Consider the following 57,671-nt stretch of genomic DNA (forward strand, 5'->3'; position numbering starts at 1 on the left):
CCGTTTACTGATTTTGCAATAGTTTTTTATGGGGGAGTTAAGATTAAAAGACAAGTCGGTTCTTATTACAGGAGCGGACAGCGGTATCGGGAAGGCAGTAGCGCTGCTTTTTGCACAGCAAGGTGCTGATATTGCAGTTATTTATCACACCAATAAAGAAGATGCCGAAAAGACCAAATCAGAAATTGAAGCACTGGGAAGAGAATGTATTATTTTCCAGGGAGATATTAATGATTATGAATTTTGTCAGAAAACAGTTGATGAAATGATCCAGACCTTTGGTGGTATTGATATTCTGATCAACAATGCAGGTGTCCAGTTTCCTTCAGACAATATCGAAAATTTACAAGAATCCAATATCAGAAAAACATTTGATTCTAATATTGTAGGTATGATCTTACTGACTAAAGTTGTTTTTCCGCATTTAAAAGAAGGAAGCAGCATTGTAAATACAACTTCTGCAGCAGCTTATCAGGGACATGCCGAACTGCTCGATTACTCGGCTACCAAAGGAGCAATTGTCTCTTTTACCCGTTCTCTGGCTTTGCAGGCAAAACCAAAAGGAATCCGTATCAACGCGGTGGCTCCGGGACCCGTTGCTACACCGCTTACCAAAGCCACATTTGGAGAAGAAGAGGAAAATACCCATCAACCTCCTTTTGAACGCAATGCAAGTCCGGAAGAAATTGCAGCAAGTTTCCTGTTCCTAGCCAGTAGTGATGCTGCACAGATCACGGGTCAGGTCATTCATCCAAACGGCGGACTGATTGTTAACGGATAAATAATTAATTTTCAATAAAAACAGCAGTAATAATCTTATTTAATGCTTTCTAGCCTGTGGCTTCGACTTCATGATTGCAAAATAGGAGGTAGTAAAAGCAGACAGGCTTTGATAGCCGACTTTATATGCTACTTCGCTTAAAGTAAACCGTTTGGTATCCAGCAGTTCAATGCTTTTTAAAATTCTTGTCAGCTGGAGATATTTCTGAAGCGTAATTCCTGTCTCTTTTTTGAATGTTCTCTGAAGGCTTCTTACCGACATTTGTGTTTTTTCTGCAAGAAGATCCATATCCAGATTATATTTGAAATTTGAATTAATATAGGTACACACCGGAATCAGCCGGATATCAGCGGGAACAGGGATTTCCAGATGGCTGCCTTCATTGCAGAAATTGGGAAGACTTTTTAAGATTGCTTTAAAAAAGATATCCTGCTCTTCATTATCCGTCAGTAATTTATTCCATTTTGAAGCATACAGCAGCATTTCCTTTAAAACCGGAGGAACGGCAAAAACATGTGCCTGCTGATAAAAAGGTTCCTCGAAGACTGTAGAGAATAAAAATACCATCAGATTCACCGTAGTTGCTTCAGTAGTTATCCGGTGCGCTTTTCCGGAAGGAATCCAGATTACATGATGCTGGGGAACCAGATAAATCCTGCGGTCAATATGAAAATACTGATATCCTTCTTCCACATAAGTCAGCTGCGCCCGTTCATGAGTGTGCTCATGATCATCATGTTTCCAGTTCTGTTCACACCATACATAGGCTTCTTTTTCAATTGAATCAATGAAAAGGCTGTCATTCTGCTGGACTAATCCGCATTTTACCATGTCGTTCTGTATATTATTTTTGGCAAATTTAATAAAAACGACAATACTATTTTTGTCCCTATATTTATATCCTATTCAGAATGAAAAAATTAAGTTCACTTTTCGTATTTATTTTATTATTAAAAATCAACGCTATGATGGCACAAGACAATAAAGCACATGTATTGGTCCTGATCCATTCGGATAACGGAGGAACCTATGAACTGGCAAAAGAAATAGCCGCAGGGATTGAAAGCAGCAATCATGCATCAGCCGTTATTAAACAGGTGAAAGAATCTTCCAGCCAAAAATTAAAGAACATTCCTGTAGCTACCGTAGATGAATTGGCATCTTATGACGGAATTGCTTTTGGCTCACCCGTATACTTTGGAAATATCAGCACCGGAATGAGCGAGTTTTTATCTAAAACCGTAAATTTATGGACGAATCACGCACTCGAAGGAATGCCGGCAACCGTTTTTATGTCTGCAGGAAGCGGGGCAGGTAAAGAGCTGGCATTGCAGTCGTTCTGGAACAGTCTGGCTGTACATGGGATGGTATTGGTTTCCAACGGAATCCGCGGTACTGAAACGATGAACAAAGCTATTCCACAGGGTAATTCAGTGTTAGGGATCACCAGTGTGGCTTCTTTAAAAGACGTTGAAAGACCTACGAAAGACGAACGTCTTCTAGCTCAGCTTCAGGGAAGGAATTTTGCAAAAGTTGCGGCGGCACTGAAAGGAACATTAAGTAAAAAAGAGACGGCATCGATTGAAAAACCTATGGATTTCAAGGCGATGCTGCAACAAAAGAATATTGTCCTGCCTCAGGTTCCTAAGCCTGCAGGGAATTACAAACCTTTTGTAAGATCAGGGAATTTAATTTTTATCAATCAGGTTGCTTTAAAAGACGGGAAAATCTTAAATCCCGGTAAACTCGGAGTAGATGTTAATGAACAGCAGGTAAAAGAAGCTACAAAAGCTACTATGCTTAATGTATTGTCGGTTTTAAATGAAGCGGTTGGTGGAGATCTTAGTAAAGTAAAACAATGTGTACAGCTGACAGGTATTTTCAATACCAAAGATGATTATACCAAACATGCCGATTTAATGAATGTGGCATCCGATCTTACGGTAGAGGTGTTTGGAGAAAAAGGAAAACATGCAAGAGCTACTCTGGGAGCTTCATCCATTCCTGTGAATTCTTCTGTAGAAATACAGGCTATTTTTGAAGTGGAGTAGATCACCTTTTTTACGGCACACAGATTGAGCTGATATAGCAGATTTTTCATCCTACAAAATAAAGAACCGGCTTCGAATCAATCAAAGCCGGTTCTTTATTTTTATATGGTTGCGTTACCTTCAACGCCATCTGAATTATTGGTTTTAGTTCCTGTAATGGCCGCAGCAGCAAAACTTAGTAAGCTCACCAGTTTTCCGGCTTTGGTATCCCAATAATAGGTTTCTTTCGGTTCTACACGGATAATGGTAACATTAGGATCGTCTTTACCATCAAACCAGGCTTTAGCCATGGGCGACCACTTTTCTTCAATAGTCGATTTGTCTTTATAAATAGAGGCTGTTCCAAAGACGGAAAGATACTGTGAATCGCCGTTGTTCATAAAATACAGCTGTACTCTGCGGTCTTCCTTTATTTCAAAATTTTTGTTGCTGTCGGCACTGCTGATAAACCACAGATTTCCGCTGTCATCGGTTTCCTGCAGAGACATAGGGCGGGAATTCACAGGAAGGGTTTCCAGTTCCGTACAAAACATACAGATTCTTGCGCTTTCCGACAGTTCTTTGATTTTTTTAATGGCCTCAAGATGAGTAAGATTTTCTGTTGACATAATAAAATATTTTAAGTGATTTGGTTTATGTTGTGAATTAAATAAACTAAAGTTGAGCATTGTATTCATAACCTAAACTTCAAAAACCTGACCAAAAAAATATAAATGTGGTATGTGTTCTCGAAAAAAATTCAATGATAATCCTTTTCAGATCATGAACACCAGTATCATATTCATGATAAAAGGCTGATAAAGAAAAAAATGCAGAATATAGTATGAACGGGTTAAAATCATTATTTTTAGTATTTTTAACTACAGTTTATAGGAATGAAAAAGTTCATCTGCTATACATTATTACAAAATACAGTAGAATTCTCATGGAAAATTATACGGTCATCCTAGTGATCATGGCTTTAATGATCGGAATCTCCGGCCTGGCGGGTAAAACTAAAATACCCACGCCTATGCTGCTTTTAATTGCAGGAATATTGATAGGTTTTATACCTGCAATGCCTGAAATAGAGATCAATCCTGAAATTATCATGCTTCTTTTTCTACCACCATTGCTGTATGATGCCGCTTTTAATATTTCATTTCCACAATTTAAGACCAATCTCAACACCATCGGTACGCTGGCGATAGGACTTGTATTTTTGACTACTGCCGGAATTGCCGTGCTGGCTTATTATCTTATTCCCGGGATGACCTGGCCGCTGGCATTTGTACTGGGAGCCATTCTTTCTGCGACGGATGCTGTTGCTGCGGTGGGAGTAACGAAAGGATTGGGACTTTCTCATAAGACCATTACCATTCTGGAAGGTGAAAGCCTGATCAATGATGCTTCTGCGCTGGTAGCATACCGTTTTGCAGTAGCTGCGGTAACAGGAGTTGCTTTTGTCACCTGGAAAGCTTCGTTGGAATTTATACAGGTTTTAGGCGGTGGTTTTCTGATCGGCTGGGTCATATGGAAAGGGTTGTCAATAATTATCGGGCTGTTTCGTAAGGATCATATGGTGGTGATCAGTCTCATTCTTTTAATGCCTTTTGTAACGTATCTCATCGCGGAACATTTCCATGTTTCAGGGGTAATTGCGGTTGTTGTATTAGGATTGGGAATGTCGAAGCTGAGCCGGAATAAATTTCCCGATAACGTTAAAGAACAGTCCCGCAATTTCTGGGATGTTATTATTTTCCTGCTTAACGGATTGATTTTCTTATTGATTGGGTTAGAATTTCCTATTGTTTTAAAAAAGATGCCTGAGGTACAGGTATGGACGTATGCAGGATATGCAGCGGTTATCGTTCTGCTGACTCTGTTGATAAGACTGGTCAGGGTATATCTGCAGCAGTTCAACCTGCAGAAAGCTTTTCAGGGGAAAAGACGCATCAGTGAAGAAGCGTTGTTTGATTCCAAGACGAGTTTTATCATCACGTGGTCGGGGATGCGCGGAATTGTCTCACTGGCCATTGCATTGGGTCTTCCTACCACGATTAATAATGGTGAAGCATTTCCGCTGCGTAATGAAATTATTTTCCTGTCCATCGCGGTGGTGCTCATTTCTCTCCTAGGACAGGGACTTACCTTACCATGGATTGTAAAAAAGCTTAAAATATAGTATTTTAGTTTCAGATTTTCTTAGGAAGTTTATCGTCATTCAGCCTATTTTACGTAATTTTGATGGATGCAAATAGCACCTTCGGCATCTTTAGCATCCTATATCAAACATTATATCTTTTTGGAAAATTCCGAAAACGATATCAAAAAGCTGAGACTATTTGCTGACGGAAATACCGGACTTATTATTTCCAGTGATATCCATATCTATCAGGATGGACTGGAGAATAATTTACCGTTATCTTTTTTCTACGGACAGCCGACAAGATATAAAGATCTCGTTACCAAAGGTGCATTTTCTTTCATTGTAGTGGTGTTTCAGCCTTATTTTCTCAATCTGCTGCTAGGAGTTTCAGCCCGGGAGATTCAAAATCAGATGATTACTGTGGAAGATGTCATAAAAAATGACTTACAGCCTTTCCAGGAAAAGCTTTTTTATAAGGTTGATCCAAAGGTGATTATCCATGAGCTTAATGGGTATTTTACTGCATTTTTATCTAAAAAAACAGATACTGATCATCACCTTATCAAAGCAACTCAACAATATATCCTTCAGAATAAAGGAGCTCTCTACTTAAAAGATCTTGAGAATTTTACAGGATATTCTGAAAGACAGCTTGAAAGAAAATTCGATCATTATATTGGGATTTCTCCTAAAAAATACAGCAATATTACCCGGCTTCATTATTTCTTGAGCCTTATGAAAAGCCGTAATATGGATGAAAATATTACCAGTCTTTCTTATGACGCAGGTTATGCCGATCAGTCCCATCTGATTAAAGATTTTAAAAATAATACCGGACTGACGCCTACACAGTACCTAAAAACTGAAAATAAACTTGCGGTCAATTTTATAGAACTTCCGTGATAAAAACCAATGTCGGTTTTTTACAATTTTCAGATGATCATGCAGGGTAGCTTTGCAGAAAAAAGATGATCAACCTCAAAATTTCTACCGCACAATTTGAAAACCGAAGCGGAGACAAAGAGTATAACCTTTCTGTTATTGAAAAACTCTCCGGCGAAGCTGCTGCTAAAGGCTCCCATGTTATAGCATTCCACGAATGTTCCATCACAGGCTATACTTTTGCCCGAAACCTTACTAAAGATCAAATGCTTGAAATTGCCGAATATATTCCGGAAGGAAGCAGTATTCTAAGGCTGCAGGAAATTGCTGCAAAATTTAATATCACCGTATTAGCAGGACTTTTTGAAAAGGATAAGGATGATAATCTATTCAAAGCCTATGTTTGTGTAGATAAAAACGGATTAGTGGCAAAATATAGGAAGCTTCATCCATTTATCAATCCTAATCTGACACCAGGGAATGCCTATTGTGTGTTTGAAATTCATGGCTGGAAATGCGGTATCTTGATCTGCTACGATAATAATATCATCGAAAATGTAAGAGCGACCAAACTCTTGGGAGCAGATATTATTTTTATGCCTCATGTAACGATGTGTACGCCTTCCACAAGGCCCGGAGCAGGCTTTGTAGATCCCAAACTATGGGAAAACAGGGAAGCGGATCCCACTTCTTTGCGGTTGGAGTTTGATGGGATGAAAGGCCGGGACTGGCTGATGAAATGGCTTCCGTCCAGAGCCTATGATAATGCAGCGTATATCATTTTTTCCAATCCGATTGGGATGGATGCAGATCAGTTGAAAAACGGATGTTCGATGATCATTGATCCTTTTGGAGATGTCATTGCAGAATGTCGATCTTTTGATGATAGTTTTGAAACTGCCATTATAACTCCTGAAAAATTAACCCAAGCTGGAGGATACCGCTATATTAAAGCCCGCAGACCGGATTTATATAGAGATATTCTTGGAAAAGAACATCATTCGGAGCAAAAAGTAGTATGGATTAATGATGAAAAATAATGGATTCTAGATCCGGATAATCAACGAATAGCAGAAAGCTATATTACTTACTGATTTATTTCAATTCCGAAGGAATGTTGTGTTTCTTTCGGAATTGTATTTATGGCAGGGTCTTTTGAAAATCGCTCCAGGCACCGCCATTGTAGACCTTTTTAAAGCCCTTTTCCTTCAGAATCTTCTCCGCTTTTACACTGCGAAGCCCATGAGAACAAACGGTGATATATACTTTCTTAGATCAAGTTCAATATATCTTTCCCTGATCGTCCCTAAAGAAATATTAACGGAACCTTTGATATGCCCCATTTCAAACTCTTTTTCAGTTCTTACATCCAGAACTACCGCTCCGTTTTTCACCAGCTGATCTAATCCTTTATCCAGTGTCTGATACCGATACACTTTGTACAGTATGTAAACGGCGAGAATAATCCCGCAAAAAACCAATATATTCTTCATAATCTACTGAGAATTTTTTTATCAATATAAAACGTTCCAAACGGAATAAAACAGGCAAGGATCACCTTCCAGGTTGTTTCTTTAAACTTCCAGTGCTGCTCAACGCCCACACTCAACGTATTGAACAGAAAAAGAAGAAATAAAGTTCCATGAATAGGTCCCATCATTTTTACGAAAGATGGATTTCCGAACCCATATTTCAACGGAACGGCAATAAACACAAGGGTAAGCAGAGAAATTCCTTCCAAAATAGCAAGAATTCTTAAGCGTCCAATTTTTGTTTTGACTAAATCAAGCATAATTATCTGAAATAAGGTCTGTTAGCAAAAGGGGAAAATGGCCAAGGAATGGCAATGAAGATAATAACCAGGGCGGCAGAAAACCATATAAGCATTGTTTTGAATTTATCCCGGTCGGTTTTTCTACGCTTTGATAATGCGGATCCAATCGTGATCATCACAATCGCGGCTAGCATTAAAAAGATATGGATCATTCCGAAAAACAAAAGATCAAAAGATGCTTTGGCCGTGTTGAAATTTTTCCAGAAATAACTGATAATCGGGCTTTGGGAATACAAAAGGATTCCTAAAATAAGCTGGATATGGGCAATCGTTGCCGTCCAGTGTCTTATAGAATCAGCGGTTTTTGAAAACTCTTTTTTTGAGAAAAATCCTCTGTATGCCGTGAACAAAGCATAGAAAAGGCTCAGTAGAACCAACCACCGGAATGTGGAATGCAGGAAGGTAAGGGTTTGGTACATGGCGTAATTTTTATCCTGCAGCAAAGGTATACTAAAAAACATACTAATTAGTATGTTTTTTGAGAAAAAAATTATTGCAATGTTTTAAAATAAGACTTAAGCTGTTTTAAATAAGTAATATAAGATGATGTATTGTTGTCTAATTTTCCTAAATTTCTAACGCCCCAATATCCTGACATCACAAAAACAGCAACGCCTTCAGCATCTGTTTCCTGTTGTATAATTCCAGTTTCTTTACCTTTCTCAATAGATTCGATCATTGCATTTTTCCATTGAAGGGAAAGTTCGTTTAAAGCTTTGGTGAATTCGATATGCCATGGAGCCATTTCCTGGGTGAAATTGGATGCAGGACAGCCATATTCTACTTTCAGCATTTCATTTTTCATCAATAGATTTTCCATTAACTGATAAATACCATCTAATGGATTTACAGCACTTTGTATAGGTTCAACAAAAGTATTTTTGAAGTTAGGTCTTAAGTGCTCATTAATAATAGCTAGCCCCATTTCATCTTTGGTTTTAAAGTGATAATAAAAGGCTCCTTTCGTTACCTGGGTCGTCGCAATGATCTCATCAACACTGGTCGTCTGATAACCGTTGGTATAAATCAGTTCAAATGCTTTTTGAAGGATATTTAAACGGGTGGCTGCTGATTTTTTCATAAAGATACCAGTTGGTCTTTTTTACAAAGGAACACTATTTTTTAATTAATTTCAACTAGATTTCATGAATTTCGGCGTCCGTGAACACGAAAAATTTCCCGTTTTTAGGAATATTTTTGGTATCCAGTCCGGTAAACTCACTGAAGGCAGGAAGAAGCAGCTGATTAGGAGTGAGTACAAAACAGGGCAGCCTGATCTTTTTTACAGTGGAATGTAAAACGGTTCCCGGATGAATATGTCCTGTAATTTGAAATTTTGGCTTTTTTTTATCAAAATCGTGGATAAAAACAATAGGATCGATTTCTAAGAGTTCTGTTTTTACATCGAGACATAATTTGGCTTCTAATGATTTTGTAAGCCGGTCGTGATTTCCTTCAACAAGATAAAATTTCAGATCCGGATACTGGTCTTTCCAGCGGCAGAATTCATCGACATCAGAATTGTTTCCGGCATGCAGAAGATCACCGACTACAATAAATTTTTCTACCTCAAAATAAGTCAGCAAAGTAGATAGTCTTTCAAGATCATTTTTCATCACCTGATTAGCGATTGCAATTCCATTTTTCCTGAAATGGGCTGTTTTTCCGATATGGAGATCGGAGAGGATCAGTGCTTTCTCTTTTTTCCAGTACAAAGCCCGCTGATTGGTTAACGTAAATATTTCGTCTTGAAAGGTGATGTTTTTAGTAGCAATCTTCATTGTTTTTGGTTGTCGGTTGTCTGTTGTTGGTTTTTAGTTTTTGGTGTTTAGTGTTTGATCTTTATTCTTTGAAATCTTATATCTAGTATCTTCATCTTCTCTCTACTCCAATCCCAAATTCTTACCCGACTGAATTAAAAGCTTTCTAATCCTTGCATCTAAACTTTCACTTGAAAGGGTTTGACGAAGACTGTCTATTTTAATCGGGAAACTTAATGGGGTAAATGTATTGGAATATTTTAAAATAATCTTCGATTTTTCGATCCTTTTAAAAGCCTCCACCAGTCTTTGTTCTTGCAGCTGCATGTTAAAAACCTCCGTGTAGGCCTGTCTTACAAGAAAATGATTGGGATCATAATCTTCCAGCACTTTAAACAGTAATCCTGCCGAGCTTTGAAGGGCTTTATTGGAACGCTGTTTTCCCGGGAAATTTTGTACAACCATTCCTGAAATCACGGCAATATCTCTGAATTTTCTTCTTGCCATTTCTGCAGCGTTGATACTGGAAATAACGTCTGTCATTAAGTTATCTCTGGTAAGAATCTGATGCAGATTATCTTCCCGCACAGGAATTTCTTTATTACTGAACAGTTCAAAACCGTAATCATTCATGGCCATGGAAAAGGAAATAGGAGCCCATTTTGAAATTCTGTAGGCAATGAGCGCTGCCATCACTTCATGTACCAGACGGCCTTCAAATGGATACATAAACAAGTGATATCCTTCCCGGTTTTTAATCAATTCCACCAAAAACTCATCATCTTTGGGAATGTGGGATCTTTTTTCCTGATTGGCGAGTAAAGGATGCAGAAATTTCAGTTCTTTTTCAGAAGCTTTAGGATTAAGCGCTCCTGATAGTTTTTCTCTTAAAAAATGGCCTAGATTAGAACTTAAAGGAAGTCTTCCGCCCAAATAACTTGGAGCCATCGCTTTTCCTTTCGTCAAACGTACATAAACCGTCATATCTTTGATCATAGCGACTTCGAGGACTCTACCTGCCAGAATGAATTTTTCGTCCTTTTTAAGCCTTGAAATGAAGTATTCCTCAACCATTCCGATATAACCGCCTGAAATAAATTTAACTTTCAACATAGCATCGCTTACAATGGCGCCCATATTCATCCGGTGAAGCATGGCAATTTTACGCGAGATTACTTTATGCAGGCCGTCTTCCATAACGACCACTTTATGAAATTCTTCGTAATTATGCAGGGCACTGCCGCCGATCGTAAGAAAATCGATAATGCTTTTCCATTCTTCATCAGTCATTTCCTGAAACGTATAGACCTGTTTGATTCTTTCACGGAGTTCATCCGGATAAAAACCATCGCCAACCGCCAGCGTCATGAGAAACTGCACCAAAACATCGAAACATAAAACCTGCGGTTCACGGGGTTCTATAACCTTTTGTTTCACAGCTTCTTTTAATGCGGCAACTTCAATCAGTTCTAAAGAATGGGTAGGAACGCAATAGATTTTTGAGGTTTCAAAAGGGGAGTGCCCGCTTCGTCCGGTACGTTGTAAAAACCGGGCAACTCCTTTTGCGGAACCGATCTGAATAACCGTATCGACAGGTTTAAAATCGATTCCCAAGTCTAAAGAAGAAGTGGAAACTACTGCTTTAAGTTTTCCGTTACTCAGATTTTCTTCTATCCAGATGCGGAGATGGGCATCAATGGAGCTGTGGTGGATGGCAATCTGTCCTGCAAAATCAGGATAGGCATCCAGCAACAGCTGGTACCACATTTCGCTTTGGCTTCGGGTATTCGTAAAAACAATGGTTGATTTTGACTCTAAAATAATAGGAACCACTTTATCAGCCAGTTTACTTCCTAAATGTCCTGCCCACGGAAGAATTTCCACCTCATCAGGCAACACGGGAATAATATCAATTTTTTTATGCTCTTTGGCCGTAATTTTTGTCTTTTTACCTTGATAGGGAACCAGAACTTCAAGGGCCTCATCTAGATTTCCAATCGTTGCCGTTATTCCCCATATTTTAATTTTAGGGACATAATATTTAAGCTGAGAAATAGCTAATTCTACCATGACTCCTCGTTTGGAACCTAAGAGTTCATGCCATTCATCCACGGCAATGCAATGCAGATGCTGAAAGAATCTGAGATTATTTTTCTGAGCCAGAAGAAGGTGAAGACTTTCCGGGGTTACCACTAAAATATCAGGCATACTTTTTACCTGTTGCTGCCGTACTTTAGGATCGGTATCGCCGTTCCGGACTCCTACGACCCAATCGAGGCCAATTTCATTCATGGCTTCGTCCATCGCTTTGGCAATGTCTTTGGCAAGAGAGCGTAACGGGGTAACCCAGATCATTTTAAGGCCTTTTTTGTATTGGTCGGGACGATTGAGAAAATCTGTAATCAGCGCTAGAAAAACAGAATAAGTTTTCCCGAAACCGGTAGGTGCAATGACCATTCCGCTGTATCCATTGCCGAATTTCTTCCAGGTTTCGACCTGAAAGGCAAAAGGGGAAATATCTTTACCAGCCATCCATTGCTGGATGATTGTAAATCCGTTGGTATTTTCAAACGCTGCCAAATTATTGTATTAATTTTTTTATTTCTTCAAGATCATCAATTTCTGCCACGGTTTTATCTTTCCTCCATCGTACAATTCTTGGAAATCTAAGAGCGACACCGCTTTTGTGACGGCTGCTGAATCCTATTCCTTCAAAAGCAATCTCAAAAACAAGCTCTGCTTTTACCGTTCGTACGGGCCCGAATTTTTCGATCGCATTTTTGTTTACAAATTTGCTGACTTCCATTATTTCTTTGTCTGTAAGTCCGGAATAGGCTTTTGCAATAGTAACAAGCGCATCACCATTTTTAACAGCAAAAGTATAGTCGGTATAATAGGCACTTCGTCTTCCGCTTCCTTTTTGGGCATAGATCAATACGGCATCAATGGTGAGCGGACTGATTTTCCATTTCCACCAGTCGCCTTTTTTTCTTCCGGCATGATAAGGCGAGCTTTTTTGCTTCAACATTAAGCCCTCGCTGTTGATATCTCTTGAATTTTCTCTGATCTGCTGTAATGCATCCCATTGTTTACAATCAACCGCCTGGGAAAGTTTAATATTCTCCGGATTTTCATTGAGCAGTAATTCAATCAGCATGGCGCGTCTTGCAGAAATAGGCTTTTCTCGCAAATCTGTTCCTTCAAGCTCCAGCAAATCGTAAGCAAAGACTTCAATAGGAATTTCCGAGAGCATTTTTTTCGTGATGGTTTTACGGTTTAACCGTTTCTGCAATTCATTAAAATTTAAAACTTTACCCTCTTTTACAGCAAGTACTTCTCCGTCCAACACAAAATTTCCTTTCATGGCTTTTATGGTTTCTGCAATCTCTGGAAACTGTTCGGTAACAAGCTCTTCACCTCTGGACCAGATAAATACTTCATCATTCCTGCGAATGATCTGACCCCGGATTCCGTCCCATTTATATTCTACTAGCCATTCGTCGGGTTCACCCAAATCAGCCAGTTCTTTTTCCAGCGGATAGGCGAGACAAAAAGGATAGGGTCTGGAATTATCCGCATTTACTTTTTCAGCAGAAATCAGTTCCTGAAACGAAATTTCATTGGGATGCCATTTTCCCATCATGCTGTGCATCAGTGCGCTTGGCTCCTGTCCTGAATATTTGGTGAGGGCATTGATCAGCGTTTTATCGGAAACCCCGATTCTAAAGCTTCCGCCTAATAATTTATTGAAAATCAATCTTTCCGTATAGTCCAGGCCGTTCCAGGATTTCAAAACAAATTCTTTCTTCTGGCTTTCCGTTTTATCTTTCATGGAGACAATTTCATTCATCCACTCAGAAAGGGTTCGTTCTATTTTTTCGGAAGGCGGCGGCAGGATCAGTGAAAGGGTTTCTCCAAGATCACCTACGGAAGAATAGCTTTCCTGGAAAAGCCAGAAAGGAAGTTGGGTGATTTCCAGCGCCCATTCTTTCATAAAATTGGTTCCTACATTTCTCTTCGGTCTTTTTCCTGTAAATAAGGCTATAAACCATACTTTATCATCATCCGGAGCACGCTCAAGATAGTCGATAATAGCATCGATTTTAGCATTGGTTTTATTGGTGCTTTCAAGGGCGTTGATCAGTTCTGCAAAATGTCTCATGGCTCAGGATTTTCGAGGTTTTCTTTTTCAGAAGGTTCTTCATCATCTCCATAGAGGGTTTCTACGACATCAGACTGGATACCGATTTCATTTAAGTATTTTGAAAAAACTTCGGTCTGACCGTGGGTAACGTGTACAATTTCAGCTTCTGTTGCCTTTATAGCCTCTAATAATCCTTTCCAGTCTGCATGATCACTCATCGCAAAACCGGCATCGGCGCTGCGCCATCTTCTGGCACCCCGTACATGCATCCATCCTGAACAGATGGCGGTTGCAGCATCAGGTATTTTACGGATAATATTACTGTCGAGTAAAGCGGGCGGCACTATGACAATTTCATGCTGCAATTCTTTTGGATTTTCTTTAAAATCAGCAATTTCATAGTCCGGAAGATCAATTCCGACGGATTCAAAGGCCTGATTGAGTTTTCCAATCGAGTAGTGGACATATATTTTGCCTAATCCTTCTACTGCTTTCATGATCCGTTGTGCTTTTCCCAGAGAATATCCTATAAAAACGGAAGTTTTACTGTTCTCCTGATTTCTTAGCACCCAGTTTTGTAATTTTTTATTGAGATCCTCGACTTCCAGCCAGTTGTAGATAGGAAGTCCAAAGGTACTTTCGGTAACAAATTCGTTGCATTTTACGAGTTCAAAAGGAGTGCTCAGTCCATCATACTGAACTTTATAATCCCCGGAAACAACACTTACATACCCTTTGTATTCCATTCTGATCTGGGCAGAACCAATAATATGCCCGGCAGGATGAAAGGAAACTTTTACGCCGTTGATATTGAGAACTTCTCCGTATTCTACCGTCTGGCATTCAATATCCAGTCCGATTCTCTGATGCAGAATGGGCTTTGTAAATTGGTGGCATAAGTATTTTTTCATTCCCCAACGGGCATGATCGGCATGACCATGGGTAATAACGGCCATATCCACAGGCCTCCAGGGATCAATATAAAATTTACCCTGCGGACAGTAGATTCCTTTGTTTGTAAATTTGATTAGTTTCAATGATGATTTGGTTTGTATTTCATTATTCAAAAATCTAACCAAATTGCTTTACATAATTCCTGAAATATTATTTATTTAAAAGGAAAATAAAACGAAAACAAATAAAACGAGAGTATTTTACTGCGGTAAAACACTCTCGTTTTTATATAATAATGATCTCTTGTTTGAAATATACTTTTAATCAGATCATTGTAAGATATCTGTACAATCAAGAAAAATCTATTTGTCCTTTTTATTTCATAGCATTATTGACCGTCTGGCTATCTACAAATTGTTCAAACTTGATAATTTTCCCATTTTTCAGCTTCCAGATATGCGCTACTCGTGCTTCAAAGGGGTTACCCGATACTTTATAGGTTCCTGTATACGTTCCATAAGCAACCACTTTATCTTCACTGGCAACATATTCTTCCGGAGTGAATTTATAGTCTATCCATTCATTGGCTAACCGGCTGAATACATTTTTGCTGATTTCTTCCAATCCGATATAGGTTCCTGCATAAGGAAAACCTTTTGCTTCCGTCCAGGAAATATCACTGGCTGCATAGGTGGCTAAATTTTTACCGTTTTCTTCTGAGGTCTTCCCTTCGTAAGTGCTCTTTACAATTTCAAGATTTGTCATTTTATTTTTATTTAAAGTGCAGCCCGACAATGCAAAAAGAATGGCCAGGTTGAAAATTATATGTTTTACCATTTCATTTCGCCTGTATTTACTTTTGCCCCTATTTGTAAAGCGGTTTCAAAAGTAAGGTCAGGATATTCTGTTTTTATGGCTTTCATCAACTCTTCTGAAGTTTTGTTGGTTTTTAAAGCCTCTTCATAGAACTGAATATAGCGCTTGGTATGTTCCACAGCCGAAATATCAAACGGAGAATCAGCATGGGCATGGGCAGGGATAACAATGGAAGGGTGTAAAGCTTCTATTGCATCTAAAATGGTAATCCAATTTTTTCTTGAATCTGCTGTTTGTGAATCTGCCATCCAAAGGTTAAATGTTGTTCCGAAAACATTAATACCGCCAACAACAGCTTTTATAGAAGGAATCCAAATGAAAGTTCTTGATGGAAACTCTTCCAAACCAATGATCTCTAACGGCTGTTCTTCCAGGATAATACTGTTTCCTTTCAGCACCTGTGGCAGTACAATATTGGAGGTGATTGCTTTTCCTAATCTTTCTCCCCAGATATCTAATTTTTTTTGAGCCGTTGCTTTAATAGACTCTACAGTCGCCGGTGATGCATAAGCGGTAACTTCCGGAAAATATTTTTTAAATACTTCAAGACCGAAGTAGAAATCAGGATCGGTATGCGAAATATAAATTGAAGTTAGATTTTTACCAGAATTTCTGATGTGTTCCGCTACTTTTTCTGCATCAGCCAGCGTAAACTGTGCGTCGATTAATACAGCATCATTTTTACCTGAAATAATCACAGAGGCTACTCCGAAACTGTTTTCTGATGCATTGTAAATTTCCAGTTTTAGATTTCCAGTTTCAATTGTTTTAAAATTTTGTAAGCTCATTTTGAATGTTTTTATTATTGTTATGGTACAAAGATGGTAACATTCAGTCTCTGAAAACATTGAACAAGATCAATAAATGTCAAAATGAATTATTTTTTACTGATTATTTTTTTTCTTATTCTACTCAAAAATTCATGACTGATTCCTAAATAAGCCGCTGATAAAGTTGTGGATATTTTTCTATGAAGTCCACATATCGCTGATCGGCAGTTTTACTAAGGTTATCTACCATTCTTCTTTGCAATGCAGCATGTGTCTTTTGGGTCATTACCCTGAACAGTTTTTCAATTTTAGGAAGGTTTTCGTAGGCAAATTCTTTGTCTTTTTTTGAAATCAGAAGAATTTCACTGTCTTCGATAGCTTCAATGAAAAGCTGAGAGGGTATTTCATTGGTAAAGCTGTCAATATCAGTAATCCACCAGTTTTCTGCTGCGAAATAAAGAATTTGTTCCACACCGTTCTGGTCAAGATGAAATACTTTGAAAAGTCCTTTAGTTACAAATCCTTCAAATTTACAAACTTCACCTTCTTTCAGTAAAAAATTCTTTTTTTTAATCAGATTTTGTTGAAATAGATTACAGAATACTTCTGTCTCATCTTCAGAAAGAGAAACATGGCTGGTGATATTTTGTTTAAGAAGTTCCGTCATATGCTGTTTCCTGATTCTTGTAAAGTGAATACGAATATACAAAATCCTGAGACATTGGAGGAGCTTTTCCGGCTGCTGTTCATGTCCGTCAATTGTAGCCACAGATGAGCATTCAACATAAAAAGGAGCTGTTATCAACAGCTCCTGAGCAATTTAAGGAATCAATTTCTCCGCTTTTAATTTTTCAAACAGTTCGGTAAAAGAGTCTTCCGTATTCTGATATTCTTTGAAACCAAGTTTTCGGCTTTTAGATATGTCTACCATGACCTCCAGTGGTCTTCCAAGATCCAGGTCTGTATGCCATGCAGAGGCTAACCTGTCGAGATTATTTTCCTTTAACCCATATTTCTGAACAATCTGAGTCCAGATATGCTGATCATTTTCCAGTTCTTTTTCAAGAGGTCTGGCAGTGCTGGCAAAACCTTCTGCTTCAATACCGAACCAGTCTGCCAATCTTTTCCATAACCATTTCCATCTGAATACATCTCCATTAACGATATTGAAGGCTTCATTTTGAGCCGCTTCTGTTGTTGATGCCCAAACCAGCTGTTTGGCTAATATTCTGGCATCAGTGACGTCAGAAACTCCGTTCCATTGGGCTGCAGATCCGGGCCAGATGAATTTTCTTCCGGTTTCTTTACAGATACTGGCATAGACAGCCAATGTAGTTCCCATATTCATCAGATTGCCTACCGCATATCCAATAACCGTGTGAGGCCTGTGAATGCTCCATGTGAATCCGTCTCTTTCTGCGGCGGCATATACTTCATCTTCCTGTGCATAATAAAAATTAGGAAGGGGCAATCTTTGATGTTCTTCTCTGACAGGGGTTTCAGGTAAAACTCCCGCTTTAGCATAGGCTTCGAAAGGTCCTAAATAATGTTTCAGTCCTGTGACCAAAGCAACATGCTTTACGGATTTTTTGGAAGACAGAACATGTAAAAGATTTCTTACCAATGCGCTGTTGACACGGATGTTTTCTTCTTCTGTATCATTGCGCATCCATGTAGTAAAATAAACATGGGTAGGAGCGATGTCCTTTAATGCTTCAATCAGGCTTTGTTCATCCATCAGGTCTGCTTTTACAGCATGAAGACCTTGTATATTGTTGTTGGGGTTTCTGGACAGTCCATAGGTCGTCCAGCCTTGTGAAATAAGCTCTTCGGCAAGATTACTGCCTGTAATTCCTGTTGCACCGACTACCAGTGCTGTATTTTTACTATTTTCCATATTGTAAAATTTCTTTTACAAAGGTATGGAGACAGAAATCCCGGAAACTTGACCTGTGTCATGTGTTTTTGTTGATACAGATCAAGTGCTATTGCTTTGAAATCTTTTTACGGATTCTGCTGATGGTTTCCGGCGTCAGTCCAAGATAGGAAGCAATAAGAGTATGCGGAACTCTTTTGATCATATCCGGATTATTTTTGGCGAGATAGGTGTACTTTTCTTCAGCGGTATAAGAATTGGAAACAATAAGCCTGTAGTCTTTTGTAACAAGACTGTTTTGGTAAAGAATTCTGAAATACCGATCCATTATCGGAATTTGAAGGGTCATTTTCTCATAGTTTTCCAGGCTGATCATCAGCAGCTCAGAATCTTCAATAGCATCTATATTAAGGACTGCTTTTTCCTGATTGATAAAACTGTTGAAATCCGAGATCCACCAGCCTTCAAATGCAAACATATTGATGTGTTCACTTCCTTTTTCGTCCAGTGTATAGGATTTTAAAATTCCTTTGGCGACGAAAGAAAGGTTCCTGCAGAGATCACCTTCCTGAAGCAGGTATTGCTTTTTACGAAGCTTTTTAGGGATGAAAAACGACTGTATTTCATTTTTCTGTTCTTCGGTAAGGTCAACTTTATTTTGGATATGTGAAATCAGAACATCAAACATCAGGAAATATTTCTTCAAAAATACTACATAAAATCTTTGTGGTGCAAAGGGAAGACTTATTTTTCGAAATCATAGAAATTAATACCGACTTCCTCATTTTTTACTTTAATCACTTTGGTAGGTAAAGGATAGAAAATGAATTCTCCGGCACCCCGGATTTTAGCATCCAGAAGATGTCCGGCCAATGCGGTGTAATCCTGCCTTCCTAAAGTAATATGCAAATGAAGCAAAGGTTTTCCATCCATTTCAGATACATTACCTGAAATATTGGTAACCTCCATTTGTTCATTGAATGTTTTATCTACATATTTTTTGGTCGCAGGATTAAAGAATCGGAGGGTGGCTTCACTTACGGCGCCTATTCCTGTAATTTGTCCGGCTTCAATATGTTGACTGGTTACAAAATCTGTCAGTGCTTCAACAATTCCACATTCGTTTTGAAGGCTTACGATGTAGGTGTGGTCAACTTTTCTGGCAGTCCAGTGGTTTCCTTTATAATTTTGAAATTCCATATTATTTTGATGAAAGGTTGGTAATAGCGTGAACAATTTTTTATGAATTCGTCTTTTTCGCAGCATATTTATCATACATCCAAAACAATCCGAAAAGATACAATGAGTGCAATAACTGGGCCTCAATAGCCGACCAGTTTTCAATGGAGCAGCTGCCTAATATTAAAATACTCATCAGCATCAATCCGGTATACAACGTATATTTTGTTTTAAATCCGATCAATAATACTATTCCAATAATGGCCTCTGCAATGGGTAAAATATAGCTGAACGGTACTAGTAAAGCTGTTGGAATGGCCGATTTTTCCATGGTTGTTACCATCCATTCACTGAAGGTTTGCAGTTTGGGAAGTCTTACCAATCCGTGTCCCGCTAATGAAACGGCAACAGGGAGGCGTAAAAAGAAAAATGTTGTTTTAAAGTCTTTCATGGGTTATTGTAATGATTATTGTCTAATTAAATATAATCTTCCCGAGACGTAAAATCTTGGGAAGATTACAAACTGTTTGTTTATTTATTCTTTTTCAGATAATTGATAATGCCAATTACATCATCTTTTCCGAAACCGGCATCATGAGCTGACTGATAGGTTTCAATGAGTGTTTTTGACAAAGGAAAATCTGCTCCGGCTTCGTTGGCAAGAAGAATATCCTTCAGCATGAGATCTAAGGCGAATGCGGGTTCATAATTGTCTGTGGTTAACAATGGTGTTTTTACTTTTGTAGCTCCGCTTCCGCTGGCACTTTCATTGATAATTTCCAGCATTTCCGTACGTTTTATTCCCAACTTATCTGCAAATAAAACGGTTTCTGCCAATCCTTGATAAATCCCTGCAAGGAAGTAATTCACGGATAATTTTGCGGCAATTCCTTTGCCGTTTTCGCCAAGATGCTTAACCGTTTTTCCTAATTTCTGCAGGTAGGGCATGGAACGCTCAAGATCTTTTTCTGCACCGCCGACCATAATGATCAAGGTGCCTTCTGCGGCTGGTTTTGTGCTTCCTGCGACAGGAGCATCGATAAAGGAAGCTTCTTTTATTTTGACAGCATCTGCTGTTTTTCCGGAAGCTTGTGGTGAAATAGTACTCATGTCGATAAAAAGCTTTCCTGTGAGAGGCAAGGTTACGATCTCTTCATAAACCGCTTGTACCGCATCATCATTGGTGAGCATGGTGAATATAATATCACTGTTCTTCACCAGGTCTGAAACACTGCTGCAAACAATTGATTTTGTTTTAAAATCCTCCGTTTTTTCCGGAGATCTGTTGTAAACGGAAAGTGGGAATCCTGCTTTTTCTAAATTTTTAGCCATCGGATGACCCATATTTCCCAGTCCTATAAATCCTATTCTTTCTGCGTTCATTTTTTATTTTTTTAATGATAAATTAGACAATATCCGGCCAATGATTTGGCAGTTCGCCACTGAAGGCTGGAGATTTGTATATGATCTCTCCTGAAGATAAACACTTTTTGACATCAAAAAAGTGACCAATTTTTCCTTTATTACATTATATTCACACAAATACTTTACCGATTCAAAGTAAAACTGATTGAAAGAAGAATCCATTCCGGATAGGTGACGATTAAAATCATCTCACCAATTATTTTAAACAGAAGAAAAATGAGTTCGATCTAATTTCAAATTACTGCACAGTGTTTAGCATTCATTAGCCTATTTTTTCATTGCTGCAAGTTGTAAAAACGATAAAACTTATAGAAATTTGCAGTGTATACAAATCCTTATTTATGAAGATTATTAATCTTGAGAACTGGAACAGAAAGGAACATTTTGATTTTTTCTCAAAAATGCAGAGTCCTTATTTTGGTTTTACCACGGAAGTGGACTGTACAAAAGCCTATCATACGGCTAAAGAAAAAGGGTTCTCCTTTTTTGCTGCTTATCTTCACAAATCAATGGTTGCGGTGAATACGGTAGATACATTCAAGCTGCGAATTATTGACGGAGAAGTGGCTTTGTTTGATACGATCCATGCCGGAACGACCATTGGAAGGGAAGACGGTACATTCGGGTTTGCTTATATTCCTTTTTCAAATGATTTTTCTGTTTTCAATGCCAGATTGCAGCAGGAAATACAAGCGGTACACAACTCAACAGGACTCAGATTGAAAAATGGTGATATCGGAAAGGATCTGATAAGACATTCCACCGTTCCATGGAACTCCTTCAGTGCGCTCCTTCATCCTACGAATTTTGACCGGACAGAGTCTGTTCCGAAGATTACATTTGGTAAATTCAGCATGCGGGATGGAAAAAAATATTTACCGGTTTCTGTAGAAGCTCATCATGGATTGGCTGATGGTCTACATCTCGCCCAATACCTCGAAGAATTCCAGCGTCAGTTAGATATGTAATGAATTTTTACGGAAAACCGTAAGGCTCTTTTCTTAATCTTGGATATATTTGATGTAATAATATTGCTATATTAGTAAGTTGATTTCATATCAAAACAAGCTAATACACCATAAACACAATTTTATTTAAGATGACCAATTTTGAAAATTTAGATCTACAGATCGTTACCACCAAAGCCAGGGCAGATAAAGCAAGTAATTCATTGAAAGGGATTTTGCAAGGGAGTATTTTTGATGATATCGCTGATTTTCAGTAATTTGAAGAGAAACAGCTACAGATATTTCATTAATCAATACCCCTATTGCTATGCCCAATAATACTCCCTTTTTTGCCAATGAGGACGACTTCATTATTGATGTTTCGGGAAATGCATCTATTCCCATTCATTTTGGTGAGAATAGTTCAGTACCGGTTCCTGCTGACAGTATAACTGCGAGCCAGACTCATGATCCTGATTCCTGGAAAATAGGAAAAAAATATACCAGAAAACTTAATTTAACGGATGAACAGGCAGCTCTGCTAGATAAATTATCATTTGCCGGGAATGTTTTCAACGAGATCGAATATTGCAGAATCCAGATCTTAAAGCAGTTTTTAAGAGTGGTTGAATATTTATATACCGAATGTATTCCTGTCAATAAATCATATCCGACTGTGATTGATGAGCTTTCAGAGATCATTGTCTGCCTTAAATATAATTACAGAAAAGAAAGCCTGAATTATACTTATACCTTCCAGTCTGTACAGGCAGAAATTTTTAATCATATTCTCAAATTGTGCGAAAATAATGTCAGAGAAGTATATGGTATCAAACGAAAAATAAATACAGACTTTGCTTATAATCATCCTGATATCCTGCACCAGTACAACAGGAAAATCGTTTCCAGACTTGAAGTTTTCTTACCGGAAAATCAACACTGGATCCTGGATGCAGATGCCAGAACGAATATTATCCTGAATGAAAACAATACCAGCCGATGGAAAATTAAATTTGATATCCTCAAAGAAGATTATTCCAATCCGCTGGCTTTTGAAAGAGAAATATTTCGTCTTGCAGATGTTAATGTTAAAAATCTTTCCGTAGATGCTTTATTTTTTGAAGCTTCAAAATTCATGGCAGATCATGATAAAATTTGTTCTCTACGGCTGTATCTTCATTATTTGGATAAGGATCTTCAGTCTCCGAAATTTGATAATAAACCACTGGCAAAAAACATTCAGAAAAGTTTATTTGCCACCCAGGAACAGCTGCATGATTTTGAGCGGATTTTAAGCAGTTTTATTGCAGACCGAAAGCTTGAAACTGCTATTGAAATGGTCAGCCGTCTGTATGAGCCGAAGAGAAAGAAAATTGTGATCAACCGCGAAGCCATTGAAAATGTTCAGCGGCAACATTCCGGAACGGTGGAATTATTAGGACAGTATCTTAATGATTCTGAAGATGAAATTCCATCTGTAAAAACAGAAGAAGCCGTCAACACAAACGAATTAACCATAAATATAACCCAACACAATCCTGAACCTCAGGAATCAAAATATCTGGATGACCTAAACTTAACAGCTATTCAAAAGGAGATTCTGGATCTTTTTGAGAAGCAGAGTTTCAGTTTTCCTCAAAGTGAATTTGAAATATTTATTAAAGCTAAAAACCTGTTTATGAGATCCACCATCGATTCTATTAACGACAGCTGTTTCGAAATACTGGACGATATTCTGATCGAGGAAGAGGATGAATACTTTACCATCAACACAGATTATTATAAAAAACTATTAAACAATGATTGACAATATTAAGCCCAAAGAGGCCACTTCAATTATCAATTCTCTGGTGGGCGGAGTCGTACCCAAAATCGGAGTACAACATATTACCGTAGGAAGATCTGAAGAAATTGCTGCTTTTATAAGCGCTTTGGAGGACGTGAAGAACGGACACAGCATGGCAAAATTCTGGATCGGAGATTTCGGAAGCGGAAAGTCTTTTATGCTTCATCTTCTGAACACGGTTGCCCTAAAACAAAAATTCGTAGTTGCAAATGCAGATTTTACACCTGACAACCGTCTGTATTCAAATGATGGAAAGAGCGTTATTCTGTATGCAGCGATTATGGACAATATTGCAATCCAAACCAAGCCTGAAGGCGGTGCCTTACAGACGTTACTGGAAAAATGGATCGAGCAGGTGATTACCAAAACAGCTGAAGAAAATTACATTTCATTGGCGGAGATCCGAAATGAACAGTACTTCGGATTGATTCAGAATGCTATCATGAAAACCATTAACGAAATCACGGAAGTAGGTGGTTTTGATTTTGGGTATGTCATTGTAAAATACTATGAAGGTTACATTAAAAATGATGAATTGCTGCGCAGAAATGCCTTAAAATGGCTGAAAGGAGAATATAAAACTAAAACCGAAGCAAGGCAGGATCTGGGAGTTCGGGAAATTGTTAATGATTCGAATTATTATGATATGCTTAAAAATTTCTGCAAGCTTTTTGTAAGCATGGGATACAGCGGTTTTATGATTAATTTGGATGAAGCAATTAACCTGTACAAGATTTCAACAGCTGCAGCGCGGGAGAAAAATTATGAAAAAATATTATCCATCTATAACGACTGTTTCCAGGGGAAAGTATCTAATTTATTCATCAATTTTGCTGGAACAAAGGAGTTTTTAGAAAATGAAAGGAGAGGGCTGTTCAGCTATCAGGCTTTAAAATCAAGACTGGAAACGAATAAATTTGAAACCCTTGAAGTAAGGGATTTTGCACAGCCTGTCATTACACTGGCTCCGATGGATCATAACGAGATTTTTGTATTATTAAAAAAATTAAAGTTGATTTTCGATTTCAATTATAAAACAGAACTCAATATTACTGATGAAGAGATTTCTGCTTTTATGGAAGAAATGTTCAATAAACCCGGGGCATACGAATTTCTGACGCCAAGAGAAGTAATCCGTGATTTTCTCAATATATTAAACATCATCAGACAAAATCCTGAAGTAGATAAAAGAAGGCTATTCGGAGAAATTGAAATCTCTGACGAAAGACCCAGCGATCTTATCTTATTAGACAGTATTGAAGAATTATGACAGCCTATGATATGCTTTCCGAGCCTATCCGGAAATACATCCGCGATAAAAAGTGGGAGAGTTTACGGCCTATCCAGGAGGCTGCGATCCAAAAGATAATGACTACGGACACTCATTATGTCCTGATATCCAGAACAGCTTCAGGGAAAACTGAAGCTGCTTTTCTCCCTATTCTTTCCAAAGTTAATTTTAAAGAACAGGGCGTTAAAGTGCTGTATATTTCTCCTCTTATTGCTTTGATTAACGACCAATTTACAAGGGTAGAGCAGCTTTGCGCTTATCTGGATGTTCCCGTCACAAAATGGCATGGCGAAGCTTCCAAAGGGCAAAAAGACCGGCTAATCAAAGATCCGGCTGGAATTATGCTGATTACGCCTGAATCCATCGAGGCTATGTTTGTCAATAAGCCGTATAACGTCAGGCATTTATTTTCCAATCTGGAATATGTGGTCATTGATGAGATCCATTCTTTTTTAGGTTCTGACCGTGGCGTACACCTGCAGTCTTTACTGAACCGCTTGCAGAAGATTAATCATAAAAAATTCAGTATTGTAGGGCTTTCGGCAACCGTAAGCGATGCCAACCAGTATATGGAACTGAAAGATTTTTTAGGAACCTCAGAGAATACCAGGATCATCAGAGATAATACTCCAAAACCGATTAATGCTGTATTTAAATATTTTCCAGGCACTGTTGAGGAGCTTCCGCTGGATCTTCTTAAAGACCTGTATGTAAGGACAAGAGAAAGTAAAGTTCTGATTTTTCCGAATGCGAGAGGTCGGGTAGAAGAAGTGGCTGTAAAGCTGAAACAGATCTCAGACAAAGTGGGCGGACATAAAAACTATTTTGCCCATCATTCTTCGGTAGATAAAGAAGTCCGTGAATATGTGGAATTTTTCGCTAAAAACAGCACGCTTCAAAACTTTGCTATTTCCTGTACCTCTACACTGGAATTAGGAATTGATATAGGCAATGTAGATGAAGTGGTACAGATTGATGCGACACACAGCATTGCTTCTTTAATACAGCGTGTGGGACGAAGCGGAAGACGTGAAGACAAAGCAAGCAACCTGTTTTTATATGCTACCAACGGATGGAGCCTTATTCAGTCTCTGGCGTGCTGGCTTTTGTACAAAGAGCAGTATATTGAGCCGATATCAGTGAATAAAAAACCTTATGACGTATTGGTTCACCAGATACTTTCTATCGTTAAAAGTAGGTCAGGAATCACATTACGCCAGCTGTTGGAAGAGTTTGCCGGCAATGCTGCTTTTAAGGATATTGCTGCAACAGAAACGGAAGAAATTATCGAGCATCTCAAGGAAATAGATTTTCTTGAAAAGCTCGGAAATGAATATATTATTGGTATTGAGGGCGAAAAATTGGTGAATACTAAAGATTTTTACAGCCTTTTCAGTACTCCCACATTTTTTAAGGTAGGCAGCCAGGGTGTAAAGATTGGAGAATTGCCATTATCACCACAGATCAGGGAAAATGAAAATATTTATTTGTCAGCAAGGACATGGAAGATTATTGATGTCGATTATCAGACCAAAAAAATAGAAGTAATCCCTGCAAAAGATGGAAAGAAACCCACATTTTTAGGAGATGGCACGGATACGGCTCATCAAATAAGACAAAAGATGCTGGAGGTTCTTGTTTCAAAAGAAGAATTTGATTTTTTAGATACAACCGGACAGGAAATCGTGAATATGCTTAGAAAAGAGTTTTCCATATTTGATATTAATCATCCTGAGACGGACAGACCTTTGCTTGTAAGCAATGAAAAACTGACTTTTTATTCTTTTACCAGTTCAAAGATCAACCGAACATTAAGCTTTATTATGAATGTATTAGGAGTTGATCATCAGCTCGATAAAGATATTTTATTTGAAATCGAATATTCTCAATCGGACTTTGTATCGACCATGAAAAATATCGATTGGGAAGCGATGAATCTGGATAAAGTGATGACGGATATGGCAGAAGATATTCCGAAAATGCTGGATTTCTCAAAATGGGGAATCTACTTACCGCTACACTACCAGGCTGAGCTATTGAAATCCAGGTATTTTGATTTTGAGGGATGCCGTGATTATCTTCAGCGTCTTCGTTGTATAGAAAATTAATTTAAGCTGTTTAAATGAAAAGAAGTAAGTCCCTTTTTATTTTTAGAAATCACCAATTGATTTTCCATAGGATGTAAGATGAATTCAGCTTTTCCGCGGACTTTCCCATCCATAAGAAGCCCGTCCAATACGGTATGCTCGCTGAGCCTGAGAACAACATGTAAATGCAGCATCGGTTTTCCTTCGTTTTCTGAAATATTTCCGGAAATGTCGGAAGCGTCTGATGTTGCATTAATTTTCCCCTCAATATATTTTTTTCCAAATGGACTTAAAAACCGAAGCAAAACTTGGTTGATAACGCCCACTCCTGAAATTTTTCCTGCTTTTATTTTTTGAGTCTGCACAAAATCTTTCAGCGCAGCGATAATGGAAGCCCCATCATTAATACTGATAATATACGTGTTTTCTATTTTTCTGGCCATCCAGCGACTTCCATATAAAAATTGATATTTCATGTTATTAGTTTATGCGATTTAATAAAAATTATTACATTTTGTATCCTTACTATCTTTTCTTTTCATACTCTTAATCGTCCGTATTACCTTTCTACATTGATATCTATAAGAGCGACTCGTGATTGGAATCTGAAAAGAATAGCGCGTTGTATCGTTGTGAGATTTACAATTTCTGTTCCAATAAAAATAGTAGATCTTCAAAGATGAAGTGATGATTTTTTTACAAATTTTCTAATCCATAAAGAAAGAATAATTTTCATCAATCTGATTGAAATAAGGTACCACGAACATACCACAAAGTTGTCTTATGTAGCTTTTAAATAATGAATAAATGGCGATAATTTTTAAAAGTATTGATTGTAATCATAAAAATGGAAGATCAATTCTTCTACTTTTGTTATTAAATAAAAAAATAATGATTGTAAAGCTTTATTGAAGGGCCAACAAAGACTCCATCGTGGTATCTATGTGGTATTATAATTCAATAAAATTTTAATCATTTTTTCTTTCTTTGCTGAATCTAAAAAATGATAGGTACAAATTTCTTTGCAGACCGTAAAATGCAATGGGGGAGATTATGGCGGGCTTTAATAGGGCATTATTCATTTCGGCATCCATGCCAGAAACAATAAAGAATAATAAAGTATCGTGCGAAAAGTACAATTTACACTGATGCAGATAAGTATAGAAAAAGTGAAAGAAATCAGCAGAGATGAGAACATATTATGAAAAACCAAGAACCTGAATTCAATATAAAAGACGTAAGCCAAAAACTTTTTTTCCAGGACGAAATTATGACACTGGCAAAAGGAAATTCTCCTTATCTATTGAATAAATCCAGATTAGTATATCCAGCTTTTTTTAACAAAATCTATATGATCCAGCCCAATTTAAAAAATTCTGAACTGATTTTTTGCATCTATCTGAAACTCAACCTTACGACTAAGGAAATTGCAACATATACTTTTGTGACGCCAAAAGCCATACAAAACCGTAAAAACCGACTTAGAAAAAAACTCAGTATTCCTTCTGACGTTGATATTTATAAGTGGTTTAATAATCTGTAAGCCGATTTACTATAATATTAGAACTCAATGACAGCTTTATCCAGATCATGATAAAGCAACACTTTCCAGTGGTTTTCAACAGCTTCTTTTTCCCAGACCCGTCTTAATTCCTTAGCTTTTCGGCCATTAAAATCACTTTTATAGGCCAGATGATATTGGAGATAAGACTCCTGCGGAAGATCATCCGCACCGTAAAATGCAGTCTCTTCATCCTCTGTGATCCAGAAAACCTGCATAAAAGGAGTGTGTCCGCCTACTACCTGATAAGAAATTTCATCGGATATCTTCCCTTGATCTTCATGCATCCAGACAATATTCGGAAGCTGGGTCAGCCTGTTAAGTGTTTCAAAATCGAATGAAGGATTGTCCCTGTTTTCCATTGCAAAATCAAATTCACGTTTTTGAACATATATGGTTGCATTGGGAAAAGCAGCCTCAAAACCATTTTCCTTATTTTTTATAATTCCTTGAATGTGGTCTTTATGAAGATGAGAAAGCAGCAGTTTAGTGATCTGGTCAGGTTTTACATTTTCTTTTTTCAGAAGGTCTGAGAGTACGGTTTTTCCCTCGGGTGTTTTCCATCCAAGACCGGTATCCAGAAGAATATAATCATTTTTCGTAATGATAAGAAAAGGCTGAACAGACATTCTTATCCCTGTCGCAGTCGGTAAACTGTCTTCCGTTAAAAGACTAAAATCTTTCGTTTTGTTTGCTGAGAAATTGCCTTCCTTAAGTGGGATGATTTTCATGAGACAAATTTCTTCAATATTTCTAAATCTGTAAAACCTTTTTTTTCGATCTCATCTATCGGTAAAAACGATGATTGACTACCAGGAATTCAATCCGTTTTTCAAAGCCCGGGCATATTTTTCTTCATCAAAAGAATACAGATCCGGAGATTTGTGGGCACCGCCGCGTCTTTGTTCCTCAAGCTTATTAAGAATACCCAGATTTTTAATTTTCCGGTAAAAATTTCCGCGGTTGAGCTCTTTTCCTAAAATAGCTTCATACAGTTTCTGAAGCTCGGAAAGAGTAAATTTTTCCGGAAGAAGGTTATAGCCGATTGGTTTTATAGAGATCTTTTCGCGCAAAGTAAGCAGCGCTTTTTCAATAATTTCCCGGTGATCCATAGCCAGTTCGATTTCAGATAACTTGCTCAGATAGATCCATTCGCAGCTTTCACTAAACTCATCAGGAACCAGATTGAATCTCGAAGGATTGTACAGCGCATAATATCCTATGGAAATGAACCGCTGCTTGTGAAAAAGAGTTTCATCAAAATCTTCAAAATAATGTTCACTCCGGTTTCTTTTCCCGAACACACCAAATTCGTCAAGATATACATCCGCTGTTATTCCTGCTCTGTCCTTAAGAATTCTTACCACAGCTTCATCGAGATCTTCGTTTTTTCCAACATATCCGCCGGGAAGAAGCCAAAGTTTTCTGTAATTTGTCTTAATCAGAAGGACTTTAAGTTCATTCTGATCAAAGCCAAAAATGACCGGGTCGGCAGAAAGGTGGGGCAGGAAAATTTTCTTTGCTTCCATTGATCTTTTTACGATCTGTTCTTTAGAATCCATAGTTATTGTTTGAGAATAGGTGATAGTACAAATTTAATGATAAATGTCCGGAATTGCTTTACTATAAAGTATTTTCAATCGACTGTATTAATAAGATCATTCATTATTAACAATTTGAAATCGTCAATATTCAGTAATTCTATTCTTATCTTTGCGCTCAAATTTTAATATAACTATGCAGACGAGCTCTACGAACGGTATTTCAAGAACGGTAATTTGGCTGATGGCAATTATTTCAGGACTTGTAGTAGCCAACAATTATTACAATCAGCCATTACTGGCCCTTATTTCCAATGATTTGAAAGTTTCTGAAAGTGCAGCCAGTAAAATTTCTGTTCTTACCCAGGTTGGATATGCTGTTGGATTATTAATGATTGTTCCGTTGGGAGATAAATTCTTTCGTAAAAGACTCATTCTGATTGATCTTTTTTTAGTGTTCGGTTCATTATTATGGATGACGTTCGCTACTCAATTATGGATGCTGTATGCAGCCAGTTTATTGATTGGTGCAACGTCTGTCATACCTCAGTTATTTATACCAATTGCGGCAGAACTCTCCTCTGATAAAGAAAAATCTTCCAATATCGGAGTCGTAATGTCAGGGTTGTTATTGGGAATTCTTTTATCCCGGTTTATAGGTGGAATTGTAGGAGATGTCTGGGGTTGGAGAGCCATGTTTGGGATTGCCGCAGGACTCATGATCCTGGTCTGGCTGGCAGTGTATAAAATGCTTCCAGAAATGCAGCCTAATTTCAAAGGCAGTTATAAAGAATTGATGCGCTCTGTGGCTCATTTAGCAAGAACACAGCCTATTTTACAGCTGGCATCTTTTCGCGGAGCTATGGCTTTTGGATCGATGTGTGCCTTGTTTACAACGTTAGTCTTTCATATGGAAAAACCTCCGTTCAATGCAGGGGCTTCTGTTGTCGGAAGTTTCGGATTGGCAGGTGCTGTAGGTGCCTTAGCGGCGGCTAAAGTAGGAAAGCTTCAGAAATATTTAGATATCAATAGAATCATTGTATATGCATTGCTGATCGTTTTAATAAGCTGGGGATTCACCTATTTTGCAGGAGAAACTTACTGGGGGCTGATTGTAGGTGTGATCCTGGTTGATCTGGGAGTACAGTCAAGTCATATCATGAACCAGACCAATTATTTCTTAATAAAAACCAATGCAGTGAACAGATTGAACACCGTGTATATGGTTTGCTATTTTATCGGCGGTTCTCTGGGAACCTGGCTGGCTTCTGTTGCCTGGCATTATGCCCAGTGGGACGGTGTTTGCCTCGTGGGGGCAAGTTTTGGTTTGTTAGCATTAATCGCTCATGTGCTGTTTAGCAGAAGGGTTAATGCATCTCAATCTTAGCATGACAACAAATTATATATTTTTTAATTTTCATGGTTATTTCCATGAAGCAATTCTTTGTGCTTATTTCCCCATTTTTCCAGTTCTTCCCATATGGGGATCAGCTCTCTGGCAATATCAGTGAGCTCATAATCTACTCTTGGTGGTACTTGTGCATGTACCGTTCTTTTTACAAGTGCCTCTTTTTCCAGCTCTCTCAGTTGTAGGGTAAGCATTCGTTCGGTGATGCCACAGATACGGTCGCGGACTTCACTGAAGCGTAATTTCCCATCTTTAAGTCTGTTCAAAATCAGGAGTTTCCATCTTCCGCCGATTCTGCATACTGCATAGGAGAGGTCACATTCCTGGATGTACTTTTTATTGATGTTATTCGTCGAATTTTCCTTTATTTTCCCCATAGCTTACAAATTTGTTAGTACCATACAATTCGCTGTATACAGTGCAAATGTAAGGTTTGAAATTTAATTTTGTACTCAGAAACTGAAAATAGTCAGCAGTTCGGGGAATCATAGCGCTTACATTCCTTTTAATTGAGAATATTATATAACATAAAAAATAAAAAAATAATGCAATTAACATCACCTATCAATAAAATCATCAATCATTTAGAAAAAATACAATCATTCAATGCACAGGACCCGTTAGATGATACCCGGAAATATCTGGAAACCATGACGCTTCAGCTTAGTGAAAAGAAGGAACCGGTTGCAATGATAGAAGAGCTGAATGTTCCTCAGGAAAATCATCAGATTCCAATTCGTATCTATCGTCCGAAAGGAAAAAGGCCTGAAAATTCATCAGCCATTATTTATATTCACGGCGGATGGTTCATTGCCGGTAGTTTTGAAACCCATGATGCGGTGGTCCGGAAATTAGCTAATCAAACAGGATCGGTCATCATCTTTGTAGACTATCGACTGGCCCCGGAACATCCTTTTCCTGCAGGTCTGAATGACTGTATCGACATCGTCAAATGGGTTGCCGATCATGCTAAATCTTTGGGAATTGACAGAAATCAAGTCGGAATTATAGGCGACAGTGCAGGAGGAGCCCTTGCAACAAGTGTTTCAGCACAGGTAGGAGAACTGCTGAAATTTCAGGCACTCATCTATCCGGCTGCTGATAACCAGCTCAATACGAAATCGTGGGAAACCTATGAAACAGGTCCTGTCTTAAACAAGGAAGGCGGTATCCAGGCCTGGGAATGGTATCATCCGGAAGGGAAAAACAATCCGGATCCTTTAGCAGTACCTATTTTAATTAAAGATTTTAAAAATACCCCACCTACATTAGTTCTTATAGCAGAACATGATGCTTTAAAGGATGAAGGGGAAAAACTGGCACAGCATATGAAAAATGCAGGAGTTTCTGTGCAAACCAGTTTTTATAAAGATATGGTTCATGGTTTTATGCATATGGGAGCTATTCTGAATGAAACACAAGCCGCTATAGATGAAATTGCAGTCTTTGCCCATGAAAATTTAGAACAGTAAAAATGAAGAAATTTGCTTACATAGGATGTTTAGGGTTTATTGCCGTCATCACCACCGAATTCGGCGTGATTGGAATTCTGCCACAGCTTGCAGAACATTATCAGATCAGCATCGACAAAGCGGGATATCTGTTAAGTGCCTTTGCCTTAATTATTGCAATGACAGGACCTTTTATGACCTTACTTACTTCAGGTTTTGACCGTAAAAAGCTCATGTTGGCTGCCATTGCCATATTTCTTGTCACAGGAGTTGTCTCCTCATTCTCACCGCCTTTCTGGCTACTGATGCTGGTGAGGGTTTTACCTGCATTTTTACAGCCGGTTTATATTGCGACGGCCTTATCTGTTGCGATTTCCAAAGCAGATAAGAAACATGAAAATCAGCTTATGGGGATTGTATTCAGTGGAGTAGCGATTGCAATGGTAACGACCGTACCTTTTGCAACATGGGTGGCCAGTATGTATACTTTTGAATACTCATTCATCATCCAAACTATAGTAAGTATCATTGCATTGGCTGCAATTTACCTATCGCTTCCTTCTATGCCGGTAAAAGAAAAAAAATCATACGGAAGTCAACTGAAAATATTGACTCAGCCTGTTTTTATAACCAGCACAGCCATGAATTTTTTCATGATCACCGCTTGGTTTTCTACCTACAGCTATTTTGCAGACTATCTGAACAAAGCAAAAGGAATGGACGGTACTATGATCAGCTATATGCTTTTCCTGTTCGGAATTGTGGGTGTTTTTGCAAACTGGATTGCCGGAAAAATGCTGAGCAAAAGTATTCCTAAAACGACTGCTTTTTTTCTCTCCGGAACACTCATCATGCCTGTTTTACTGTATGTTTCAGGTGATCATTTAATCAGCAATATGATTTGTATTGTCATCTGGGGATTTATGTACTCTCCGAGTTTCCTGAATGCTTCCACTTATATGATTTCTTCAGTGCCGGGTTCCATGGAATTTGCCAATAGTCTGGCCACTTCTTTCGGAAATCTGGGTGTTACATTAGGTACGACTTTAGGCGGCTGGATGATTGTCTCTAAGGGAGTGGCGTATAATCCGTGGATCGGATTTGTTTTCGGCCTGCTGGCTTTCCTGATGATGATTGTGAGAACAGTTTTGGAAAGAAGAGAAAAAATAATGCTTCCCTGCCAGCAATAAATTGTAATAAATCTTGTTACAATGGATGATAAGCCTTAATTTTGATAAGATTAAAAAATCGATCAAGAATTAAAATTAAAAGAAAAAATGAAAGTAGAAATCTGGTCTGATGTGATGTGCCCTTTTTGCTATATCGGAAAACATAATTTTGAAAAAGCCCTTGAAAACCTACCCTTTAAAAATGAAGTGGAAGTAGAGTGGAAGAGCTTTCAGCTGGACCCAACCCTGAATCCTTCCGAAACAAAAACTACCGTAGAATATTTTAAGGAAAAAAAGGGAATTCCCGAAGCTCAGGCCAGCCAGATGGTAAGCCAGGTAGCGCAGATGGGACAAATGGCAGAAATTGATTTTAATTTTGAAAAAGCATTAATTACCAATACATTCCCGGCCCACAGACTGATTCACTTAGCCAAAAAACATAATCTTTCTTCAGAAGTAGAAGAAGCATTGTTTGAAGCTCATTTCATTGACGGTGAAAATGTGGGATCTATTGATCTTTTGGTTTCTATTGCAGAAAAACTGGGAATTGATAAGGAAGAAGCACAGAAAGTCTTAAATTCTGATACGTTCGATCAAGAGGTTAATCAGGATATTGCTGATGCCCAAAACAACGGGATTACAGGCGTTCCTTTCTTTGTTCTGAACGGTAAATATGCAGTTTCCGGGGCACAACCTGTGGAAACTTTTGTAAATGCCTTACAGCAGACATACAATGAAACGGTAAGTCCATTTAAAGATCTTTCTGACGGCGGCACTTCATGTGATGCCGATGGATGCAGTATTTAATCTATTGTATTGATGATAAAGATTAACGACGAACTTCAGTACCTCGTTTCAGATACTCTTTTTGTGTTTGCATTAGATTCAGAAGCAGGAAAAGTTTTTGATGATAAAAATAAACTCGTTACCGGTATTGGAAAAGTAAATGCCGCTATCGAACTGACGAAAGAAATTCATCTCAGAAGACCTCAGTTAATTGTCAACCTGGGTTCTGCAGGCAGCCAAAGCTTTCAGAAAGGTGAGGTAGTATGCTGTACAAAATTTATCCAGCGGGACATGGATGTAAGAGGACTTGGATTCAGTTTGTATGAAACACCACTGTCCGGAATTCCTCCCGTTTTGGAATATGGCCACCAGATGCAGGGTTTACACGAAGGAATTTGTGGAAGTGGAGACAGTTTTGAAATGAACCATTCCGAAACAGAGTATACGATTGTAGATATGGAAGCCTATCCGCTGGCTTTAGTCGCAATGAAGGAAAATATTCCGTTTCTGTGCTTAAAATACATTTCAGATGATGCAGGAAGTGATGCAGCAGATGACTGGGCGGTACAGGTGCATTTAGCCTCTGAAGCTTTTAAGAAAATATTATTCTCATAATTCATCAACAAATCCTGAAGAAAAACTTCAGGATTTTATTTTCTATTTGTATTTTTACATTCCTTCGTCTCCTACTATGAAAATTACTTTTTACCAGCCGATTCATCCTATCCTTAAAAAATATATGGAAGGATATTATTTTATGGAAAAAGACGAAGCTCATGAACCTGTTCGATACCTCACATTTCCGGATAATTATTTTATTCTGTCGGCCTGTCAGGATGTAGTCATTACTCAGGATAAAGGCTGGCTGGAAATTCATCGCTCTTCTTCAGAAAATATAGTGATTGACTTTGTTTCCCGATGTTCTGTGCCTACCGAAATTTGTTATGCACAGTCTGTAAATGAAATTACCGTTTATTATAAACCATTAGGGATGTATCATTTTTTTGATGCAGACAGCGCTGATGATTTGCAGGAGGTAATCCATCTTTCAGATTTTAAAGAAATCATGAATGGTATTTTAAAGGAAACCGATAGAAAAAAACAGATTGAAATGCTGGAAAAATACTGGCTTTCAAAATTCCAGCAGAAAACATTGGCATTACCTTATACAATCCTTGAAGATTTTGAGTCTGAACTCAGTATTGAAGAAATTGCTTCCAAAAACAATATTACCCGGCAGTACCTCAATAAAATATCGAAACGATATTTAGGAAAACCTGCCTCTGAATTCAGGAAAATCCAACGATTCCGTAACGTACTGATTTCAAATAAGAAGTCCAGGAACCTCACAGAGCTTTCCTATGAACATCTTTTTTATGACCAGTCTCATCTTATTAAAGATTTTAGAGAGCTGACCAAAATAAGTCCCGGAAAGTTCTTTGAACATGTGGATACAGAACAGAATACGGTCTGGCTGTTTATTTAAGTTTCCATTTTTACAATGTTCGTGGTTTTCATTGAAATACTTTTGTCTAAACATTATAACCTAATTTCAAATGAAAAAATTGTTAGTTGGAGCTTTCCTTTTCCATTCCTTATTTTCTTATGCACAGAGAAATAATGATGCAGCTGTATTTTCTGATATCAAAGAAAAAGTGAAGGCTTATTATGTGGATCCTCAGGCCTATAAAAAAGTAGATTCTTTATTTCAGAGCGAATCTAAAAACGAGTCCTTTACTCAGTTGAATAAAAAAGATTTAGCAGCATTGCTCACGCAAAAACTGAGAACGGTAATTAAGGATAAACATTTTTTTGTGAAATATCTTGAAAACTATAACCATGAAAAGCCTATCAATAATAAAGAGCGTGAGAAATCAGATAATTTCCACAACAGCCTCGAAAATTTCGGTTTTGAACAGGTACAGCGTTTGGAAGGAAACATCGGATATATTAATTTTAAAGGGTTTGCAACCGTTGAATCCAGCAAAAAAATAGTAGCTGCCACGATGGATTTTGTGGCCAATACCAATTCTTTGATCATTGATCTTAGGGAAAACGGAGGTGGAGATAATGAGATGCTTCTTTTATTCTGCAGCTACTTTTTTGATCAAAAAACAGAATTGTATACTACCTATTTCAGGCATACCAATCAAACAGTACACAACACTACACAATCTGAAGTTGCAGGACAGAAATATCTTCATAAAAAAATCTATATTCTTACAAGCAAAAAAACTTTTTCTGCAGGTGAAGGGCTTGCCTACTTTTTGCAGCAGTATAAATTAGCTGAAATTATTGGAGAAAAAACAGGCGGTGCAGCGAATCCGGTAAAAGATTTCATTATTCAGAATCAATATTTATTGCTTGTTCCGGCAGGAAAAATAACAGCTTCTATCAGCCATAAAAATTGGAATCATACAGGAGTAATTCCCGATCAGGAAGTAAAAGCTGAAAATGCTTTGCAGACAGCACATGCCACAGCTTTAAAAAATATTTTACAGACAGACACAAAAACAGAATTAAGCATACCCGAAATAAAAAATCTTATTAATACATTAGAGCAATAAATGGAGCACATGTCATCAATAATCATTCAAACAGCAGGAATAAAAGACCTTGAAACCATCCAAAATATTGGCAGGCAGACTTTCTCTGAAACTTTTTCAGAAAATAATTCTGAGGAAGCCATGAAAAAATATCTGGAAGAAAGTTTCAGTACAGAAAAAGTGCAGTCAGAATTAAATAATCCTGATTCTCATTTCTTCATTGCCTGGGAAGAAGATAATCCGGTTGGCTATTTAAAAGTGAATTCCGGGAAGGCGCAGACGGAAATGCAGGATGAAACCAGTCTTGAAATTGAGCGTATCTACGTTAAAAAAAGCTATCACGGGAAAAAAGTAGGCCAGCTTCTATATGATCAGGCACTGGAAACAGCACGCAGCTTGCAAAAATCCTATCTTTGGCTCGGTGTTTGGGAACAAAACGAAAGAGCTTTGAACTTTTACAGAAAAAATGGATTTGTAGAGTTCGACAAACATATATTTGTACTGGGTGACGATGAACAGACCGATCTGATGATGAAAAAAATATTGGAATAAAATAAAACTATTGTGAAAGAATTTTTAGAACAGATTAATCAGTACTATCCGCTGTCAGATAAAACAGTGGCTGCGCTTATGGATATCTGTTCCATAGAAAGGTACGATAAGAATACACTGCTCTTGGAATCCGGGGCAATGGCGAGATCGTATTATTTCATCAAGTCCGGGCTGGTGGGCTATTACACTACAGATGAACAGGGAAATACTATTTATAAAATTTTCTTTGAGGAAAACAGTTTTGTGGCTTCAACTTCGGCTATTATTAAAGCAGAACCCAGCGATTTTAATATCGTAGCTTTAGAAGACTGCACCGTGATACAATATCCGGCTAAAGCGTATAGAGATTTGCTTCATCAATACCATGATCTGGCGTTGTTTCATATGCATTATTTAGAGAAAAACTGGGTCGTCAAAAAAGAACCCCTTGAAATATCTTTAAAATATGAAACGGCAAAACAGCGTTATCTGTTGTTACTTGAAAATACATCATTATATAACCGGCTGAAACAGCATCACATCGCTTCCTATTTAGGAATTACCCCCACCCAGCTGAGCCGCATAAAAAAAGAAATATAGTTACAAAAGCTTCAACATATGTTGAGGTTTTTGTATTTTATCTGAGGTAAGTTTGTACCAGCAAATTCAATTAATCATTAAACAGTTATCATATGAAAAAGGTAATGACCATCGTATTGGTGTCAGCAAGCTTTGCCCAGACTTTTGCTCAAAAAATAATCCATCAGGAAGTTTTCAGTGCAAAAATGAACAAAAAGATCAAAACAGTAATTATTACTCCCGATCTTAAACCCAATGTTACGTATCCGTCAGTATACATTCTTCACGGATACAGCGGAAATCCGGACAGAACCATTAAGCAGGATATTCCTGATCTCGTAAAGAAAGCACAGGAGTACAAAACCATATACATTCTTCCGGACGGGAACTTTAATTCCTGGTATGTAGACAGTCCTGTAATTAAAGATTCCCAGTATCAGACTTTTATAGGAAAAGAGCTGGTAGATTTTATTGACAAAAACTATCCTACGAAAGCAGAAAAAAAATCCCGCGGAATCTTAGGATGGAGCATGGGAGGCTACGGAGCGACCAATATCGGTACCTCTTACAATAAAACATTTGGAATTGTAGGAAGTTCTTGTGGTGCTTTGGATGTAACCTCTTTCGGAGAAGCATATACCGGATATCAGGTGGATAAATTCCTGGGACCTATACAATCATTGTCTGCAGGGTTCATTACAGACAACAAAGTGAAAATCATGGCGGAGGCTAATCAGCATTATATTTTTGATTGTGGAACAGAAGATACTCAGATGATTGAGCAAAACAGAAAATTCCATAATAAGCTTACAAGTCTTAAGATTGAGCATTTATATATCGAATCATTAGGTGAACATAATCCCGCTTATTGGAGCCAGTCATTATCCAATCAGCTCACACTTTTTGAAAAATATTTCAGATGAAAATAACTTTATATAAAAAAAGTAAAATACATAATTACAATTAATTATATTTAGTATTTACATTTAAATATATATCATAAATCCTTTCTAAACATTACGTGTAGAAAGGATTTATTATTCATTTTTTCTTCAAATTTCAAACAACTCAAACAACTATCATTATAATAATACATAACTACTATTTAAGTTATTTTTATAATACATTAATTCGGCGGAAATTTGTAGCATCAAAATCATATTACAAAAATAGAAACGATGAACAATCAAAATGAAATACAGGTTTCCCGTTCAAAACTTGAAAATGCAACAGCCAAGTCTAAAAGACTTCCTGCTGCACTTTGGGCATTAACGATCAGTGCTTTTGGGATCGGTACCACAGAATTTGTCATTGTAGGTCTGCTGCCTACCGTTGCCAGTGATTTGGGCATATCAATTCCATCTGCAGGGCTTTTGGTAAGTCTGTACGCCATAGGCGTTGCCATAGGCGTTGCCATAGGAGCACCCGTTTTAACAGCTCTAACCGGGAAAATACCTAGAAAAACATTATTAATAGCAATTATGATGTTATTTGTGATCGGAAATGGTCTGGCAACCATTGCTCCCGGGTTTATTACTTTAATTCTTGCAAGGATCTTAACCGGTTTTGCACACGGTGTTTATTTTTCCATAGGATCTACGATCGCAGCATCTTTAGTTCCGGAAGAAAAAAGAGCAACTGCCATATCCATTATGTTCTCCGGATTAACAGTGGCCATCGTTACGGGAGTTCCGCTGGGCACTTTTATCGGACAGCACTTCGGATGGAGAGCGACGTTTATCGGAGTGGCTATTTTGGGAATCATCGGATTAATTGCAAGTATGATTCTTGTTCCTAAGAATTTACAAAAAGGAAAAACCGCATCCTTAAAACAACAGGTGAAAGTATTAGCCAACAAACGTTTGATCTTTGCTTTTTTAATGACAGCCATGGGATATGGAGGAACATTTGTGGTTTTTACATATTTATCACCCATTTTACAGGAAATTACAGGATTTAAAGAATCTGTGGTTACGATTATTCTCTTAGTCTATGGAATTGCCATTGCCTTAGGAAATCTGATTGGAGGTAAAGCTGCCAATAAAAATCCCCTGAAAGTATTACTTTGGATGTTTGCAGCCCAGGGATTGGTATTACTGGCCTTTTATTTCACGGTAAGCAGTCCTGTACTGAGTATCATCACACTTTTCTTCCTGGGAGCACTCTCTTTTGCTACCGTTCCCGGATTACAGCTTTTAGTGGTACAGATTGCGGAAAAAGAACTGCCGGGTACGGAAGACGTAGCTTCAGGAATTAATATTGCCGCCTTTAATATTGGTATTGCAATTGGTTCTTATACCGGAGGACTTGCTGTAACTTCTGCATTAGGATTGGAAAGTACTCCATGGATTGGTGCGTTGTTTTTACTGATCACCGTATTCATTACGCTTTACAGTATCCGTTTAAATAAAAACAAGTAAATTATATTTCAAAAATATTCAGAGACTGTTCAACAATTTTGACAGTCTTTTTTATGACCGCATGTGTACGCTTTTGGACAGGATTTCTATACTGTTTTTCATTTCTTCAGCGGTAAGGCTTCCGTATCCCAATCTCATAGCCGTAAGGTTTTTGTTTTGGTACAAAAGGGTTTTAGGAATAAAAAGATTTTTTTTAGAACAGTCACGGCTGATCTGCATCAGATTGACCGGGATTTTCCATTCCGCCCAGATGGCAAGACCTCCGGAAGGTTTTTCAAAGCTGATGAAATCACCCAAATGCTCATCCAGCAGTGAAGCGAAATAATCTCTTCTTTCCTGATATATTTTTAAAGATTTTTTTAAATACCGGTGAATTTCCCCTTCAGCAATCATCTCGCCCAACACATGTTCCATTAATACATCTCCTTGGCGGTCAATAATTCCCAGGTATTTCCTCATTTCAATCATCAGATTTTCCGGAGCAACCATAAATCCGGTTCGGAAACCTGGTGCCAGAGATTTTCCGAAAGAGCCAATATAAATAACCATTCCCTCCGTATCAGCACTTGCTAACGGCAGGATGGGACTCTTATCATAATGAAAATCATAATCGTAATCATCTTCCAGAATGATAAAGCCATACTCATGGGCAAGATTTAATAATTCCATTCTCCGCTGGGCACTTAAGGTCACCGTAGTAGGATAGTGGTGGTGCGGAGTAAGATAAAGCATCCGTATCTTTTGTTTTTTACAGATTTCCTGTACCGACTCTACATCAATCCCTTCGTTATCAATAGGAACAGACACAATGTTAACGCCCGCTTTCTGAAAAATCATATTAACGGAAAAATAACTCAAAGCCCCCACAAGTACAGTATCTCCTTCCGAAAGAAGCAGCTTTGAAACAATATAGATGCTCATTTCCGTACTTCGGGTAATCAGCAGGTTATTTTTTGAAATGGTCAGCCCACGGGAAAGATTCAGGTAATTGGAAAGGTTTTTCTTGAAAAACTCACTTCCATCATGATTGTAATGACCTAATATTTTATGATGAGCCCTTCGCTTCAGTATAGAGCTGTATATTTTGGAATGCTGATCAATCTGCGTCAGCCTGATATCCGGAACCCCGTCGTTGAATACATATTCACAGTTGGAATATTCAAAAGGATTGTCTAAAATATTCGAAGCTTTAAAAGAAAAACCTGCCGATTCAGGATAACTTTTAAGATTATAGGTCTTAACAGTAGCAATTTTCGTGGGTTTTTCTTCATTTTTACCCAAAACAAATGTTCCTTTATTCGGCCGGCTATCTACCCAGCCTTGGGCAAACAGCTCATCATATACAGAAACTACTGTGTTTCTGTGAACTCCCAGCATCTGACTCAGTGCCCTGGTTCCCGGAAGTTTTGTACCAAAAGGAAGATATCCACGCTGTATAGCATTAATCAATTGATGGGTCACCTGCATATACATTGCAGTTTCAGAATTTCGATCAATTTTTATAAAACTCTTATAAGGAACTTCAACCGGACTATCCATAATATAAAAACTGGCACCATAGAACCATCCGGCAATATACTACTTTTGACTCAAAATAAAAATACATGGAATTTTACAATCTATTAGAGCGTATCGTCCTCAATGATGAGGTGCATGCCAAATGGCTGAATACTTTATCTTATATGGAAAATGCAGGAGCCAGGAAAATATCCCTTTGTGAACACCCTGTGAAAGTAAATCTCATCCAGTTGAAACATGCCGCAGAAGAGCACCGTCACGCGTATTACCTAAAAAAACAAATTGGAAAACTGAATATAGATGGTTGCAAAACTTATGAAAATAATGAACTGCTGGCACCGCTTGCAACAAAGCAGTACCTCCATTCTTTAGACATAAAAGCATGTAAATATTTACAGAAAACTTTTACCCTGACCAAAGAAGAATTGAAATATGCAGCCTATCTTTTTGTGACGTATGCCATAGAGGTACGGGCTGATGAACTTTATCCCGTATATCAGGACATTCTTACTAAAGAATCTTCTAAAATTATGGTAAAATCTATCATTCTGGAAGAAGAAGGACATCTTGAAGAAATGATCAGTCAGCTTGACGAATTTTCAGACGACTGGAAAATCCATGCTGAAAATATCCTGACTATTGAAAAAGAACTCCATGAAAACTGGATTAATGCCATTGTTGCAGAAGTATCACAGCTGAAATATGCCTGATCGTTTTCAACATTTTCAACAGGCTTTAGACCAAAGAACAGAAGCAGGAACGCTGAGAACACTAAAATCCAGACCAATAGGAATTGATTTTTATTCCAACGATTATTTAGGTCTGGCGCGAAATGAAAAACTGCAAAATATACTCCTGAAAAAAGTTATGGAGCAACCTGGCTTATTGTCCGGAAGTACAGGATCAAGGCTCATCAGCGGAAACAGTCCCGAAGCAGAGGAAACAGAAAAGTATATTGCGGATACTCATCATTATCCGTCTGCGTTACTTTTCCCGTCGGGATACAATGCGAATCTGGCTTTATTTTCGACGCTGCCGACACGTCATGACACTTTGATTGTGGATGAACAGATTCACCGTTCGGTACACGATGCCTGCAGAATGTCTCATGCCCGGAAATTAAAATTCAGGCATAATGATATCCGGAATCTGGAACAAATCCTGCAAAAGCAATCCGGACTGTGTTACATCGCTATAGAAAGCCTCTATTCTATGGAAGGAGACCTGGCGCCGCTTAAAGAAATTGCAGCTATTGCAGATCGATACGGAGCGGCATTGATTGTAGATGAAGCACATGCTTTAGGTGTTTTCGGATATGGATTAGTTACGGAGTACCAGCTGCAAGGTCAGGTATTCGCAGCGGTGGTTACTTATGGAAAAGCTTTCGGGGCCCATGGAGCAGCCGTTCTTTCCACTGAATTGATCAAAAAGTATCTGATCAATTTTGCATCACCATTTATCTACACCACCTCTGCTCAGGATATGCAGTGGGCAGCTATAAAAGTCAGCTATAACTTTATTAACAATCACCCGGGATTATCTGTAAAACTGCAGGAAAACATCAATATTTTCAGAAAACAGGGATTTTTAAGTCCTTCTTCGGAAAACAGTCCCATCCAGCCGATTATAATTCCAGATAACGAACGGCTCAAAAAGACCCATCAAATACTTTTAGAAAAAGGAATGGTAACGTATCCCGTATACAGCCCCACCGTAAAAGCCGGAACAGAAAGACTGCGGATTTGTCTGCACAGCTTTAACACAGAAGAAGAGATTGTAAAGCTTGCAGAAATCCTAAAACAATGTAAAGGTGAGCTGAATAATTAAGAAATGAATATGGAGAAGAAACTATTTATAACAGGCATTGGAACTGAAATCGGAAAAACAGTCTGTTCAGCAATCCTGACGAAATATTATAAAGCCGATTACTGGAAACCCGTACAGTCAGGAGACCTTCATTATACCGACAGTATGAAAATTACAGATTGGGTAGGAGATGAGGTATACTGCCACACGGAAACCTATCGCTTACAGCTTGCTGCATCTCCTCATCAATCAGCAGCAGAAGAGGGAAAACTGATCCGTGTTGAAGATTTTCAGCTTCCGGAAACAGAAAAAAAACTCATCATAGAAGGTGCCGGAGGATTGATGGTCCCCCTTTCTGATACAGAATTCATGATCGATTTAATCGAAAAACTAAATGTTCCTGTAGCTCTGGTTGTCAGAAATTATTTAGGATGTATCAACCATACGTTATTATCAATTATGGTTTTAAAACAAAGGGAAATTCCTATTGAATATTTGATTTTAAACGGATCTTTTCCACCCGACACAGAACGCATCATCGTTAATTATACAGAACAAAAAACAAAAATAATCAGGTTTCCTGATCTGTCTGCAATCACAAAAGAAACTATTGAAATGCAGGCAAATAATTTAAAAAATTGATAGAAATGGATACAAAAGCAACCCTTAGAAATGACTGGACCAAAAAAGAAATAGAGGAAATTTACCATCAGCCTTTGCTCGAACTGGTGTATAAAGCTTCAACCGTTCACCGTGAATGGCATGATCCTTCAGTAATACAGATGTCTACCTTATTATCTATCAAAACAGGTGGATGTACAGAAGATTGTTCGTATTGCGGACAGGCCGCCCGATACCATACTAATATCAAAGTTCAGGCATTATTACCTACGGAAACAGTTATCGCCCATGCTCAAAAGGCTAAAGATAACGGTTCTTCCCGGTTCTGTATGGCTGCAGCATGGCGTGAAGTCCGAAACAACAGGGATTTTGATCGGGTAATTGACATGGTAAAAGGAGTCAATGAACTTGGCCTTGAAGTGTGCTGTACGTTAGGAATGCTTACAGAAGAACAGGCTGTACGTCTTCAGGAAGCTGGTTTATATGCTTACAACCATAATCTGGATACTTCAGAGCAGTATTATGAAGAGATTATTTCGACAAGAACATTTGATAACAGGATCAATACCATCAATAATGTAAGAAAAGCCGGAATGACCGTATGTTCAGGCGGAATTATCGGACTTGGAGAAACCCACAGAGACAGAATATCAATGCTGCTAACGTTGGCAACCATGCCCAGACATCCGGAATCCGTTCCGATCAATGCATTAGCAAGAGTAGCCGGAACTCCGCTTGAAAATAACGAAAAAGTAGATACCTGGGAAATGGTACGAATGATTGCCACCGCAAGAATCGTTATGCCTTCTTCCATGGTGAGATTAAGTGCAGGACGAATCGAAATGACTGAATCCGAGCAGGCTTGGTGCTTTATGGCAGGGGCTAATTCCATTTTTACAGGAGAAAGAGAAACTCTGCTTGTTACCCCTAATCCTGGCGTTTCAGAAGACATGCAGATGTTACAGACCTTAGGACTGAAACCTATGAAAAAGATGGAAACCGTTAATGTTTAGTTGATAGTTGATAGTTGATAGTTGATAGTTGATAGTTGATAGTTGAAAATTACAAAATACCAATATCTCATCATCATTTATTATAACTTTTCACACCAAGCACCAAGCACCAAGCACCAAGCACCAAGCACCAAACACTAAAAACTATCAACCATCAACCGAAACCCAACAATCAAAACAAAAATGAAAAATTTAAAAAAAAGAGATAAAGCTGTCAACTGGCATCCTTACACTCAAATGAAGACCGCAGATGATATCATTCCTATTGTTAAGGGGAAAGGGGTATATCTGTATGATGACCAGGGGAAAAAATATATTGATGCGGTGTCTTCATGGTGGGTCACTTTACACGGTCATGCACATCCTTACATCGCACAACGTGTTTCGGAGCAGTTACAGACATTAGAACAGGTTATTTTTGCAGGATTTACCCATGAACCGGCTGTACAGCTTTCAGAAAATCTGCTACAGTTGCTTCCTGGCAATCAGAAGAAAGTTTTTTATTCAGATAATGGTTCTACTGCAGTGGAAGTGGCATTGAAAATGTGTATCCAGTCAGGTTATAATCAAGGAAAAGAAAAAACAAAAATTCTGGCTTTTAAAGATGCGTACCATGGAGATACTTTCGGGGCGATGTCTGTAAGCGGAAGGAGTGTGTGGACAAAACCTTTTGGGGAAATGCTGTTTGAAGTTATTTTTATAGAAACTCCCAACCCGGGAAATCTAGATGATGTAAAAGTCCAGATTAAAAAACATGCCCATGAAATTGCCTGTTTTATTTACGAACCCCTGATACAAGGGGCTGCGGGAATGCTGATCTACAATGCCGAAGACTTAAACCAACTGATGAAATGCTGTAAAGAACATGATATTTTAATGATTCAGGACGAAGTTTTTACAGGATTTGGAAGAACCGGAAAGCTTTTTGCGGCTGATTATATTTCGGAGCAACCGGATATCATGTGCTTTTCTAAAGGGCTCACAGGCGGAACCATGCCTATGGGAATCACGACTTGTGCAGACCATATTTACAATGCTTTTTTATCTGATGACAAGTACAAAACTCTGTTTCATGGGCATTCATTTACTGCCAATCCTTTAGCCTGTACGGCTGCTTTGGCTAGTATGGAGCTTTTATTACAGGAAGAAACCCAGCTCAATATTAAGCGGATTACAGATCAGCATTCTCAATTTGCGGAAAGACTCAAAAAACATCCTCATGCAGAAAATGTACGACAGATCGGGACTATTATCGCATGGGATTTTAAAAATGGCAATGAAACTTCTTATTTTAATGAAATAGGAAAAAAAATCTATCACGAATTTTTACAGCGCGGCATTATTATGCGTCCTTTGGGGAATGTGATGTACCTCGTTCCGCCCTATTGTATAACTTCAGACGAATTGGATTTTATTTACCGGCAAATTCTGGAGGTTTTAGATGTATTTAAGCAAACCTAAAATTTTTATTATAACCACAAAATGACAGCCATCCTTGTACATCTGAGAAATCTGTGATCATAAAATTTAAGCCACAAAAATTTTTAAATACTTCAGTTTTATTAATTTTACATGGTTACAGGTAGAAAGCACACATGAGCTTAAAAAAAATCAACGATTTTTGTTCATCAAGAAAGAAAAAATCAGCTCAATCCGGACAATCTGTGCGAGCTGAAAACATAATTCATCTGTGCTAATCTGAGAAATCTGTGGTCAGAAATTTTAAATCACTTAGTTTTTTAAGATTAAACAAGTAGAATTATTGTAATAAAACAGGTAAGCTTAAGTTATTTTGATTGATTTCCCCAATCATGCAAAGCGTCCAGAACAGGCCCCAATTGGCGGGCTCTATCTGTAAGTTTATAATATACTTCTGGAGGAAAACCATACACTTCAATCCGTTGAACAATATGATCTTCCTCCAGTTGTTTTAACTGTTCTGCAAGCACTTTTTTTGAAATCCTGGGCATATTCCGCCATAATTCCACAAAGCGAACCTGATCCTGCTCAAAAAGATTCAAAAGAATCAAAGGCTTCCATTTTCCGGAAAGAATATCAAGACTTCGTCTCAGTCCGCAGTTTTTAAAATCTTCAAAATTCATAGTCCATTGTCTTAAAGATCAGCAAATTTCGACAATTCAAAAGACATATCCATTTTTCAAAAATAAATAAATATTTAATCTGCGGAATTTGCTCAATCTGCGGGAAATAAAAATCAAAAAAACACATACGATTTTCCATTTATTCGAACCACCTTTTGGTAACCATCCATGTTGAAAACGCCCTTAAGCCATAACTTTGCAATAAAATAAAACCACATGAAATTACAGTTATGGCGAAACGCCACATTAGTATTAACAATTGACAATCTCAATATTCTTATCGATCCTATGTTGGGCGGAAAAGGTGCTCTCGGAGCATTTCCAATGACAGATAATGGCTTATTAAATCCATTGATAGATCTTCCTTTTAGTGATCAAGAACTTGCCAAAAAATTATCCAATATAGATGCTGTTGCAGTATCTCACCTTCATCCGGACCATTGGGATACTAAAGCTATAGAACTTTTGGACAAAAACATTCCTGTCATCTGTCCGGAATCTATTGCCAGCCAAATTACTCAACAAGGATTCACAAATACAATAGCAATACATGACCATATTATGTGGAAGGGCATCAGTATTTCTCTGACTAATGGCCTTCACGGAACCGGAGAAATAGGAGAGAAGATGGGAACCGTTAATGGATTTGTTTTTAAGAAGGCAGAAAATTCAGTGTATGTCATCGGCGACAGCATTTGGTATGATAGAATTGCCTATGAAATTGATGAACACCAACCACAGCACATCATTGCCGCAGGCGGAGCTGCCACATTTTCCGTTGGAGATCCTATCATTATGACCAGCGAAGATCTTATAAAGCTCTGCCAGCATGCACCTGAAGCAACCGTTTGGGTTACTCATTTGGAAGCAGTAAGCCACTGTAAGGAAAATAGAAATTTTATTAAGGAGAAAATAGATGAACAGCATTTGGAAAAAAGATGCATCGTTTTAGAGGATGGAGAAGAAGTTCCTTTACTTTTTTAAGTTAAAACCATTTGTATCAATCTTTAATCAGCACAATCTGTAAAATCAGCGAGAGAAATACCACATTGCTTATTGAAGTTTAAATGTAAATCCTTTATTGATGGTCATTAATTGGCTTATTTTTTGAACTCCTGCTAGAAAATAATGGTCTATGCTGCTATCAACATTTCTATTAACCCTTAACTGGAAAGAATTATTAATGGGTCATGAAGAATGGTCATTTATTCTTGAGATCATACTGCGTACCGCCATTATGTTTTTAACCATTATTATTGGATTGAGAATTCTCGGAAAAAGAGGAGTGAAACAACTTTCCATTTTCGAATTGGTGGTTATCATAGGTTTGGGTTCGGCGGCAGGAGATCCCATGTTCAATAAAGATGTAGGAATCGTTTCCTCAATCATTGTTTTTGGAGTTATCATTCTTCTGTACAGCATTATCACGCATTTTATAGGAAAACATAAAGCATTTGAACAACTCTTGGAAGGAAAATCAATCTGTCTCATTGAAAATGGTGAATTTGCTATCGATAATTTTAAAAAAGAAAACCTTGGAAGCGATGAATTTTTTGCGGAATTAAGAATAAAAGGAGTCTCACAGTTAGGTCAGGTTGAAGCAGCCATTGAGGAGATTTCAGGAGAGATTAGTGTTTTTTATTATGATGAAAAAGAAGTAAAATATGGACTTCCCATCATGCCGGGTTCTCTGGACAAAATCTTAACAGTAATTGATAAAGAAGGACATTATGCCTGTACATTCTGCGGACATACGGAAATCAAAACAACAGGAAATGCCGAAAGCTGTCCAAAATGCAAAAAAGACCATTGGGTGGTGGCCAGCGGCAAAAAAAGAGTGACATAATAAGATAAAAATTGAAAAATTCCTTCAAACTCATAAAATAAAAAAAGTCTCGAAAGAGACTTTTTTGTTATCTGTACATTAATCTTCCACCGTTTTATTTCTGGCGGCTTTCATCCCAAAATAGAACATCAGAATAACCGTAATACTTAAAAAATAAAAAGAGCCTTTCCAGGAAGGATCCCAGTCATGCAGTTTTCCAAATACCGGCGGACCGAATGCTGCAATAAGATATCCCACAGACTGCGCCATTCCCGAAATCTTGATGGCATTGGCACTGTTTTTTGTTCGGGTAGAAAAGAATAATATCGATAAACTGAATGATAATCCGTTAGAAATACCGATGATCACAGCATTGAAATACACCCATTGAGCTCCCAGCCAGGCAAACATCATTGTGCTGGTAAACATTAAAGTACAGATGAAAATGATCATTATTCGCTGGTCTTTCATTTTACTGGCAATAATCGGACAGCAGAATGCAATCGGAATCATGGTAATCTGAATGAAAAATAAAACCCATCCCGGACTGTCACCTTTCATATTAAAATCTGTAAGCAAAGAAGGAAGCCACGTTACCAGACAATAATAAAATAAAGACTGGAGCCCCATAAAAATACTGATATTCCAGGCCTGAGCAGATTTGAACATATTAAAATCCGAAACACTTACAGTAGTTTTCTTATCATCAGTATTCTTTTTATTGAATATAATTTCCAATATCAGAACCAATAATCCTAAACCGGCAATCACAAGCCAGATTCCCAAAGATCCACGCCATCCGAAACCCGTCCATTCCCCAATCCGGACACTAAATCCCGAAGCTAATGCCGCTGTAAGATTCATTGAAACGGCAAAAATACCCGTCATCAGACCGATTTGTTTAGGAAAATTACTTTTAACATACCCTGGAGTAACTACATTTCCGATACAGATACCCAATCCTATAAATAATGACCCGGCAAACAACGTCCAAAGTGATCCCATAATCCGAAGCAATAAACCGAAACTCAAAATAATAAGCGAATACATCAAAAAACGGCTGATCGTAAACTTATGAGAAAACCGGCTCACCAAAACCGAACAGGTGGCAAACATAAACAATGGAATGGAAGTCAGCATACTCACCTGAAAATTATCAAGCTGTAAGGCATCTCTCACATCACCCAATACAGGAGCAACCGAAATAATCGGCGACCGAAGATTACTCGACACCAATATCACCACTAATATATTGAGTATCAACAAAACATAGGAAGATTTCTTTCTGGTTTCATTATTTATCATCATAATAAAAATAATTTGATACAAAATTAATACAGTAGTTTTGTTTAATTTTGCCAAAGTTTTAACCTAAAACGACATGGATACTTCTGATGTAATTAGTATAGATGAAATCAACAAACCCTATTTAGTCTGGTTTGAAGAAAATTGGGTACATGATGACGTACTTCATCATCATAAAAAAGGCCAGCTGGTGTATGTTGAAAGCGGCTTTCAGTACATCACCATTGAAGAAAAAAAATACCTTCTGCCTCAAAATCATGCCGTCTGGATTCCGGCAGATGCTGTTCACAAAACAAATTCACACTCAGAAAAGATCAAACTTATGATTATGTTTGCCGATATAGACAGTACAGATTCTTTTTATCATGAAGTGAATGTGTTTTCAGTGCCTCCGGTTTTAAAGGAAATGATAAAATATGCTGAAAAATGGTCCAAGAACACAGCAGAAAATAAAGATGAAACCTTATTTCTCGGAGCGCTTTTCAATGAACTTCCGCATTTTGTGGCCCATTCTTTAAAACTGCACATCAGCCTTCCCAAGGACAAACGTCTCACTAAAGCGATGGATTATCTTCATGACTACTACAGCAAAGACATTAAAATAGAAGACTTGAGCGACATTGCCCTACTTTCTTTGCGTACCCTGGAACGGATTTTTAAAAAGGAAACAGGTTTGACATTAAGCAAATACCAACAGATGCTTCGCATTATCAAAAGTCTGGAATTGCTGAGCTCTGATCATCTCACAATTTCAGAAACTGCTTATGAAGTAGGGTACAAGAGTGTTCAGGCGTATACCCGGAGTTTTCAGTCTGTCATGAAATTCAGGCCTACCGATTTTGTGAAAAATATTAAATAACGTATTGAAAACAAAAAATCCCCAGGTTGCCCCGGAGATTTCTACATTGTTTTTTATGTATCCTTAGAAGGTAAATACACAGCCGCAAACGCTCATTTTGCCTTCTACGACTGTTGTCCATTGTCCGTTCCATTTGCCTCCGTAAGAAGCGCAGATAGCAGGACAAACTTCTTTAGCATCTTCAATGCTCCAAAGCGGTCCGGCAAGAACATCCATAGTATATTCAGTACTTCCGACAGGAGCTGTATCGTACTCAACTTCAATAACGCTCATTTCTCCTTCAACAATGGTAGACCACTGTCCGGTAAATTTTCCTAAATGGGCAGCAGCAATACGGCCACCTAATTTTTGTGCTTGATCATTGCTCCAAAGCGGACCTGCAATGATATTAATTTTGAATTTTGACATGGTGTAAAAGTTTTATGTTGTTTAACATGTCAAAGTTGTCACTAAAATGAGAAATAACATAGCGTATAAAATACCAAATTTGCAAGTACGTATTTTTACTTAAAAATCTACATAATTGATTATAAATATATTAAATAAAAAATGCTCCCAAGAATGGGAGCATTAAAAAAACACAAATGATGAAAAAAAATTATTTCGATCCGCAAATATAAACAAAAAATGCAGTATTCAAAACATGATAATAACTAATATTCTTTAAAATAATAATTGTTTATATCAATGGCTATTTCTCAAATAAAGTAATATAATTTTCTGATTTTTATATTTCATATGTGTAGCATATAAAATTAATAAAGAAACAGCATTTATACATGGATCTGCTACTGTAGTATTGCTATATTGTTGGATAAGGCTAATACAATATTTTTCCTGTTTCAATTTTTACAATTTTTTCCTTTTCCATTTTCTTTACCGTTCTGATCACTGTTTCTACGCTTAATCCTGTAAAAGCAGCAAGTTGTTGACGTGTAAACGGAAACTGATAAGAATAGGGTTCTCTGAAATTATTATAGGTTTTGAAACAGTCTATCAGTCCGATGATCTTTGTTCTGGGATCTGCAGCAGACATATTATTGAGCATAATATATCGGTAATGCATTCTTTCCGCCGTAAAGGTGTATAACTTCATTAACAGTTCCGGAGATGAATTAATCATGTTCAGAAATTTATTTTTTTCAAGTCTTACAATCTCACAATCGGTCATTGCAACTGCATTGATGGGATAATCTTTATTTGAAAATATAGAAGTTTCTGCAAAACAATGCCCGTCAAAAGGTACACTGTGGATAATTTCCCGGCCGTCTTCATGATAATTATTAATTTTTACCGTTCCAGTAATGATCTGAAAATAAAATCGGGGCGAATCGCCTTCGTTAAAAATAGCTTCGTCGGTATCATAATGCATCAGTTCTCCCCCTGATGAAAATAATAGTTCTTCATTGATTACCATACATAGAATACTAGATAATTAGTAAATATAAAACAATATGAATTAAAAATTTTAGGATAAAAATAAGTATAAATATTTAATCATTAAGTTAAATAATTTATAACTATTAAATTCATAATATAAAACAGTAGAATCCAGTTCACTATCCGCTAAATCAGTATTGTTTCCTGTTTTCACAAGGTTTATATATCACAAAAACTGAATACCTGAAAAGACATGTTCAGTTTAACCTCCAATATTTTTAATCATTTTTGGTGGCGTAATCAGCATGATGTTTGCATCTGATAGACTAACCCAAATTTTAAATATAAACATATGAAAACAGACATTTTAAAAGAAGAACACAAATTAGGATTAGGAGGGGTAGCCATCGGAACAGCTTTTGAAAACATTACAGATGAAGAAGCACTTGATATTTTGGAAAAAGCCTGGGATCTCGGAATCCGGTATTATGACACCTCACCATGGTATGGCCTTACAAAAAGCGAAAGAAGATTTGGATCATTCTTACAAAATAAAGACCGCGGCGATTTTATATTTTCAACAAAAGTGGGAAGACTTTTTAAAGAAGTCCCGGAATCTGAAGTACCACCGACCATGTGGAAAAAACCATTGAATTATGATTTTAAACATGATTATACCGCAGATGCCATCAAAAAATCCATTGAAGACAGTTTACAGCGAACAGGGCTGAACCATATCGATATCGTATACATCCATGATCTTTCCGAAGATCAGGTAGGAGACCGCTATCCTTACTTTTTGGAACAGGCTAAAAAAGGGGCATTTAAAGTACTTTCAGAACTGCGTGATCAGGGAGTGATAAAAGCCTGGGGAATGGGAGTGAATAAGATAGAACCAATTTTAGACTGTATTGAAGCAGCGGATCCGGACATCTGTCTTTCGGCAACTCAATATTCTATTTTAGAGCATGAAGATGCAGTAGATCGGTTGCTTCCTGCTGTAAAAAAAGCTGGAGTAAAGCTGGTTTCAGGAGCGGGATATAATTCCGGATTCTTGGCAGGCAGAGACCGGTATAACTATAAAGAGGTGATTCCAAAAGGAATGACGGAAAAGCGGGATAAAATAGCAGAAATTGCCAGAAAATACGGGACAGATATTATGCATGCCGGGATTCATTTTGTTCTTGCCGCAGATGAATTTGCCGCGATCATTCCCGGGGCAAGCAAGCCGGATCAGGTTCAGGACAATATCAATGGTTTGTACGCAGCCATTCCGGGAGAGTTCTGGAATGAATTAAAGGACGAAGGCTTAATTTATGAAAAAGCACAGATTCCCCATCAATAATCTGTAAATAGATACTGAAATTCCCGGACATATCCGGGAATTTTTATTTTAATACAATTTCTTCTTTACTTCGGATGAGAAAAAGCCATTTTGATGGCAAGACAGGTAAGAACACTTCCCATCAGCCATTTTTGAGCTTTGAGCCATAAAGGATTTTTGTTGAAAAAAGTGGCAATTCCAGCTGCTGAAATGACAATCATGAAGTTAACAGACGAACTGATCAAAACCTGCAATGCACCAAGCTCTAAACTTTGCACCCACACTGAACCATATTCCGGTTTGATAAACTGAGGAAATAGTGACAGATAAAAAAATGCAACTTTAGGATTCAGAACATTCGTTAAAAACCCAACCATAAAAAGTTTTTTACGGGAATCGTGCGGAGCATGGGCATTCACCTTAAATACATCTTTTCCTTTTGGTCTGAAAGCCTGGTAGGCAAGGAATAATAAATACGCTGTTCCTGCAAACTTTAAGACGAGATACGCATACGGCACCGCAAAAAGTATAGCTGTAAGCCCAAAAGAAACCAGTACAATATGGAAAAAGAAACCGCATATAACGCCGGCCAGCGAAATTAATCCTGAAATTTTCCCCTGGGAAAGTGTTCTGGAAATTACATAAATCATATTGGGTCCGGGGCTGATTACGAGTAAAAAAGCCGCCAGGGCGAAAAATAAAAGCTCATTAATTGGAATCATAGATCGATTAAAATTACTGAGAATCAAATATCTGAAAAAAAACTGAAATATTGCTTTTTATTTCTACTACAATGCAAGTTTTTATTAAAATCTCAAAGCTTATTTGCTGTAGGTGGAATAATGCTAATCATTTTACGTCAGAGATCTATACAAACAGCTTATACAGGCTATTTTATTACATAAAATTAATGCTGTACATTTTTTACAGGAAAAAATTAAGCCTTATATTTGCAGTGTATGCTGAAATGGTTTTCGATATTATTCTCTATGATCTACGTACTTGCTACCACCAATATGGCGGAAGTGCTAAAGGTACCGGTATTCATCGAACATCTTATGGAATATGAAGGTACTTTTGCCGAGTTTATGGTTGAACATTATGATAATCATAAAGAAGACTCGGACTGGGATACCGATCAAAAACTTCCATTCATCAATCCGCCTATCGTACTGATGGTCCATGCACAGCTTCCACAGACGATTTTTACCCTAGAAAAACCCAGAGAAATCATCATTTCTCAAAACAACAGTATCTATCAGGAAAAAGGCTTTTCCAGTCTCTTTCTCTCGAGGATTTTCCAACCGCCCCGGTTTTCTTAATTGATTTACATTAAAAATTAATGCTTAAGGTTTTATGCTTAAGGCAGTCAATTCTTGTTATCTATCAATTAATTCATTTTTTCATGTTAAATAAAATTATTGAGTTTTCTGTAAAGAATAAACTCATTATCGCCCTTTTTACCTTAGGGCTCATACTCCTTGGAGTGTATGAAACTACCAAGCTTCCCATTGATGCTCAGCCCGATATCACCAATAACCAGGTGCAGGTCATTACGGTTGCTCCGTCTTATGGTGCTGCAGATATTGAACGTCTCGTTACCTTTCCTATTGAACAGGCCACCAGCAATATCAGTGGAATTACAGAACTCCGAAGTTTTTCCCGTTTCGGATTATCCCTGGTAACCGTCGTTTTTGACGATGACACTGATGTGTACTGGGCACGGCAGCAGGTTCAGGAACGTCTTCAATTGGTGCAGGAAAACATACCGGAAGCGATCGGAAAGCCTGAACTGGGACCTATTTCTTCAGGATTGGGTGAAATATTTCAATATGTTGTAAGAGCCAAAAAAGGGTACGAAAATATCTACGACGAAACCGAACTCAGAACCATTCAGGATTGGGTAATCCGTCGCCAGCTGCTGGGAACAAAAGGGGTTGCTGATGTGAGCAGCTTCGGTGGAAAATTAAAACAATATGAAATTGCCATCAATCCCAATAAGCTACAGGCATTCAACATCAATATCAATGACGTTTTTGATGCGCTGGAAAAGAATAACCAAAATACAGGAGGCGCTTATATTGAAAAGAAAGAAACGGTACTTTTCATCAGAAGTGAAGGACTTTTTAGGAAGTACTGAAGATATCGGAAATATTCAGGTTTCCAATACAAAAGAAGGCATTCCTGTTCATATCAAAGATGTAGCTGATGTGAAAATAGGTTTTGCAACGCGATACGGGGCGATGACTTTTAATGATACCGGAGAAGTTTCCGGAGCAATTGTGCTCATGCTAAAGGGTGAAAATGCCAATGAAGTGATCGGAAATATTAAACAAAGGCTCGAAAAAATCCAGGAATCCCTTCCCGAAGGCATTGTTATTGAACCGTTTTTAGACAGGGCGAAAATGGTGAACAATACCATCAGCACGGTAAAAACCAATTTAATGGAAGGTGCATTAATTGTTGTTTTTATTCTGGTGGTGTTCTTAGGGAATTTCCGTGCAGGATTATTGGTAGCTTCTGTCATCCCACTATCGATGTTTTTTGCGATTATCATGATGAATATCTTCGGAGTCGGAGGAAACCTGATGAGCTTGGGCGCCCTTGATTTCGGGCTTATTGTAGACGGAGCAGTCATCATTGTAGAAGCAGTTTTGCATCAGCTTGCCCACAAGAAGCATTTTGGAAAGAACAATATGCTGAGTACAAATGAAATGGATGGCCAGGTTTCAGATTCGGCTTCCAAAATGGTGAACAGCGCGGTTTTTGGACAGATCATTATTTTAATCGTTTATCTTCCTATTTTTACCCTGCAGGGGATTGAAGGGAAAATGTTCAAACCGATGGCTCAGACCGTTGCATTTGCCTTAGTAGGAGCATTTCTGCTTTCTCTGACGTATATCCCCATGATGAGTTCCCTGGTGTTGAGCAGAAAGAAGAAAGAAAAAGACAATATCTCGGATAAAGTAATGGCAAAAGTAGAAGCAGGGCATCAAAAACTGCTGATCAAAGCACTTAAGTACAGAAAATCTATTATTCTTGCGGTATTGGCTCTTTTTATCGGTGCTGTTTTCACACTTTCAAGAATGGGCGGCGAATTTATTCCTTCGTTGGAAGAAGGTGATTTTGCTGTTGAGATGCGTATTCTTCAGGGA

General features: G+C 37.9%; 60 protein-coding genes and 2 pseudogenes (2 of these 62 cut by a window edge). 34 read left to right on the forward strand and 28 right to left on the reverse strand.

Features of this window, described 5'->3' with window-relative positions:
• On the forward strand, positions 1-22 hold the final stretch of the coding sequence (locus IW15_RS10500; protein ID WP_034711214.1) for a CinA family protein. The gene continues 479 nt to the left of window position 1, outside the view; 22 of the gene's 501 nt are visible here — the last part of the coding sequence; its start codon lies beyond the left edge, outside the window; its stop codon occupies positions 20-22.
• A gap of 6 nt (positions 23-28) precedes the next feature.
• Positions 29-781, forward strand: a complete 753-nt coding sequence (locus IW15_RS10505; protein WP_034711216.1) for an SDR family oxidoreductase — start codon at positions 29-31, stop codon at positions 779-781.
• Between the two features lie 39 nt (positions 782-820).
• Here the strand turns inward: IW15_RS10505 and IW15_RS10510 are convergent, their stop codons facing one another.
• Positions 821-1,612 (reverse strand): helix-turn-helix domain-containing protein, encoded by a 792-nt coding sequence (locus IW15_RS10510; protein ID WP_228384342.1) that lies wholly within the window; start codon positions 1,610-1,612, stop codon positions 821-823.
• Positions 1,613-1,692: 80 nt separating this feature from the next.
• Here IW15_RS10510 and IW15_RS10515 point away from each other — a divergent pair, with 80 nt between their 5' ends.
• Complete coding sequence (locus IW15_RS10515) at positions 1,693-2,832, forward strand: NAD(P)H:quinone oxidoreductase (RefSeq protein WP_034711222.1); 1,140 nt, start codon at positions 1,693-1,695, stop codon at positions 2,830-2,832.
• Between the two features lie 101 nt (positions 2,833-2,933).
• On the opposite strand, the gene IW15_RS10520 is transcribed toward IW15_RS10515, so the two are convergent.
• Complete coding sequence (locus IW15_RS10520; protein ID WP_034711225.1) at positions 2,934-3,440, reverse strand: pyridoxamine 5'-phosphate oxidase family protein; 507 nt, start codon at positions 3,438-3,440, stop codon at positions 2,934-2,936.
• Positions 3,441-3,757: 317 nt separating this feature from the next.
• Here IW15_RS10520 and IW15_RS10525 point away from each other — a divergent pair, with 317 nt between their 5' ends.
• The 3 genes from IW15_RS10525 to IW15_RS10535 all read left to right on the forward strand — a co-directional run bounded on the left by IW15_RS10525 (position 3,758) and on the right by IW15_RS10535 (position 6,882).
• On the forward strand, positions 3,758-4,996 hold the full coding sequence (locus IW15_RS10525) for a Na+/H+ antiporter (RefSeq protein ID WP_034711228.1): 1,239 nt from the start codon (positions 3,758-3,760) through the stop codon (positions 4,994-4,996).
• A 66-nt stretch (positions 4,997-5,062) separates the two neighbouring features.
• Positions 5,063-5,863, forward strand: coding sequence for an AraC family transcriptional regulator (locus IW15_RS10530; protein ID WP_034711231.1), 801 nt, complete (start codon positions 5,063-5,065; stop codon positions 5,861-5,863).
• Between the two features lie 65 nt (positions 5,864-5,928).
• On the forward strand, positions 5,929-6,882 hold the full coding sequence (locus IW15_RS10535) for a nitrilase family protein (protein ID WP_034711233.1): 954 nt from the start codon (positions 5,929-5,931) through the stop codon (positions 6,880-6,882).
• A 186-nt stretch (positions 6,883-7,068) separates the two neighbouring features.
• Here the strand turns inward: IW15_RS10535 and IW15_RS10540 are convergent, their stop codons facing one another.
• From IW15_RS10540 to IW15_RS10615, 16 genes and pseudogenes are all read right to left on the reverse strand, one after another.
• Positions 7,069-7,335: a rhodanese-like domain-containing protein gene (locus tag IW15_RS10540; protein ID WP_228384343.1), complete on the reverse strand. Its 267-nt coding sequence runs from the start codon at positions 7,333-7,335 to the stop codon at positions 7,069-7,071.
• On the reverse strand, positions 7,332-7,634 hold the full coding sequence (locus IW15_RS10545; RefSeq protein ID WP_034711235.1) for a DUF3817 domain-containing protein: 303 nt from the start codon (positions 7,632-7,634) through the stop codon (positions 7,332-7,334). Before IW15_RS10545 ends, IW15_RS10540 begins: the two co-directional genes overlap by 4 nt.
• 2 nt (positions 7,635-7,636) lie before the next feature.
• Positions 7,637-8,137 (reverse strand): hypothetical protein, encoded by a 501-nt coding sequence (locus IW15_RS10550; protein ID WP_228384344.1) that lies wholly within the window; start codon positions 8,135-8,137, stop codon positions 7,637-7,639.
• Positions 8,138-8,166: 29 nt separating this feature from the next.
• Complete coding sequence (locus IW15_RS10555; protein WP_034711237.1) at positions 8,167-8,757, reverse strand: TetR/AcrR family transcriptional regulator; 591 nt, start codon at positions 8,755-8,757, stop codon at positions 8,167-8,169.
• A 55-nt stretch (positions 8,758-8,812) separates the two neighbouring features.
• A complete protein-coding gene (gene pdeM / locus IW15_RS10560) occupies positions 8,813-9,457 on the reverse strand; it encodes a ligase-associated DNA damage response endonuclease PdeM (RefSeq protein ID WP_034711239.1) in 645 nt (214 codons plus the stop codon).
• 102 nt (positions 9,458-9,559) lie between these two features.
• Positions 9,560-12,016, reverse strand: a complete 2,457-nt coding sequence (locus IW15_RS10565; protein WP_034711240.1) for a ligase-associated DNA damage response DEXH box helicase — start codon at positions 12,014-12,016, stop codon at positions 9,560-9,562.
• A 1-nt stretch (position 12,017) separates the two neighbouring features.
• Positions 12,018-13,598, reverse strand: a complete 1,581-nt coding sequence (locus IW15_RS10570) for an ATP-dependent DNA ligase (protein WP_034711241.1) — start codon at positions 13,596-13,598, stop codon at positions 12,018-12,020.
• Positions 13,595-14,617, reverse strand: coding sequence for a ligase-associated DNA damage response exonuclease (locus tag IW15_RS10575; RefSeq protein WP_034711242.1), 1,023 nt, complete (start codon positions 14,615-14,617; stop codon positions 13,595-13,597). Before IW15_RS10575 ends, IW15_RS10570 begins: the two co-directional genes overlap by 4 nt.
• Before the next feature lie 232 nt (positions 14,618-14,849).
• Positions 14,850-15,239, reverse strand: a complete 390-nt coding sequence (locus IW15_RS10580; protein WP_034711835.1) for a nuclear transport factor 2 family protein — start codon at positions 15,237-15,239, stop codon at positions 14,850-14,852.
• Positions 15,240-15,304: 65 nt separating this feature from the next.
• On the reverse strand, positions 15,305-16,138 hold the full coding sequence (locus IW15_RS10585; protein WP_051881938.1) for an MBL fold metallo-hydrolase: 834 nt from the start codon (positions 16,136-16,138) through the stop codon (positions 15,305-15,307).
• 89 nt (positions 16,139-16,227) lie between these two features.
• Positions 16,228-16,787 (reverse strand): annotated as a pseudogene (locus IW15_RS10590) (Crp/Fnr family transcriptional regulator).
• Positions 16,788-16,940: 153 nt separating this feature from the next.
• Positions 16,941-18,017, reverse strand: coding sequence for an SDR family oxidoreductase (locus tag IW15_RS10595; RefSeq protein ID WP_034711243.1), 1,077 nt, complete (start codon positions 18,015-18,017; stop codon positions 16,941-16,943).
• 88 nt (positions 18,018-18,105) lie between these two features.
• A complete protein-coding gene (locus tag IW15_RS10600; protein ID WP_228384345.1) occupies positions 18,106-18,702 on the reverse strand; it encodes a Crp/Fnr family transcriptional regulator in 597 nt (198 codons plus the stop codon).
• Between the two features lie 38 nt (positions 18,703-18,740).
• Positions 18,741-19,196, reverse strand: coding sequence for a PPC domain-containing DNA-binding protein (locus tag IW15_RS10605; RefSeq protein WP_034711245.1), 456 nt, complete (start codon positions 19,194-19,196; stop codon positions 18,741-18,743).
• 40 nt (positions 19,197-19,236) lie between these two features.
• Positions 19,237-19,626 (reverse strand): hypothetical protein, encoded by a 390-nt coding sequence (locus IW15_RS10610; protein ID WP_034711247.1) that lies wholly within the window; start codon positions 19,624-19,626, stop codon positions 19,237-19,239.
• 80 nt (positions 19,627-19,706) lie between these two features.
• Positions 19,707-20,558 (reverse strand): NAD(P)-dependent oxidoreductase, encoded by an 852-nt coding sequence (locus tag IW15_RS10615; protein ID WP_034711249.1) that lies wholly within the window; start codon positions 20,556-20,558, stop codon positions 19,707-19,709.
• A gap of 383 nt (positions 20,559-20,941) precedes the next feature.
• Between IW15_RS10615 and IW15_RS10620 the strand changes: the two genes are divergently transcribed.
• The 5 genes from IW15_RS10620 (at position 20,942) to IW15_RS10635 (ending at position 26,792) form a co-directional block, all read left to right on the forward strand.
• The gene (locus IW15_RS10620; RefSeq protein WP_034711251.1) at positions 20,942-21,568 is read left to right on the forward strand and encodes a chloramphenicol acetyltransferase; all 627 of its coding nucleotides are present in this window, start codon (positions 20,942-20,944) and stop codon (positions 21,566-21,568) included.
• A 131-nt stretch (positions 21,569-21,699) separates the two neighbouring features.
• A complete protein-coding gene (locus IW15_RS23105; RefSeq protein WP_262483664.1) occupies positions 21,700-21,825 on the forward strand; it encodes a hypothetical protein in 126 nt (41 codons plus the stop codon).
• 50 nt (positions 21,826-21,875) lie between these two features.
• A complete protein-coding gene (locus IW15_RS10625; RefSeq protein ID WP_051881941.1) occupies positions 21,876-23,354 on the forward strand; it encodes a tellurite resistance TerB C-terminal domain-containing protein in 1,479 nt (492 codons plus the stop codon).
• A complete protein-coding gene (locus IW15_RS10630; protein WP_034711252.1) occupies positions 23,347-24,663 on the forward strand; it encodes an ATP-binding protein in 1,317 nt (438 codons plus the stop codon). The genes IW15_RS10625 and IW15_RS10630 overlap by 8 nt, the downstream gene beginning before the upstream one ends.
• Positions 24,660-26,792, forward strand: a complete 2,133-nt coding sequence (locus IW15_RS10635; protein WP_034711253.1) for a DEAD/DEAH box helicase — start codon at positions 24,660-24,662, stop codon at positions 26,790-26,792. The genes IW15_RS10630 and IW15_RS10635 overlap by 4 nt, the downstream gene beginning before the upstream one ends.
• Here IW15_RS10635 and IW15_RS10640 read toward each other — a convergent pair.
• Complete coding sequence (locus IW15_RS10640) at positions 26,789-27,247, reverse strand: PPC domain-containing DNA-binding protein (RefSeq protein WP_034711254.1); 459 nt, start codon at positions 27,245-27,247, stop codon at positions 26,789-26,791. The two genes, IW15_RS10635 and IW15_RS10640, sit on opposite strands and share 4 nt — an antisense overlap.
• A 725-nt stretch (positions 27,248-27,972) precedes the next feature.
• On the opposite strand from IW15_RS10640, the gene IW15_RS10645 reads away from it, so the two are divergent.
• Entirely contained in the window at positions 27,973-28,314 is a 342-nt protein-coding gene (locus IW15_RS10645) for a helix-turn-helix transcriptional regulator (protein ID WP_051881943.1), read from the forward strand.
• Between the two features lie 17 nt (positions 28,315-28,331).
• Here IW15_RS10645 and IW15_RS10650 read toward each other — a convergent pair whose 3' ends face one another.
• Positions 28,332-29,063 carry an MBL fold metallo-hydrolase gene (locus IW15_RS10650; protein ID WP_034711255.1) on the reverse strand — a complete coding sequence of 244 codons (732 nt, stop codon included), beginning with the start codon at positions 29,061-29,063 and terminating at the stop codon, positions 28,332-28,334.
• 78 nt (positions 29,064-29,141) lie between these two features.
• On the reverse strand, positions 29,142-29,894 hold the full coding sequence (locus IW15_RS10655; RefSeq protein WP_034711256.1) for an NUDIX hydrolase: 753 nt from the start codon (positions 29,892-29,894) through the stop codon (positions 29,142-29,144).
• 175 nt (positions 29,895-30,069) lie between these two features.
• On the opposite strand from IW15_RS10655, the gene IW15_RS10660 reads away from it, so the two are divergent.
• Positions 30,070-31,260, forward strand: coding sequence for an MFS transporter (locus IW15_RS10660; RefSeq protein WP_034711257.1), 1,191 nt, complete (start codon positions 30,070-30,072; stop codon positions 31,258-31,260).
• Positions 31,261-31,283: 23 nt separating this feature from the next.
• Here IW15_RS10660 and IW15_RS10665 read toward each other — a convergent pair whose 3' ends face one another.
• Positions 31,284-31,658, reverse strand: coding sequence for a winged helix-turn-helix transcriptional regulator (locus tag IW15_RS10665; RefSeq protein ID WP_034711258.1), 375 nt, complete (start codon positions 31,656-31,658; stop codon positions 31,284-31,286).
• Between the two features lie 168 nt (positions 31,659-31,826).
• On the opposite strand from IW15_RS10665, the gene IW15_RS10675 reads away from it, so the two are divergent.
• From IW15_RS10675 to IW15_RS10720, 10 genes are all read left to right on the forward strand, one after another.
• Positions 31,827-32,753: an alpha/beta hydrolase gene (locus IW15_RS10675; protein WP_034711260.1), complete on the forward strand. Its 927-nt coding sequence runs from the start codon at positions 31,827-31,829 to the stop codon at positions 32,751-32,753.
• 2 nt (positions 32,754-32,755) lie between these two features.
• A complete protein-coding gene (locus IW15_RS10680; RefSeq protein WP_034711261.1) occupies positions 32,756-33,922 on the forward strand; it encodes an MFS transporter in 1,167 nt (388 codons plus the stop codon).
• An 87-nt stretch (positions 33,923-34,009) separates the two neighbouring features.
• Positions 34,010-34,708 (forward strand): DsbA family oxidoreductase, encoded by a 699-nt coding sequence (locus IW15_RS10685; RefSeq protein ID WP_034711262.1) that lies wholly within the window; start codon positions 34,010-34,012, stop codon positions 34,706-34,708.
• A 12-nt stretch (positions 34,709-34,720) separates the two neighbouring features.
• A complete protein-coding gene (locus IW15_RS10690; protein WP_034711263.1) occupies positions 34,721-35,302 on the forward strand; it encodes a 5'-methylthioadenosine/S-adenosylhomocysteine nucleosidase family protein in 582 nt (193 codons plus the stop codon).
• A 76-nt stretch (positions 35,303-35,378) separates the two neighbouring features.
• Positions 35,379-36,173, forward strand: a complete 795-nt coding sequence (locus tag IW15_RS10695) for a helix-turn-helix domain-containing protein (RefSeq protein ID WP_034711264.1) — start codon at positions 35,379-35,381, stop codon at positions 36,171-36,173.
• A gap of 70 nt (positions 36,174-36,243) precedes the next feature.
• Positions 36,244-37,254 carry a S41 family peptidase gene (locus tag IW15_RS10700; RefSeq protein ID WP_034711265.1) on the forward strand — a complete coding sequence of 337 codons (1,011 nt, stop codon included), beginning with the start codon at positions 36,244-36,246 and terminating at the stop codon, positions 37,252-37,254.
• Between the two features lie 9 nt (positions 37,255-37,263).
• Positions 37,264-37,785: a GNAT family N-acetyltransferase gene (locus IW15_RS10705; protein ID WP_034711839.1), complete on the forward strand. Its 522-nt coding sequence runs from the start codon at positions 37,264-37,266 to the stop codon at positions 37,783-37,785.
• A 12-nt stretch (positions 37,786-37,797) separates the two neighbouring features.
• The gene (locus tag IW15_RS10710; RefSeq protein WP_034711266.1) at positions 37,798-38,364 is read left to right on the forward strand and encodes a Crp/Fnr family transcriptional regulator; all 567 of its coding nucleotides are present in this window, start codon (positions 37,798-37,800) and stop codon (positions 38,362-38,364) included.
• Positions 38,365-38,456: 92 nt separating this feature from the next.
• On the forward strand, positions 38,457-39,266 hold the full coding sequence (locus tag IW15_RS10715) for an alpha/beta hydrolase (RefSeq protein WP_034711267.1): 810 nt from the start codon (positions 38,457-38,459) through the stop codon (positions 39,264-39,266).
• Positions 39,267-39,521: 255 nt separating this feature from the next.
• Positions 39,522-40,763 (forward strand): MFS transporter, encoded by a 1,242-nt coding sequence (locus IW15_RS10720; protein ID WP_084681416.1) that lies wholly within the window; start codon positions 39,522-39,524, stop codon positions 40,761-40,763.
• Between the two features lie 51 nt (positions 40,764-40,814).
• On the opposite strand, the gene pdxR is transcribed toward IW15_RS10720, so the two are convergent.
• Complete coding sequence (gene pdxR / locus IW15_RS10725; RefSeq protein WP_034711268.1) at positions 40,815-42,302, reverse strand: MocR-like pyridoxine biosynthesis transcription factor PdxR; 1,488 nt, start codon at positions 42,300-42,302, stop codon at positions 40,815-40,817.
• A 65-nt stretch (positions 42,303-42,367) separates the two neighbouring features.
• Here pdxR and IW15_RS10730 point away from each other — a divergent pair, with 65 nt between their 5' ends.
• The 5 genes from IW15_RS10730 to bioA all read left to right on the forward strand — a co-directional run bounded on the left by IW15_RS10730 (position 42,368) and on the right by bioA (position 47,182).
• The gene (locus IW15_RS10730) at positions 42,368-42,991 is read left to right on the forward strand and encodes a hypothetical protein (RefSeq protein ID WP_034711269.1); all 624 of its coding nucleotides are present in this window, start codon (positions 42,368-42,370) and stop codon (positions 42,989-42,991) included.
• A complete protein-coding gene (locus tag IW15_RS10735) occupies positions 42,984-44,108 on the forward strand; it encodes an aminotransferase class I/II-fold pyridoxal phosphate-dependent enzyme (protein WP_034711270.1) in 1,125 nt (374 codons plus the stop codon). Before IW15_RS10730 ends, IW15_RS10735 begins: the two co-directional genes overlap by 8 nt.
• Before the next feature lie 9 nt (positions 44,109-44,117).
• Positions 44,118-44,729, forward strand: coding sequence for a dethiobiotin synthase (gene bioD / locus IW15_RS10740; RefSeq protein ID WP_034711841.1), 612 nt, complete (start codon positions 44,118-44,120; stop codon positions 44,727-44,729).
• Positions 44,730-44,734: 5 nt separating this feature from the next.
• Positions 44,735-45,721 (forward strand): biotin synthase BioB, encoded by a 987-nt coding sequence (gene bioB, locus IW15_RS10745; protein ID WP_034711271.1) that lies wholly within the window; start codon positions 44,735-44,737, stop codon positions 45,719-45,721.
• Between the two features lie 183 nt (positions 45,722-45,904).
• Positions 45,905-47,182 (forward strand): adenosylmethionine--8-amino-7-oxononanoate transaminase, encoded by a 1,278-nt coding sequence (gene bioA, locus IW15_RS10750; RefSeq protein WP_034711272.1) that lies wholly within the window; start codon positions 45,905-45,907, stop codon positions 47,180-47,182.
• 326 nt (positions 47,183-47,508) lie between these two features.
• Here the strand turns inward: bioA and IW15_RS10755 are convergent, their stop codons facing one another.
• On the reverse strand, positions 47,509-47,823 hold the full coding sequence (locus IW15_RS10755; RefSeq protein ID WP_034711274.1) for a winged helix-turn-helix transcriptional regulator: 315 nt from the start codon (positions 47,821-47,823) through the stop codon (positions 47,509-47,511).
• Between the two features lie 216 nt (positions 47,824-48,039).
• Between IW15_RS10755 and IW15_RS10760 the strand changes: the two genes are divergently transcribed.
• On the forward strand, positions 48,040-48,807 hold the full coding sequence (locus tag IW15_RS10760; protein WP_034711275.1) for an MBL fold metallo-hydrolase: 768 nt from the start codon (positions 48,040-48,042) through the stop codon (positions 48,805-48,807).
• A 151-nt stretch (positions 48,808-48,958) separates the two neighbouring features.
• On the forward strand, positions 48,959-49,669 hold the full coding sequence (locus tag IW15_RS10765) for a DUF421 domain-containing protein (protein WP_034711276.1): 711 nt from the start codon (positions 48,959-48,961) through the stop codon (positions 49,667-49,669).
• A gap of 78 nt (positions 49,670-49,747) precedes the next feature.
• Here the strand turns inward: IW15_RS10765 and IW15_RS10770 are convergent, their stop codons facing one another.
• Positions 49,748-50,956: a CynX/NimT family MFS transporter gene (locus tag IW15_RS10770; RefSeq protein WP_228384346.1), complete on the reverse strand. Its 1,209-nt coding sequence runs from the start codon at positions 50,954-50,956 to the stop codon at positions 49,748-49,750.
• Between the two features lie 73 nt (positions 50,957-51,029).
• On the opposite strand from IW15_RS10770, the gene IW15_RS10775 reads away from it, so the two are divergent.
• On the forward strand, positions 51,030-51,812 hold the full coding sequence (locus tag IW15_RS10775) for an AraC family transcriptional regulator (RefSeq protein WP_034711277.1): 783 nt from the start codon (positions 51,030-51,032) through the stop codon (positions 51,810-51,812).
• A 63-nt stretch (positions 51,813-51,875) separates the two neighbouring features.
• Here IW15_RS10775 and IW15_RS10780 read toward each other — a convergent pair whose 3' ends face one another.
• Positions 51,876-52,220, reverse strand: a complete 345-nt coding sequence (locus IW15_RS10780) for a mannan-binding lectin (protein ID WP_034711278.1) — start codon at positions 52,218-52,220, stop codon at positions 51,876-51,878.
• Positions 52,221-52,632: 412 nt separating this feature from the next.
• Positions 52,633-53,229: a Crp/Fnr family transcriptional regulator gene (locus tag IW15_RS10785; RefSeq protein ID WP_051881944.1), complete on the reverse strand. Its 597-nt coding sequence runs from the start codon at positions 53,227-53,229 to the stop codon at positions 52,633-52,635.
• A gap of 315 nt (positions 53,230-53,544) precedes the next feature.
• Here IW15_RS10785 and IW15_RS10790 point away from each other — a divergent pair, with 315 nt between their 5' ends.
• Positions 53,545-54,537, forward strand: coding sequence for an aldo/keto reductase (locus IW15_RS10790; RefSeq protein ID WP_034711279.1), 993 nt, complete (start codon positions 53,545-53,547; stop codon positions 54,535-54,537).
• 65 nt (positions 54,538-54,602) lie between these two features.
• On the opposite strand, the gene IW15_RS10795 is transcribed toward IW15_RS10790, so the two are convergent.
• Positions 54,603-55,238: a LysE family translocator gene (locus tag IW15_RS10795; protein WP_034711281.1), complete on the reverse strand. Its 636-nt coding sequence runs from the start codon at positions 55,236-55,238 to the stop codon at positions 54,603-54,605.
• 267 nt (positions 55,239-55,505) lie between these two features.
• Between IW15_RS10795 and IW15_RS22010 the strand changes: the two genes are divergently transcribed.
• Both IW15_RS22010 and IW15_RS10805 read left to right on the forward strand, forming a co-directional pair.
• On the forward strand, positions 55,506-55,838 hold the full coding sequence (locus IW15_RS22010; RefSeq protein ID WP_051881946.1) for a hypothetical protein: 333 nt from the start codon (positions 55,506-55,508) through the stop codon (positions 55,836-55,838).
• Positions 55,839-55,921: 83 nt separating this feature from the next.
• A pseudogene (locus IW15_RS10805) lies at positions 55,922-57,671 on the forward strand (CusA/CzcA family heavy metal efflux RND transporter) (it continues 2,589 nt past the right edge of the window).

This window comes from Chryseobacterium soli (assembly GCF_000737705.1).
Classification (GTDB): Bacteria; Bacteroidota; Bacteroidia; order Flavobacteriales; family Weeksellaceae; genus Chryseobacterium; species Chryseobacterium soli.

Bases quoted from the DNA above. Each gene is read 5' to 3' on its own strand.
- IW15_RS10620 (WP_034711251.1), top strand. From the start codon at position 20,942: ATGAAGATTATTAATCTTGAGAACTGGAACAGAAAGGAACATTTTGAT.
- IW15_RS10545 (WP_034711235.1), bottom strand. From the start codon at position 7,634: ATGCTTGATTTAGTCAAAACAAAAATTGGACGCTTAAGAATTCTTGCT.
- IW15_RS10755 (WP_034711274.1), bottom strand. From the start codon at position 47,823: ATGAATTTTGAAGATTTTAAAAACTGCGGACTGAGACGAAGTCTTGAT.
- IW15_RS10640 (WP_034711254.1), bottom strand. From the start codon at position 27,247: ATGAAATATCAATTTTTATATGGAAGTCGCTGGATGGCCAGAAAAATA.
- IW15_RS10650 (WP_034711255.1), bottom strand. From the start codon at position 29,063: ATGAAAATCATCCCACTTAAGGAAGGCAATTTCTCAGCAAACAAAACG.
- IW15_RS10505 (WP_034711216.1), top strand. From the start codon at position 29: ATGGGGGAGTTAAGATTAAAAGACAAGTCGGTTCTTATTACAGGAGCG.
- IW15_RS10520 (WP_034711225.1), bottom strand. From the start codon at position 3,440: ATGTCAACAGAAAATCTTACTCATCTTGAGGCCATTAAAAAAATCAAA.
- IW15_RS10690 (WP_034711263.1), top strand. From the start codon at position 34,721: ATGATAAAGATTAACGACGAACTTCAGTACCTCGTTTCAGATACTCTT.
- IW15_RS10765 (WP_034711276.1), top strand. From the start codon at position 48,959: ATGCTGCTATCAACATTTCTATTAACCCTTAACTGGAAAGAATTATTA.
- IW15_RS10775 (WP_034711277.1), top strand. From the start codon at position 51,030: ATGGATACTTCTGATGTAATTAGTATAGATGAAATCAACAAACCCTAT.
- pdeM (WP_034711239.1), bottom strand. From the start codon at position 9,457: ATGAAGATTGCTACTAAAAACATCACCTTTCAAGACGAAATATTTACG.
- IW15_RS10685 (WP_034711262.1), top strand. From the start codon at position 34,010: ATGAAAGTAGAAATCTGGTCTGATGTGATGTGCCCTTTTTGCTATATC.
- IW15_RS10615 (WP_034711249.1), bottom strand. From the start codon at position 20,558: ATGAACGCAGAAAGAATAGGATTTATAGGACTGGGAAATATGGGTCAT.
- IW15_RS10550 (WP_228384344.1), bottom strand. From the start codon at position 8,137: ATGTTTTTTAGTATACCTTTGCTGCAGGATAAAAATTACGCCATGTAC.
- IW15_RS10580 (WP_034711835.1), bottom strand. From the start codon at position 15,239: ATGACAAATCTTGAAATTGTAAAGAGCACTTACGAAGGGAAGACCTCA.
- IW15_RS10570 (WP_034711241.1), bottom strand. From the start codon at position 13,598: ATGAGACATTTTGCAGAACTGATCAACGCCCTTGAAAGCACCAATAAA.
- IW15_RS10780 (WP_034711278.1), bottom strand. From the start codon at position 52,220: ATGTCAAAATTCAAAATTAATATCATTGCAGGTCCGCTTTGGAGCAAT.
- IW15_RS10515 (WP_034711222.1), top strand. From the start codon at position 1,693: ATGAAAAAATTAAGTTCACTTTTCGTATTTATTTTATTATTAAAAATC.
- IW15_RS10785 (WP_051881944.1), bottom strand. From the start codon at position 53,229: ATGGTAATCAATGAAGAACTATTATTTTCATCAGGGGGAGAACTGATG.
- IW15_RS10540 (WP_228384343.1), bottom strand. From the start codon at position 7,335: ATGAAGAATATATTGGTTTTTTGCGGGATTATTCTCGCCGTTTACATA.
- IW15_RS10760 (WP_034711275.1), top strand. From the start codon at position 48,040: ATGAAATTACAGTTATGGCGAAACGCCACATTAGTATTAACAATTGAC.
- IW15_RS10665 (WP_034711258.1), bottom strand. From the start codon at position 31,658: ATGGGGAAAATAAAGGAAAATTCGACGAATAACATCAATAAAAAGTAC.
- IW15_RS23105 (WP_262483664.1), top strand. From the start codon at position 21,700: ATGACCAATTTTGAAAATTTAGATCTACAGATCGTTACCACCAAAGCC.
- IW15_RS10555 (WP_034711237.1), bottom strand. From the start codon at position 8,757: ATGAAAAAATCAGCAGCCACCCGTTTAAATATCCTTCAAAAAGCATTT.
- IW15_RS10595 (WP_034711243.1), bottom strand. From the start codon at position 18,017: ATGGAAAATAGTAAAAATACAGCACTGGTAGTCGGTGCAACAGGAATT.
- IW15_RS10730 (WP_034711269.1), top strand. From the start codon at position 42,368: ATGGAATTTTACAATCTATTAGAGCGTATCGTCCTCAATGATGAGGTG.
- bioA (WP_034711272.1), top strand. From the start codon at position 45,905: ATGAAAAATTTAAAAAAAAGAGATAAAGCTGTCAACTGGCATCCTTAC.
- IW15_RS10610 (WP_034711247.1), bottom strand. From the start codon at position 19,626: ATGAAAGACTTTAAAACAACATTTTTCTTTTTACGCCTCCCTGTTGCC.
- IW15_RS10660 (WP_034711257.1), top strand. From the start codon at position 30,070: ATGCAGACGAGCTCTACGAACGGTATTTCAAGAACGGTAATTTGGCTG.
- IW15_RS10510 (WP_228384342.1), bottom strand. From the start codon at position 1,612: ATGGTAAAATGCGGATTAGTCCAGCAGAATGACAGCCTTTTCATTGAT.
- IW15_RS10630 (WP_034711252.1), top strand. From the start codon at position 23,347: ATGATTGACAATATTAAGCCCAAAGAGGCCACTTCAATTATCAATTCT.
- IW15_RS10735 (WP_034711270.1), top strand. From the start codon at position 42,984: ATGCCTGATCGTTTTCAACATTTTCAACAGGCTTTAGACCAAAGAACA.
- bioB (WP_034711271.1), top strand. From the start codon at position 44,735: ATGGATACAAAAGCAACCCTTAGAAATGACTGGACCAAAAAAGAAATA.
- IW15_RS10720 (WP_084681416.1), top strand. From the start codon at position 39,522: ATGAACAATCAAAATGAAATACAGGTTTCCCGTTCAAAACTTGAAAAT.
- IW15_RS10790 (WP_034711279.1), top strand. From the start codon at position 53,545: ATGAAAACAGACATTTTAAAAGAAGAACACAAATTAGGATTAGGAGGG.
- IW15_RS10525 (WP_034711228.1), top strand. From the start codon at position 3,758: ATGGAAAATTATACGGTCATCCTAGTGATCATGGCTTTAATGATCGGA.
- IW15_RS22010 (WP_051881946.1), top strand. From the start codon at position 55,506: ATGATCTACGTACTTGCTACCACCAATATGGCGGAAGTGCTAAAGGTA.
- pdxR (WP_034711268.1), bottom strand. From the start codon at position 42,302: ATGGATAGTCCGGTTGAAGTTCCTTATAAGAGTTTTATAAAAATTGAT.
- IW15_RS10675 (WP_034711260.1), top strand. From the start codon at position 31,827: ATGCAATTAACATCACCTATCAATAAAATCATCAATCATTTAGAAAAA.
- IW15_RS10585 (WP_051881938.1), bottom strand. From the start codon at position 16,138: ATGAGCTTACAAAATTTTAAAACAATTGAAACTGGAAATCTAAAACTG.
- IW15_RS10605 (WP_034711245.1), bottom strand. From the start codon at position 19,196: ATGGAATTTCAAAATTATAAAGGAAACCACTGGACTGCCAGAAAAGTT.
- bioD (WP_034711841.1), top strand. From the start codon at position 44,118: ATGGAGAAGAAACTATTTATAACAGGCATTGGAACTGAAATCGGAAAA.
- IW15_RS10625 (WP_051881941.1), top strand. From the start codon at position 21,876: ATGCCCAATAATACTCCCTTTTTTGCCAATGAGGACGACTTCATTATT.
- IW15_RS10795 (WP_034711281.1), bottom strand. From the start codon at position 55,238: ATGATTCCAATTAATGAGCTTTTATTTTTCGCCCTGGCGGCTTTTTTA.
- IW15_RS10700 (WP_034711265.1), top strand. From the start codon at position 36,244: ATGAAAAAATTGTTAGTTGGAGCTTTCCTTTTCCATTCCTTATTTTCT.
- IW15_RS10705 (WP_034711839.1), top strand. From the start codon at position 37,264: ATGTCATCAATAATCATTCAAACAGCAGGAATAAAAGACCTTGAAACC.
- IW15_RS10635 (WP_034711253.1), top strand. From the start codon at position 24,660: ATGACAGCCTATGATATGCTTTCCGAGCCTATCCGGAAATACATCCGC.
- IW15_RS10715 (WP_034711267.1), top strand. From the start codon at position 38,457: ATGAAAAAGGTAATGACCATCGTATTGGTGTCAGCAAGCTTTGCCCAG.
- IW15_RS10645 (WP_051881943.1), top strand. From the start codon at position 27,973: ATGAAAAACCAAGAACCTGAATTCAATATAAAAGACGTAAGCCAAAAA.
- IW15_RS10770 (WP_228384346.1), bottom strand. From the start codon at position 50,956: ATGATGATAAATAATGAAACCAGAAAGAAATCTTCCTATGTTTTGTTG.
- IW15_RS10695 (WP_034711264.1), top strand. From the start codon at position 35,379: ATGAAAATTACTTTTTACCAGCCGATTCATCCTATCCTTAAAAAATAT.
- IW15_RS10530 (WP_034711231.1), top strand. From the start codon at position 5,063: ATGCAAATAGCACCTTCGGCATCTTTAGCATCCTATATCAAACATTAT.
- IW15_RS10680 (WP_034711261.1), top strand. From the start codon at position 32,756: ATGAAGAAATTTGCTTACATAGGATGTTTAGGGTTTATTGCCGTCATC.
- IW15_RS10655 (WP_034711256.1), bottom strand. From the start codon at position 29,894: ATGGATTCTAAAGAACAGATCGTAAAAAGATCAATGGAAGCAAAGAAA.
- IW15_RS10535 (WP_034711233.1), top strand. From the start codon at position 5,929: ATGATCAACCTCAAAATTTCTACCGCACAATTTGAAAACCGAAGCGGA.